General features: G+C 66.7%; 52 protein-coding genes (1 of these 52 cut by a window edge). 11 read left to right on the top strand and 41 right to left on the bottom strand.

Going from position 1 to position 56,288, the window contains the following annotated elements; translation table 11 throughout:
* A protein-coding gene (locus tag OHZ10_RS14640) for a M48 family metallopeptidase (protein ID WP_059233244.1) crosses the window boundary here: on the top strand, nt 1–527 show its 3' portion. Its footprint begins 361 nt before the window's first position; the window shows 527 of its 888 coding nt (coding positions 362–888); its start codon lies beyond the left edge, outside the window; its stop codon occupies nt 525–527.
* 113 nt (nt 528–640) lie between these two features.
* Here OHZ10_RS14640 and gloA read toward each other — a convergent pair whose 3' ends face one another.
* The gene (gene gloA / locus OHZ10_RS14645; RefSeq protein ID WP_059233243.1) at nt 641–1,024 is read right to left on the bottom strand and encodes a lactoylglutathione lyase; all 384 of its coding nucleotides are present in this window, start codon (nt 1,022–1,024) and stop codon (nt 641–643) included.
* 398 nt (nt 1,025–1,422) lie between these two features.
* Between gloA and OHZ10_RS14650 the strand changes: the two genes are divergently transcribed.
* Entirely contained in the window at nt 1,423–2,358 is a 936-nt protein-coding gene (locus OHZ10_RS14650) for a DMT family transporter (RefSeq protein ID WP_059233242.1), read from the top strand.
* A gap of 89 nt (nt 2,359–2,447) precedes the next feature.
* Here the strand turns inward: OHZ10_RS14650 and rsmA are convergent, their stop codons facing one another.
* Genes rsmA through OHZ10_RS14670 form a run of 4 tightly spaced genes read right to left on the bottom strand, consistent with a single transcriptional unit; the run spans nt 2,448 to nt 8,096 of the window.
* Nucleotides 2,448–3,275, bottom strand: coding sequence for a 16S rRNA (adenine(1518)-N(6)/adenine(1519)-N(6))-dimethyltransferase RsmA (gene rsmA, locus OHZ10_RS14655; RefSeq protein ID WP_174993181.1), 828 nt, complete (start codon nt 3,273–3,275; stop codon nt 2,448–2,450).
* Nucleotides 3,276–3,324: 49 nt separating this feature from the next.
* Entirely contained in the window at nt 3,325–4,314 is a 990-nt protein-coding gene (gene pdxA, locus OHZ10_RS14660; RefSeq protein ID WP_059233240.1) for a 4-hydroxythreonine-4-phosphate dehydrogenase PdxA, read from the bottom strand.
* Between the two features lie 11 nt (nt 4,315–4,325).
* The gene (locus OHZ10_RS14665; RefSeq protein ID WP_059233239.1) at nt 4,326–5,684 is read right to left on the bottom strand and encodes a peptidylprolyl isomerase; all 1,359 of its coding nucleotides are present in this window, start codon (nt 5,682–5,684) and stop codon (nt 4,326–4,328) included.
* 51 nt (nt 5,685–5,735) lie between these two features.
* Entirely contained in the window at nt 5,736–8,096 is a 2,361-nt protein-coding gene (locus tag OHZ10_RS14670) for an LPS-assembly protein LptD (protein ID WP_059233238.1), read from the bottom strand.
* Nucleotides 8,097–8,319: 223 nt separating this feature from the next.
* Between OHZ10_RS14670 and OHZ10_RS14675 the strand changes: the two genes are divergently transcribed.
* Together OHZ10_RS14675 and murU are read left to right on the top strand one after the other, a co-directional pair.
* Nucleotides 8,320–9,369: an aminoglycoside phosphotransferase family protein gene (locus OHZ10_RS14675; protein ID WP_059233237.1), complete on the top strand. Its 1,050-nt coding sequence runs from the start codon at nt 8,320–8,322 to the stop codon at nt 9,367–9,369.
* A 32-nt stretch (nt 9,370–9,401) separates the two neighbouring features.
* Nucleotides 9,402–10,121 carry an N-acetylmuramate alpha-1-phosphate uridylyltransferase MurU gene (murU, locus tag OHZ10_RS14680; RefSeq protein WP_059233236.1) on the top strand — a complete coding sequence of 240 codons (720 nt, stop codon included), beginning with the start codon at nt 9,402–9,404 and terminating at the stop codon, nt 10,119–10,121.
* Between the two features lie 96 nt (nt 10,122–10,217).
* Here the strand turns inward: murU and OHZ10_RS14685 are convergent, their stop codons facing one another.
* On the bottom strand, nt 10,218–12,089 hold the full coding sequence (locus tag OHZ10_RS14685) for an ABCB family ABC transporter ATP-binding protein/permease (protein ID WP_059233235.1): 1,872 nt from the start codon (nt 12,087–12,089) through the stop codon (nt 10,218–10,220).
* A gap of 175 nt (nt 12,090–12,264) precedes the next feature.
* Here OHZ10_RS14685 and OHZ10_RS14690 point away from each other — a divergent pair, with 175 nt between their 5' ends.
* Nucleotides 12,265–12,660, top strand: coding sequence for an acyl-CoA thioesterase (locus OHZ10_RS14690; RefSeq protein ID WP_034208354.1), 396 nt, complete (start codon nt 12,265–12,267; stop codon nt 12,658–12,660).
* 43 nt (nt 12,661–12,703) lie between these two features.
* Here OHZ10_RS14690 and OHZ10_RS14695 read toward each other — a convergent pair whose 3' ends face one another.
* Complete coding sequence (locus OHZ10_RS14695; RefSeq protein WP_059233234.1) at nt 12,704–13,186, bottom strand: nitrate reductase associated protein; 483 nt, start codon at nt 13,184–13,186, stop codon at nt 12,704–12,706.
* A 114-nt stretch (nt 13,187–13,300) separates the two neighbouring features.
* Between OHZ10_RS14695 and fdhD the strand changes: the two genes are divergently transcribed.
* Complete coding sequence (gene fdhD, locus OHZ10_RS14700; protein WP_342702872.1) at nt 13,301–14,155, top strand: formate dehydrogenase accessory sulfurtransferase FdhD; 855 nt, start codon at nt 13,301–13,303, stop codon at nt 14,153–14,155.
* A gap of 37 nt (nt 14,156–14,192) precedes the next feature.
* Here fdhD and OHZ10_RS14705 read toward each other — a convergent pair whose 3' ends face one another.
* The 18 genes from OHZ10_RS14705 to OHZ10_RS14790 form a co-directional block, all read right to left on the bottom strand.
* Nucleotides 14,193–14,960, bottom strand: coding sequence for an enoyl-CoA hydratase (locus tag OHZ10_RS14705; protein ID WP_059233233.1), 768 nt, complete (start codon nt 14,958–14,960; stop codon nt 14,193–14,195).
* A gap of 91 nt (nt 14,961–15,051) precedes the next feature.
* The gene (locus tag OHZ10_RS14710; RefSeq protein WP_043190603.1) at nt 15,052–16,251 is read right to left on the bottom strand and encodes an acetyl-CoA C-acyltransferase; all 1,200 of its coding nucleotides are present in this window, start codon (nt 16,249–16,251) and stop codon (nt 15,052–15,054) included.
* Nucleotides 16,252–16,278: 27 nt separating this feature from the next.
* A complete protein-coding gene (locus OHZ10_RS14715) occupies nt 16,279–18,714 on the bottom strand; it encodes a 3-hydroxyacyl-CoA dehydrogenase/enoyl-CoA hydratase family protein (protein WP_174993184.1) in 2,436 nt (811 codons plus the stop codon).
* Between the two features lie 112 nt (nt 18,715–18,826).
* Entirely contained in the window at nt 18,827–20,614 is a 1,788-nt protein-coding gene (locus OHZ10_RS14720; protein ID WP_059233231.1) for an acyl-CoA dehydrogenase C-terminal domain-containing protein, read from the bottom strand.
* A gap of 58 nt (nt 20,615–20,672) precedes the next feature.
* Nucleotides 20,673–21,272 carry a TetR/AcrR family transcriptional regulator gene (locus tag OHZ10_RS14725; RefSeq protein WP_006751498.1) on the bottom strand — a complete coding sequence of 200 codons (600 nt, stop codon included), beginning with the start codon at nt 21,270–21,272 and terminating at the stop codon, nt 20,673–20,675.
* Nucleotides 21,273–21,472: 200 nt separating this feature from the next.
* Nucleotides 21,473–22,747 carry a cardiolipin synthase ClsB gene (gene clsB / locus OHZ10_RS14730; protein WP_059233230.1) on the bottom strand — a complete coding sequence of 425 codons (1,275 nt, stop codon included), beginning with the start codon at nt 22,745–22,747 and terminating at the stop codon, nt 21,473–21,475.
* Nucleotides 22,744–23,238, bottom strand: coding sequence for a dihydroneopterin triphosphate diphosphatase (nudB, locus tag OHZ10_RS14735; protein ID WP_059233229.1), 495 nt, complete (start codon nt 23,236–23,238; stop codon nt 22,744–22,746). Before nudB ends, clsB begins: the two co-directional genes overlap by 4 nt.
* A 160-nt stretch (nt 23,239–23,398) precedes the next feature.
* Nucleotides 23,399–25,201 carry an aspartate--tRNA ligase gene (gene aspS, locus OHZ10_RS14740; RefSeq protein ID WP_059233228.1) on the bottom strand — a complete coding sequence of 601 codons (1,803 nt, stop codon included), beginning with the start codon at nt 25,199–25,201 and terminating at the stop codon, nt 23,399–23,401.
* Between the two features lie 67 nt (nt 25,202–25,268).
* Nucleotides 25,269–25,919: a DUF502 domain-containing protein gene (locus OHZ10_RS14745; protein ID WP_014896080.1), complete on the bottom strand. Its 651-nt coding sequence runs from the start codon at nt 25,917–25,919 to the stop codon at nt 25,269–25,271.
* Nucleotides 25,920–25,980: 61 nt separating this feature from the next.
* Entirely contained in the window at nt 25,981–26,328 is a 348-nt protein-coding gene (locus OHZ10_RS14750) for an FmdB family zinc ribbon protein (protein ID WP_059233227.1), read from the bottom strand.
* Nucleotides 26,329–26,423: 95 nt separating this feature from the next.
* Nucleotides 26,424–27,050, bottom strand: coding sequence for an SAM-dependent methyltransferase (locus OHZ10_RS14755; protein ID WP_342702875.1), 627 nt, complete (start codon nt 27,048–27,050; stop codon nt 26,424–26,426).
* Nucleotides 27,051–27,067: 17 nt separating this feature from the next.
* Nucleotides 27,068–28,645, bottom strand: coding sequence for a ubiquinone biosynthesis regulatory protein kinase UbiB (gene ubiB, locus OHZ10_RS14760; protein ID WP_059233225.1), 1,578 nt, complete (start codon nt 28,643–28,645; stop codon nt 27,068–27,070).
* A gap of 12 nt (nt 28,646–28,657) precedes the next feature.
* Nucleotides 28,658–29,284, bottom strand: coding sequence for a ubiquinone biosynthesis accessory factor UbiJ (locus OHZ10_RS14765; protein WP_175847519.1), 627 nt, complete (start codon nt 29,282–29,284; stop codon nt 28,658–28,660).
* Nucleotides 29,285–29,448: 164 nt separating this feature from the next.
* The gene (locus tag OHZ10_RS14770) at nt 29,449–30,480 is read right to left on the bottom strand and encodes a Tim44 domain-containing protein (protein ID WP_059236622.1); all 1,032 of its coding nucleotides are present in this window, start codon (nt 30,478–30,480) and stop codon (nt 29,449–29,451) included.
* Nucleotides 30,481–30,521: 41 nt separating this feature from the next.
* Entirely contained in the window at nt 30,522–31,253 is a 732-nt protein-coding gene (gene ubiE, locus OHZ10_RS14775; RefSeq protein ID WP_059233223.1) for a bifunctional demethylmenaquinone methyltransferase/2-methoxy-6-polyprenyl-1,4-benzoquinol methylase UbiE, read from the bottom strand.
* A gap of 52 nt (nt 31,254–31,305) precedes the next feature.
* Nucleotides 31,306–31,719 carry a gamma-butyrobetaine hydroxylase-like domain-containing protein gene (locus OHZ10_RS14780; RefSeq protein ID WP_069747065.1) on the bottom strand — a complete coding sequence of 138 codons (414 nt, stop codon included), beginning with the start codon at nt 31,717–31,719 and terminating at the stop codon, nt 31,306–31,308.
* Complete coding sequence (locus tag OHZ10_RS14785; protein WP_059233221.1) at nt 31,716–32,159, bottom strand: HIT family protein; 444 nt, start codon at nt 32,157–32,159, stop codon at nt 31,716–31,718. Before OHZ10_RS14785 ends, OHZ10_RS14780 begins: the two co-directional genes overlap by 4 nt.
* Nucleotides 32,160–32,244: 85 nt before the next feature.
* Nucleotides 32,245–36,270, bottom strand: a complete 4,026-nt coding sequence (locus OHZ10_RS14790) for a DUF3683 domain-containing protein (protein WP_256085264.1) — start codon at nt 36,268–36,270, stop codon at nt 32,245–32,247.
* Nucleotides 36,271–36,846: 576 nt separating this feature from the next.
* Here OHZ10_RS14790 and ilvA point away from each other — a divergent pair.
* Both ilvA and queF read left to right on the top strand, forming a co-directional pair.
* Nucleotides 36,847–38,370: a threonine ammonia-lyase, biosynthetic gene (gene ilvA, locus OHZ10_RS14795; RefSeq protein ID WP_059233219.1), complete on the top strand. Its 1,524-nt coding sequence runs from the start codon at nt 36,847–36,849 to the stop codon at nt 38,368–38,370.
* Nucleotides 38,371–38,382: 12 nt separating this feature from the next.
* Nucleotides 38,383–39,207: an NADPH-dependent 7-cyano-7-deazaguanine reductase QueF gene (queF, locus tag OHZ10_RS14800; RefSeq protein WP_342702879.1), complete on the top strand. Its 825-nt coding sequence runs from the start codon at nt 38,383–38,385 to the stop codon at nt 39,205–39,207.
* Nucleotides 39,208–39,273: 66 nt separating this feature from the next.
* Here the strand turns inward: queF and OHZ10_RS14805 are convergent, their stop codons facing one another.
* The 9 genes from OHZ10_RS14805 to OHZ10_RS14845 form a co-directional block, all read right to left on the bottom strand.
* Nucleotides 39,274–39,711 (bottom strand): hypothetical protein, encoded by a 438-nt coding sequence (locus OHZ10_RS14805; RefSeq protein WP_155627114.1) that lies wholly within the window; start codon nt 39,709–39,711, stop codon nt 39,274–39,276.
* Nucleotides 39,705–40,334 carry a peptidoglycan recognition protein family protein gene (locus OHZ10_RS14810; RefSeq protein WP_230950377.1) on the bottom strand — a complete coding sequence of 210 codons (630 nt, stop codon included), beginning with the start codon at nt 40,332–40,334 and terminating at the stop codon, nt 39,705–39,707. The genes OHZ10_RS14805 and OHZ10_RS14810 overlap by 7 nt, the downstream gene beginning before the upstream one ends.
* A protein-coding gene (locus tag OHZ10_RS14815; protein WP_342702881.1) for an IS5 family transposase occupies nt 40,286–41,103 on the bottom strand; the annotation gives its coding sequence in 2 pieces (ribosomal slippage) (nt 40,286–40,755 and nt 40,755–41,103; 819 coding nt in all). The genes OHZ10_RS14810 and OHZ10_RS14815 overlap by 49 nt, the downstream gene beginning before the upstream one ends.
* 197 nt (nt 41,104–41,300) lie before the next feature.
* Nucleotides 41,301–41,663 (bottom strand): DUF1493 family protein, encoded by a 363-nt coding sequence (locus OHZ10_RS14820; RefSeq protein ID WP_342702883.1) that lies wholly within the window; start codon nt 41,661–41,663, stop codon nt 41,301–41,303.
* Between the two features lie 97 nt (nt 41,664–41,760).
* Nucleotides 41,761–42,009, bottom strand: coding sequence for a hypothetical protein (locus OHZ10_RS14825; protein ID WP_342702884.1), 249 nt, complete (start codon nt 42,007–42,009; stop codon nt 41,761–41,763).
* A 253-nt stretch (nt 42,010–42,262) separates the two neighbouring features.
* Nucleotides 42,263–42,682: a bleomycin resistance protein gene (locus OHZ10_RS14830; RefSeq protein WP_256085267.1), complete on the bottom strand. Its 420-nt coding sequence runs from the start codon at nt 42,680–42,682 to the stop codon at nt 42,263–42,265.
* Nucleotides 42,683–42,857: 175 nt separating this feature from the next.
* The gene (locus OHZ10_RS14835; protein ID WP_006751946.1) at nt 42,858–43,244 is read right to left on the bottom strand and encodes a RidA family protein; all 387 of its coding nucleotides are present in this window, start codon (nt 43,242–43,244) and stop codon (nt 42,858–42,860) included.
* Nucleotides 43,245–43,322: 78 nt separating this feature from the next.
* Nucleotides 43,323–44,804, bottom strand: a complete 1,482-nt coding sequence (locus OHZ10_RS14840; protein WP_059233216.1) for an N-acyl-D-amino-acid deacylase family protein — start codon at nt 44,802–44,804, stop codon at nt 43,323–43,325.
* A gap of 2 nt (nt 44,805–44,806) precedes the next feature.
* Nucleotides 44,807–45,745, bottom strand: coding sequence for a MurR/RpiR family transcriptional regulator (locus tag OHZ10_RS14845; protein WP_342702885.1), 939 nt, complete (start codon nt 45,743–45,745; stop codon nt 44,807–44,809).
* 119 nt (nt 45,746–45,864) lie between these two features.
* Here OHZ10_RS14845 and OHZ10_RS14850 point away from each other — a divergent pair, with 119 nt between their 5' ends.
* A complete protein-coding gene (locus tag OHZ10_RS14850) occupies nt 45,865–47,145 on the top strand; it encodes an amino acid deaminase (RefSeq protein ID WP_256085269.1) in 1,281 nt (426 codons plus the stop codon).
* A gap of 154 nt (nt 47,146–47,299) precedes the next feature.
* Complete coding sequence (locus OHZ10_RS14855) at nt 47,300–47,881, top strand: DJ-1/PfpI family protein (protein ID WP_039360134.1); 582 nt, start codon at nt 47,300–47,302, stop codon at nt 47,879–47,881.
* 67 nt (nt 47,882–47,948) lie between these two features.
* Here OHZ10_RS14855 and OHZ10_RS14860 read toward each other — a convergent pair whose 3' ends face one another.
* Nucleotides 47,949–48,395 carry a MarR family winged helix-turn-helix transcriptional regulator gene (locus OHZ10_RS14860; protein WP_059233213.1) on the bottom strand — a complete coding sequence of 149 codons (447 nt, stop codon included), beginning with the start codon at nt 48,393–48,395 and terminating at the stop codon, nt 47,949–47,951.
* A gap of 51 nt (nt 48,396–48,446) precedes the next feature.
* Entirely contained in the window at nt 48,447–50,042 is a 1,596-nt protein-coding gene (locus OHZ10_RS14865; protein ID WP_059233212.1) for an MDR family MFS transporter, read from the bottom strand.
* Nucleotides 50,043–50,148: 106 nt separating this feature from the next.
* Here OHZ10_RS14865 and OHZ10_RS14870 point away from each other — a divergent pair, with 106 nt between their 5' ends.
* On the top strand, nt 50,149–50,991 hold the full coding sequence (locus tag OHZ10_RS14870; protein WP_059233211.1) for an EcsC family protein: 843 nt from the start codon (nt 50,149–50,151) through the stop codon (nt 50,989–50,991).
* Here the strand turns inward: OHZ10_RS14870 and OHZ10_RS14875 are convergent.
* The 5 genes from OHZ10_RS14875 to OHZ10_RS14895 all read right to left on the bottom strand — a co-directional run bounded on the left by OHZ10_RS14875 (nt 50,961) and on the right by OHZ10_RS14895 (nt 56,231).
* Nucleotides 50,961–51,923, bottom strand: a complete 963-nt coding sequence (locus OHZ10_RS14875) for an alpha/beta hydrolase (RefSeq protein ID WP_340624445.1) — start codon at nt 51,921–51,923, stop codon at nt 50,961–50,963. The two genes, OHZ10_RS14870 and OHZ10_RS14875, sit on opposite strands and share 31 nt — an antisense overlap.
* Nucleotides 51,924–52,012: 89 nt before the next feature.
* On the bottom strand, nt 52,013–52,447 hold the full coding sequence (locus OHZ10_RS14880; protein ID WP_059233209.1) for a CHRD domain-containing protein: 435 nt from the start codon (nt 52,445–52,447) through the stop codon (nt 52,013–52,015).
* A 316-nt stretch (nt 52,448–52,763) separates the two neighbouring features.
* On the bottom strand, nt 52,764–53,537 hold the full coding sequence (locus tag OHZ10_RS14885; RefSeq protein ID WP_340624446.1) for a class II aldolase/adducin family protein: 774 nt from the start codon (nt 53,535–53,537) through the stop codon (nt 52,764–52,766).
* 137 nt (nt 53,538–53,674) lie between these two features.
* Nucleotides 53,675–55,300 (bottom strand): phospholipase D family protein, encoded by a 1,626-nt coding sequence (locus OHZ10_RS14890; RefSeq protein WP_059236614.1) that lies wholly within the window; start codon nt 55,298–55,300, stop codon nt 53,675–53,677.
* Nucleotides 55,301–55,514: 214 nt separating this feature from the next.
* Nucleotides 55,515–56,231 carry a FadR/GntR family transcriptional regulator gene (locus OHZ10_RS14895; protein WP_059233207.1) on the bottom strand — a complete coding sequence of 239 codons (717 nt, stop codon included), beginning with the start codon at nt 56,229–56,231 and terminating at the stop codon, nt 55,515–55,517.
* Nucleotides 56,232–56,288 lie beyond the last annotated feature (57 nt).

The raw sequence follows: 56,288 nt of genomic DNA on the forward strand, positions 1-56,288 counted from the left end.
AATGGAAAACGCGCACCGAGCAACGCGCGCTGCCGCAGATCGACTGGCGCGACGGCGCGCAGCTTCCGTATCTCGGCAAGACGGTGACGATCGCGCTCGGCGCTGGCGCCGTCGCATTCGATGCCGACGCGCTGCGGCTGTCGCTGCCGCTGCCCGTGCAGGCCGACATGCAGCAGATCAAGGATCGCGTGCAGGGCTGGCTGCAGGGCGAAGCGAAACGCATCTTCGGCGAACGCCTGCCGGTCTACGCGGAAAAACTCGGCGTCACGTATTCGATGTATGCGCTGTCGTCGGCCGCGACGCGCTGGGGCAGCTGCTCGAGCGACGGCAAAATCCGCCTGAACTGGCGGCTGATCCATTTCCCGATGTCGATCATCGACTACGTCGTCGCGCACGAACTGTCGCACCTGCGCGAGATGAACCACAGCCCGGCCTTCTGGCAGACCGTCGAATCGATCTTCCCGGAGTTCCGCGAAGCGCGGCACACACTCAAGCATCACCCGCCCGAATTGCTGCCGTCGCTTTGACACGACGCACGCAGCGTGCGCCGCCCAGGAAAAAGGGCGATGCGGGTCACCCCGCATCGCCCTTTTTTGCAGCCGCGGCGCATCTCGCACGCCGCGGCCCGCTCATCCGGCGCTTACTTCTTCTGGATGAACTCGATCTTGTAGCCGTCCGGATCCTCGACGAAGGCGATCACGGTCGTGCCGTGCTTCATCGGGCCCGCCTCGCGCGTGACCTTGCCGCCTTGCGCCTTGATCTTCTCGCACGCAGCGTACGCATCCTCGACCGCCACGGCCAGATGGCCGAAACCGTTGCCGAGATCGTAGGACGGCGTATCCCAGTTGTGGGTCAGCTCGATCACGGTACCCGTGCTCTCTTCTTCGTAGCCGACGAACGCGAGCGTGAACTTGCCTTCCGGATAATCCTCGCGACGCAGCAGCTTCATGCCGAGCAATTCGGTGTAGAACTTGATCGAGCGGTCGAGATCGCCGACTCGCAGCATCGTATGCAGCAAACGCATGTTGTGTACTCCTGTGGGGACTTTCCAGAACCGGAAACTCTACCAGAGTCGGGTGAAACCCGCCGGGGGCGCCTAGCCGGGGGCGCCTAGCCGGGGGCGCCCTGGCCGACGGGCCAGCCGCGGACACCCCGCGCGGGCGGCTGACGCGGCCCATCGGGTCGACCGGCGCGCCGCTCCCGTTGACGGAAAACGGCACGAACCGGCGCGCCCGGCCACGCCGCCGATCGGGTAACATCCTTCCATCTCGCACCAAATACGGGCATGCGCGTCACCGCCCGAACGCGACCACCCACCCTTCCCGATCGCCACACTGCCGTGCGAAACCGCCGATTCGAGCGCACCGGACGCGCCGCCCGCCCGACCTCGCTTGCGCGTCGCCAACCCGGCGACGCACGTCGATGACCACACTCGCCGCCGCCCCCGTGCGCCGCGCGCTCGACATGCGCGCCGTCGGCCTGATGCTGCTGCTGTGCGCGATCTGGGGCTTCCAGCAGGTCGCGATCAAGAGCACGAACGCCGCGATCGCGCCGATGTTCCAGGCCGGGCTGCGCTCGGTGATCGCCGCGGGTCTGCTGTGGGGCTGGGCCCGCACGCGCGGCACGCCACTGTTCCAGGCCGACGGCACGTTCGGCGCGGGCCTCGCGGCCGGTGCGCTGTTCGCCGGCGAATTCATCTGCGTGTTCTTCGGGCTGACGCTGACGAGCGCGTCGCACATGGCGATCTTCCTGTACACGGCGCCGTGCTTCACCGCGCTCGGCCTGCACCTGTTCGCACCGGGCGAACGGCTGCAGCGCACGCAGTGGGCCGGCGTCGGTCTCGCATTCGCCGGCATCGCGCTCGCGTTCGCGGACGGCTTCCTGAAGCCGCGCGCGCCCGGCGCATCGGTACTGGCCGGGCTGGCCGGCGATGCGCTCGGCATTCTCGGCGGCGCGATGTGGGCCGCGACAACGGTTGTCGTGCGCTCGACGGCGCTCGCGCGGGCCAGTGCGAGCAAGACGCTGTTCTACCAGCTCGCGGTATCGGCGGTCGTGCTGGTCGCGCTCGCCGCGCTGTTCGGCCAGGTGTCGTTCGCGCACGTGACGCCGGTCGCAGTGGCAAGCCTCGCGTACCAGTCGGTGATCGTCGCGTTCGTCAGCTACCTGTCGTGGTTCTGGCTGCTGACGCGCTACAGTGCGTCGCGGCTGTCGGTCTTCACGTTCCTGTCGCCGCTGTTCGGCGTCGCGTTCGGCGTGCTGCTGCTCGGCGAATCGGTCGGCTGGCGCTTCATGTCCGCGGCCGCGCTGGTACTGACCGGCATCGCGCTCGTCAACGCGCCGCCGCGCCGGCGGGTGTAAGCGCCCGGCGCGAAACACGCGTGCAATAAAAAAGGCCGCCCTGTCGGGCAGCCTCTTCGACACATCCGGTCCGGCTCGCGCCGCGCGCGTCAGCCGGCCTTGCGCACCGCCGCGAGCGCCTGCGCGACGCCAACGTATTCAGCCACGCTCACGTCCTCGGCACGACGCGCGAGATCGAACCCGAGCGCATCGAAATCGATCGTCTCGCGATAGTCGCCGAGCGTGTTGCGCAGCATCTTGCGGCGCTGCGAAAACGCGGCGGTGACGATTTCGCCGAGCAGCACGGAATCGACGTCCGGCAGTTCGTGCGGCTCGTACGGAATCATCCGGACAATCGCCGAATCGACCTTCGGCGGCGGCTGGAACGACTCCGGCGGCACGTCGAGCATCTTTTCCATCACGTAGCGGTACTGCAGCATCACCGACAGCCGCGAGAACGCCTTCGTGCCGGGCTCCGCGACCATCCGTTCGACGACTTCGTTCTGCAGCATGAAATGCTGGTCGATGACCGCATCGGCGAATGTCATCAGGTGAAACAGCAGCGGGCTGGAAATGTTGTACGGCAGGTTGCCGACGATCCGCAGCGACGGCTTGTCGCCGGGCGCCGCGAGCGAACGGAAGTCGAACGCGAGCGCGTCGCCCGCGTGCAGTTCGAGCAGCGCGCCGAAGCGCTGCTGCAGGCGGCCAATCAGGTCGCGGTCGAGCTCGACCGCGTGCAGCGGCGACTCGGGCGTCGCGAGGCGCTCGATCAGCGGCCCGGTCAGCGCGCCGAGGCCGGGACCGATCTCGACCATGCGCTGGCCGCGCGCGGGGCCGATCGTCGACACGATCGAATCGATCACGCCATGATCGACGAGGAAGTTCTGCCCGAAGCGCTTGCGCGCGAAGTGGCCTTGGTGCTGTCTACTGTTCGACATCGACTGAGTAAAACGAAAAATACGACGAATGAGGTGAAACCGGGCCGCGTCAGGCCGCGCGGCGGTGGCGCGCCATCGTGACGGCCGTGTCGAGCGCGGCAATCATGCTGCCCGGATCCGCCCGGCCCGTGCCGGCCAGATCGAGCGCCGTGCCGTGATCGACCGACGTGCGGATGATCGGCAGCCCGAGCGTCACGTTGATGCCCTCGCCGAACGTCGCAAACTTCAGCACGGGCAGGCCCTGGTCATGGAACATCGCGAGCACGCAATCGGCATCGGCCAGATGGCGCGGCTGGAACAGCGTGTCGGCCGGATACGGACCGCGCGCGTCGATGCCCTGCGCATTGGCGCGGGCGAGCGCGGGCGAGATCACGTCGATCTCCTCGCGGCCGAGATAACCGTTCTCGCCCGCATGCGGATTCAGGCCCGTCACGAGGATGCGCGGTGCGGCGAGGCCGAAATCGCGCCGCAGGTCGCGATCGATGATCGCGAGCGTCTCGACGAGCCCGTCGATCGTCAGCGCGGCCGATACGTCCTTCAGCGGCAGGTGCGTCGTCGCGAGCGCAACGCGCAGCGGCCTGTCGCCGGTGCCCGCCAGCATCATCACGACGCGCGGCGTGTGCGTGCGCTCCGCGAGGTATTCGGTGTGGCCGGTGAACGGCACGCCCGCATCGTTGATCGTGCTTTTCTGCAGCGGCGCGGTCACGATCGCGTCGTACCGGCCATCCAGCGCGCCGTCGATCGCCGCATCGAGCAGCCCGAGCACGTAACGGCCGTTCGCCGCGTCGAGCCGGCCCGCCTGTACGGGTACGGCGAGCGCATGGTGCGCGACCGACACTTGCGTGCCGCCGGCCAGCGTGGCCGGGCCGGCACCGACGGCTGCCGCCCGCGCGTCGAGCAGCGCCGCATCGCCGAGCACGGTGAAATGGGCGTCGGGCCAGCGCTGCGCCGCGTCACGCAGCGCCTGCACGGTCAGCTCCGGGCCGACCCCCGCGGGTTCGCCGGTCGTGATCGCGATCTGCAGCGCAGGCGTGGTCATCTGACGCTCGCTCAGTTCGCCGGGCCGGCGCCGCCGATCTTGTACTGCACGTACGACGAATCGCGCAGCTCGCGCAGCCAGTCGGCATACGCCTGCTCGGCCTTGCGCTGGCCAATCGCCTGGCGGGCGATGTCCATCTGCTGCTGCACCGACCCTTCCGCTTCGCGGCGGTTCAGCACCTGGATCAGGTGATAACCGTACTCGGTACGGATCGGCTGGCTGATCTGGCCGTCCTGCAGGTTGTTCATTGCACGCTCGAATTCCGGCACGGTCTCGCCCGGGCTGATCCAGCCGAGATCGCCGCCCTGCGACGCCGACCCGTCCTGCGAGTAGGTGCGCGCGAACTTCGCGAAATCGCCGCCGGCCTCGACCTGGTTGCGGATGTCGACCAGTTGCTGGCGCGCCTGGCCTTCCGACTTGCCTTCACCGACGCGCAGCAGGATGTGACGCACGTGCGTCTGGACGATCTTCGGTGCGGCGGCCGTTGCACCCTGGCTCTGGCGGCGGTCGACGAGACGCACGATCTCGAAGCCGTCCGGCACGCGGATCAGCGTCGGGTTGACCTGGCCCGGGCGAAGCTTCGAGGCGGCGTCGACGACTTCGGCCGGCAGCGCGCTCGGCGCCTTGAAGCCGAGGTCGCCGCCCTTCTTCGCGTCGTTCGCTTCCGAGTTGTTCTTCGCGAGGCGCTCGAAATCGGCGCCCGACTTCGCCTGCTGCAGCAGCGCGTCGGCCTTCTTCTGCGCGGCTTCGATGTCGGCCTGCGGTGCGTTGGTCGGCGCCTTGATGAAGATGTGCTGGAAGCGCAGGTCCTGCTGCTGCGACGCGTTCGGCCCGCGCTGGCTCGCGATGTAGTTCGCGACCTCGGCGTCGGACACGGTGATCTTGCCGTCGACCTCGCGCTCGCGCAGCTTCGACAGCATCAGCTCGGTCCGTGCATCGCTCGTGAAGATGCTCCAGGGCACGCCTTGCGCCTCGAGACGCCCGCGGTACTGGTCGAGCGTCATCCCGTTCGCCTGCGCGAGGCGCTGCAGCGTGGACTGCACGGTCGCGTCGTCGATGCGGATCCCGTCGTCCTTGGCCTTCTGCACCTGGATACGCTCGAGCACCATCTGGTTCAGCACCTGCGCGCGCAGCTGGTCGGTTGGCGGCACGGGCGCGTTCTGCTGCTGCAGCCGGCGTGCGATCAGGCCGGCGCGCTGGTCGAGTTCGCGGCCCGTGATCACGTCGTTGTTGACGACCGCGACGACTTCGTCGGCGAGCTGCGCACCTTGCGAACCGAGCGCCTGCGCCGCGGCCGGCGCGGCGGCGAGCAGCACGGCGGACGCGGCGAGGCTGGACACGACTGCCGCGAAACGAAGGTTTTTCTTCATTGCCACTGAAACTCCATTGAAATCGTGCTGACCGGTGCAGACAAGCCGGCGTTACTCGTAGTTGCTGAAGCGGGACATCGGCGGCGGCGGCGGCGGCAGCGGCGTGTAGCCCGGCACCCCTGCGCGGAATGCGGACACGAGGCCGTTGTCGACGGTCGACAAGCCCTTGAGCGTCAACTGCATCATGAATCGCGTCGACGAGTTCTGCTGTCCCGACGAATTGATGCCGTTCGCAGCCCGCTGCACCCCGACCCCGAGCGCCCAGCAATCCGCGTCGTATTGTAAGCCGACCAGACCGTCGACCACGCGATCTCCGGCGAGGTCGTAGTTGAAACGGCCGATCGCGTACAGGCGGCGCGTAAGCGGCCATTGCGCGGATACCAGGAACTGGTTGATCGGCTGGTTGTCGAGCGTGGTGTTCGATCGTGTGTAGCGGTAGCCGACGTTGATCACGCGGCGCTCGCCCGGACTGTAACCGAAACCGACGCTCGACTTCACGAGCTGGTTGTTGTTCTGGTTGTACTGGAACGCCGTCTCCGACATGAAGCCCGAGCCGAGCTTCAGCGCGGCGCCAACGATCAGGTCCGAGTGGCGCGCCAGCACGGCGCTCTGGCCGGAATTCAGCGTGACGCGCTGATCGGCGAAGTAGTACTGCTGCGCGATCACGAAGCGCGCGCGTTCGTCGCCGGTGCGCGGATCGATGAAGCGCGACGTCAGGCCGGCCGTGATCCGGTTCGCATCGGCGATCCGGTCGTTGCCGACGAACGTGTTCGGCTGGTAGATCTCCGCGAGGCCGAAGTCCGATTCCGCGGTATCGAACAGCGGCGCGTTCGACTGGTCGCGATACGGCGTGTACACGTAGTACAGGCGCGGCTCGAGGGTCTGGATGAAATCCTGGCCGAACAGGCGCACGGAGCGGTCGAAGATCAGGCCGGTATCGAAGCTCACGGTCGGGATCGACTCGGTGAAGCGCTTCGGGCTGTTCGGCGTGCTCGACGACAGGTAGTTCAGGTCGTACGACGCGAAGTGGTACTGGACCTTCGGCACGACGAAGTAGCCGGGACCGTACACGCCGTACGAGATGTACGGGTTGAAGACGACCCGGTCGCCTTCGGTCATGTCGGCCGTCGTGATGCGGAACCGCGAATAGTCGGCTTCCGCGCCGAAGTCGAAGCCGCCGACGTTGTACTTCGTGTACTTCACGTTCAACTGCGGCTCGCGGCTGTACGGCGCGATTGACGGCGGCAGCGTCTGCCAGTGCTGGTAGCGCGCGAGCACCGACCACGGGCCATTGTTGTACGTGACTCCGGCCTCCTGCTGGTACAACGTCTGCGTCCCGTTGATGAACTGGTTCATCGAGCCCAGTTGTTCGGGATACAGATTGTCGGAGACCTTGTTGTAGTAGACGTAGCCACCGAAACCGCCGCCGAAGTTCTGCTGGTGCTGCCAGAAGATCGCGTAGCGGTTGCGGTGCTCGAGCCGGTCGTTCGGCAGGTAATTGGCCGTAAACGTGCCCGAATACGACGGCGACAGGTAGCGGAACGTCGCCTCGGTCAACACGCCGCGCCGCGAGATGATGCGCGGCGTGAGCGTCAGGTCGCGGTTCGGCGCGATGTTGAAGTAGTACGGCAGCGTCAGCTCGAAGCCGTTGCTCGAATTCATCGAGAACGTCGGCGGCAGCAGGCCGCTGCGTCGCTCGCCCGACAGCGGGAACGTCATCCACGGGCTCGCGAAGATCGGCACGCCCTGGAAGAACAGCACGCCGTTGCGCGCGGTGCCTTCGTCGGCGCCCGTATCGAAGTCGAAGCGGCTGCCCTTGATGTACCACGCGGGATTCGTCGAGCACTGGCACGCGGTGTAGGTGCCGTTGACGAACACCGAGCGCTCGTTGTCGACCATGTCGACGCGCTCCGCGCTGCCTGACCCGCCCGTCACGTTGAAGTGGTACTTCGGCGCCGTCATGAAGCCCTGGTTCGCCTCGATCTTCAGGTGCGCCTCGGGGCCTGCGAACGACGTGCCGGAATTGACCACCTTGACCTGGCCGTACGCATCGGCCATGTCGGTATCCTGATCGTAGTGGAGCGCGTCGGCCTTCACGACGACGTCGCCGCGCCGCAGCTCGGCGGCGCCCTTGGCGGCGAGGTCCTGCTCGGCCGTGCCGCTCGTGTGGTCGGCGATCACGAAGGCGGCCGGCTTCGCGCCGTCCTTCAGCGGATGATCCTCGAGCTGGGGTGCGAGACGCAGATCCCACGGCGAGTCGAGCGGTTGCGGCTGCGCGGCCGCGCCCGACAGCTGCGCGTACGACACGGCCGGCACGAGGCCCGGCACGGCCAGGAGCGCGAGCGCGAGCCGCCGTTTGCGCGGCACCCCGTCACCGGGGAAAACATTCGGGAATAGCGGTTTGGGCGGCATCTATCGTTTGGCGAATCGCCCCTTGTCAACCGCGCCTGCACGGCACATTCGCGCACGGCGGGCCGCGCCGTCGCACCGCGACTGCGGCTGAGCGCAAACCGGGGAGGCGATCGGGCGGACGGCGCGACAGGCGGCGGGCCTGCACGGCGGAAGCTGACGCGGGGCGCGTCAAAAAAGTCGTGGGGTATTATATGGCAAGACGTTCCCCCCTCCTCCGAGTTTCATGACGCCCCCATCCGCCGCATCCCAGCCCGACGCCCGCCTCGAAGCGCTCACCGCGTGGCTGCACCCGCTCGCCGGGCGCTACGCCCTCGACCTGTCGACCCTCGCGCCCGCGTCGTCGGACGCCAGTTTCCGCCGCTATTTCCGTGTCGCGTCGGCCACGAGCCCCGGCGGCACGCTGATCGCCGTCGACGCGCCGCCGCCCGAAAAGTGCCGCGAGTTCGTCCAGGTCGCGCAGCTGCTCGCCGCGGCCGGCGACCACGTGCCGGACGTGCTGGCCCATGATTTCGACGCGGGCTTCATGCTCGTGACGGACCTCGGCCGCACGTCGTACATCTCGGTGCTCGATCCGGCCGACCCGGCCGCCGCACGGCCGCTGATGCGCGATGCGCTCGACGCGCTGATCCGCTTCCAGCTCACGTCGAAGCCCGACGTGCTGCCGCCGTTCGACGAAGCGTTCCTGCGCCGTGAAATGGAGCTGCTGCCGGAATGGTTCGTCGGCCGCCACCTCGGCAAGCCCGTCACCGACGCGATGCGCGGCACGCTCGACCGCACGTTCGCGCTGCTGGTCGCGAGCGCCCATGCGCAGCCGCAGGGTTTCATGCTGCGCGATTTCATGCCGCGCAACCTGATGGTCTGCGAGCCGAACCCGGGCGTGCTCGACTTCCAGGACGCCGTCTACGGGCCGCTGACGTACGACGTCGTGTCGCTGCTGCGCGACGCGTTCGTCAGCTGGGACGAAGAGTTCGAGCTCGACTGCTTCGCGTACTACTGGGAAAAGGCGAAAAAGGCCGGCCTGCCGGTCGATCCCGATTTCGGCGAGTTCTACCGCCAGCTCGAATGGATGGGGCTGCAGCGTCATATCAAGGTCCTCGGCCTGTTCGCGCGCATCAACTACCGCGATGGCAAGCCGCATTACCTGAACGACCTGCCGCGCTTCATCGCGTATGCCCGCAAGGTCGCACTGCGCTACCGCCCGCTCGTGCCGTTCGCGAAGCTGCTCGACGAGCTCGAGGGCAACGCACCGGCCGACGTCGGCTATACGTTCTGACCGTCCTCCAGAGTCCTGATACCCGGCCGACCATGAGCAACACCCTGACCACGGCGATGATCTTCGCCGCCGGACGCGGCGAACGGATGCGCCCGCTGACCGACACCCGCCCGAAACCGCTGCTCGAAGCCGGCGGCAAGCCGCTGATCGTGTGGCAGATCGAGGCGCTCGCGCGCGCGGGCATCGAGACGATCGTGATCAACCACGCGTGGCTCGGCGAGCAGATCGAGGCCGCGCTCGGCGACGGTTCGCGCTGGGGCGTGCGGCTCCTGTATTCGGCCGAGGGCGAGGCGCTGGAAACCGCCGGCGGCATCGCGCAGGCGCTGCCGCTGCTCGAGCGCGACGGGCAGCCGGCCGTGTTCGCGGCCGTCAGCGGCGACGTGTACTGCGCGTTCGACTACCGGACGCTCGCGCCGCGCGCCGCACGGATGGCCGCGCTCGACACGCCGGCGATGCACCTCGTGATGGTGCCGAACCCGCCGTTCCACCCGGCCGGCGATTTTGCGCTCGACGACGCTGGCCGCCTCGCGCTCGACGGCGCCGCGCGCGTCACGTTCGGCAACATCGGCCTGTACGACACGCGGATGTTCCGCGATCTCGCGCCCGGCACGCGGCGCGCGCTGACGCCGTACTACCGCGCGGCGATCGAAGCCGGCCGTGCGAGCGGCGAATTGTACGAAGGTATCTGGGAGAACGTCGGCACGCCCGCGCAGCTCGGCGAGCTCGACGCGCGGCTGCGCGCCGCGGGCTGACCGGACGGCGGGCGCCGCGCACGACACCCCGTCGTGTTGCCCGGCCCGCTGCGCGCCACGGCGCGCGGCGCCGCCCCCGCCCGCTACGCGGGCCCGTTAAGCGGTCTCGGCCTCTTCCCCGCCGGCCGCCGCGCGCTGCTGCTGCAGCGCCCACATCTGCGCATACAACCCGTCGGCGCGCACGAGTTCGTCGTGCGTGCCGCGTTCGACGATCCTGCCGTGATCCATCACGAGGATCTGCTGCGCATGCACGACCGTCGACAGCCGGTGCGCGATCACGAGGGTTGTCCGATGCCGCGCGATCTGGTCGAGTTCGTGCTGGATCGCACGCTCCGAGCGTGAGTCGAGCGCCGACGTCGCTTCGTCGAACAGCAGCACCGGCGGGTCCTTCAGCAGCGTGCGCGCGATCGCGACGCGCTGTTTTTCGCCGCCCGACAGCTTCAGCCCGCGCTCGCCGACCGGCGTGTCATAGCCCTTCGGCAAGCTTTCGATGAAATCGTGGATGTGCGCGGCGCGCGCGGCCGCGACCACTTCGTCGCGCGTCGCGGTCGGCCGGCCGTATGCGATGTTGTAGTAGATCGAGTCGTTGAACAGCACGGTGTCCTGCGGCACGATCCCGATCGACGCGCGCAGCGAATCCTGCGTGACGTCGCGGATGTCCTGGCCGTCGATCCGGATCGCGCCGCCCGCCTGCCGGTCGAGGTCGTAGAAACGGAACAGCAGGCGCGACAGCGTCGATTTCCCCGAACCGCTGTGGCCGACCACCGCGGTCGTCGTGCCCGCATCGATCGTGAACGTCACGTCATGCAGGATCTGCCGGGCCGGCTCGTACGCGAAGTTCACGTGCTCGAAGCGCACCTGCGCGCCGGCCACCGCGAGCGGCTGCGCATCGGGCCGGTCGGCCACTTCCTTCGCGGCCGACAGCAGCCCGAACATGCGGTCCATGTCGGTCAGGCTCTGCTTCAGCTCGCGGTACACGACGCCGAGGAAGTTCAGCGGAATGTAGAGCTGCAGCATGAACGTGTTGATCAGCACGAGATCGCCGAGCGTCAGCTTGCCCGCGAGCACGCCCTGCGTCGCGCGCCACAGGATGAACACGAGCCCCGTGCCGATGATCGCCTGCTGGCCGAAGTTCAGCACCGACAGCGAGTTCTGCGAGCGGATCGCGGCCTTCCGGTAGCGCTTCAGGTTCTCGTCGTAGCGCTGCGCCTCCCACTCCTCGTTGCCGAAGTACTTCACCGTCTCGTAGTTGATCAGCGAATCGATCGCCCGCGAGTTCGCGCGCGAGTCGAGTTCGTTCATCGTGCGGCGGAAATGCGTGCGCCAGTTGGTGACCTTCACGGTGAACACGATGTACGTGACCAGCGCCGCGAACGTGACGTACGCGTAATAAGCCTCGTACTTGACCACGAAAAAGCCGAGCACGAGCCCGACCTCGACGAGCGTCGGCAGGATGCTGTACAGCGAATACGAGATCAGTTGCTGGATGCCGCGCGTGCCGCGCTCGATGTCGCGCGACATGCCGCCCGTCTGGCGTTCGAGATGGAATCGCAGCGACAGCCCGTGCAGGTGCCTGAACACCTGCAGCGCGAGCTGGCGCACCGCGCTCTCGGTGACCTTCGAGAACAGGATCTCGCGCAGCTCGGTGAACAGCGACGTCGACAGCCGCACGAGCGCATACGCGACGACCAGCAGCCCGACGCCGCCCGCGAGCACGATGCCGGCCGACTGTTCGGCGCGGCCGATCGCGGTGATCTGCTGCACGTAGGACAGGTGGTCGACGATGCGCTTCATCACGACCGGCACGCCGAGGTTCGCGACCTTCGCGCCGATCAGGCAGGCGAGCGCGAGCGCGACGCGCCATTTGTAGGTGGTCAGGTACGGCAGCAGCGACCGGATCGTCTGCCAGTCGTTGCGAGGCCCGGTCGAAGCCGGCGCGGGCTCGCCGGAAGCGGGAAATCGGCGCATGGGGAGTAGTCTCTGTGGCGGTGCACGACGCGTGTATCGACGGCCGGCTCGCGCGCTTTCTCGTACAATTTGCGAACGTTGTATTGTCGCAGAAGCCGCTTCGCGCCGCTGCCGGCGGCCTCGCCGGCCAGCCTGCGCGCGGCGGCCTATTTATTACAGGATGAAAGCCCCCGCCATGACCGATTCGACCCTCGAACTCCCGCAGAAGCAGCCCGCGTTGCGCGTCGTCCCGCAACCGCACGACGCGAACGTCCACGGCGACGTGTTCGGCGGCTGGATCATGTCGCAGGTCGACATCGCCGGCTCGATCCCCGCGAGCCAGCGCGCGAACGGCCGCGTCGCGACGGTCGCGGTCAACTCGTTCGTCTTCAAGCAGCCGGTATTCGTCGGCGACCTGCTGAGCTTCTACGCGACCATCACGCGCACCGGCAACACGTCGATCACGGTCGACGTCGAGGTGTACGCGCAGCGCATGCGCCTGATGGGCGAAATCGTGAAGGTTACCGAAGCGACGCTCACGTACGTCGCGACCGGCCCCGATCGCAAGCCGCGGCAACTGCCGCCGCTCTGACCGGCGAGCGCCGCGACCGCGCGGCGCACGGCACGCGGCCGCGTCAATGCGTGGCCGTCAGCCCGAACTCCCGCATCGCGGGCAGGAAATCGTGATTCAGCTTCGGCTTGCGCGACAGCTTGACCAGCACATAGCGCTGGAACGGCGCGAGCCGCTGCCATTGCGCGAGCGCGGGCGCCGTCAGCCCGGCCAGCGCGCTCTGCTGCACGAGCGTCTCCGGCACCGTGTCGACGGCACGCCAGGTCGGCTGCTCGTCCGGCTGGAACCATGACGGTTCCAGATCCGCGTGCGTGCGCAGCATTTCGAACAGCGCATGATCGAAGTTGGGCTCGATCGCGGTGTCGTCGTCGGCCGGAAAGCGCGCGAGCAGCTTGCGGTCCTCGAGCGGCAGCAGTTGCCACTGTTCGAGCGAAATCCGCAGACCGAAACGGTCGAGATTGAAACGCACGATCATCGGGATGTACGTGAAGTTTTCCGACGAATCGTGTTCGAAGTTGAAGAGCAACGGAGCGTCGCTGAGTCCCATGGTCGTTACCTGATGTGGCGGATGCCGGCGCGGCCGGCCTGCCTGAGGTATTTTAGAACCTCTGCGCGCGGGCGGCGGCACGATTGTCGCCGGCCGTGCTTCGAATCAACGGGAGTGCTCGTGAATCCGACCCAATCCGACGAACTGCGCGACGAACCGCGCGACGAACCGCGCGGCGCGATCGAGCTGTCCGTGCGCCGCACGCGCGGCGGCGCTGTCGAAACCGCGCACGACCACGTGGGCCAGGAATGGCCGGTCGCGCTCGTCTTCAATGGCATTTCGCACGCGGTGATGATGTGTACGCCGCGCGACCTCGAAGCGTTCGCGGTCGGCTTCGCGATCTCGGAAGGGATCGTCGCGCGCGGCAGCGACATCAAGGACATCGAGGTGATCCTGCACGCCGACGCGCCGCTGCCGCATGCGGAAGTGCACCTGGAGGTCGTCCAGCAGGCGTTCGCCGCACTGAAGGACCGGCGCCGTGCGCTCGCAGGGCGCACGGGCTGCGGCGTGTGCGGGATCGAAAGCATCGACCTGCTCGACCTCGCCCCCGAGCGCGTGCCCGACACGGGCTTTCTCGCGCGCCTCGCGCCCGACGCGCTGGCGCGTGCGGCGCACGGGCTGCCCGCGCACCAGGCGCTCACGAAACTGACCGGTGGCCTGCACGCGGCCGCGTGGTGCGACGCAACAGGCGCGATCCGGATGGCATTCGAGGATGTCGGCCGCCACAACGCGCTCGACAAGCTGATCGGCTCGCTCGTGCTGTCGCGTGCCGACGCGACCGACGGCTTCGTGTTCCTGTCGAGCCGTGCGAGCTACGAGCTCGTACGCAAGGCCGCACGGGTCGGCATTCCGCTGGTCGCGACGATCTCCGCGCCGTCGTCGCTCGCGATCGAAATCGCGAAGGCGGCCGGCTTGCGGCTTGTCAGCTTCTGCCGCGAAACCGGCCACGTCGACTACGGCACGGCCTGATCGCGAACCAAGGCGCGCGCCGGCGCGCCCTGCTCCGTCAGTCGAACTGACGGAAATCCGGCTTGCGCTTCTCGAAGAACGCCGTCATCGCCTCGCGCGCTTCCGGCGCGCGCAGCATCGCCGCGAAGTGGCCCGCTTCCTCGGCCATCCGCGCGGACGTCGCCACGCCGCCCGTATCCTTCAGCAGCGCCTTCGTCACGCGCAGCGATGCCGCGGGCAGCGCCGCGAGCTTCGCCGCCTGCTTCGCCGCGAAAGCGTCGAGCTCGGCAGCCGGCAGCACGCGGTTGACGATGCCGATCCGGTGCGCTTCCAGCGCATCGAATGCCTCGCCGAGCAGCAGCTTCTCGGCCGCGACCTGATGGCCGGCCAGACGCGGCAGCAGCACGCTCGACGCGGCTTCCGGGCACAGCCCGAGCTGCGCGAACGGCAGCGAGAACGTCGCGGTGTCGGCCGCGTAGACCAGATCGCAGTGCAGCAGCATCGTCACGCCGACGCCGATCGCGAGGCCCGGCACTGCGGCCACGATCGGCTTGCTCGCGCTGCTGATCCGCGCAAGGAACTGGAACACCGGAGCGGTGTCGTCCTTCGGCGGCGCTTTCAGGAAATCCTCGAGATCGTTCCCCGCGGTGAAATTGCCGTCGCTGCCGCGCAGCAGGATCACGCGGATCGCCTTGTCTTCCTGCGCGTCGGCGAGCGCATCGGCCATCGTCTGGTACATCGCCGCCGTCAGCGCGTTCTTCTTCGCCGGGCGCGCGATCGTGATCGTCATCACGCCTTCGGCGCGTTCCACTTGAATTTCGGACACAACCGTCTCCTTTGACTTTCCTCTACCGGAATGAAAAAACGGTGCGCGAGCTCGTGGCCCGCGCACCGTCGTCGCTCTTGTCCCGCTCCGCTTACAGGCGTTCGATGATGCCCGCGGCGCCCATGCCGGTGCCGACGCACATCGTGACCATCCCGTACTTCAGGTTACGGCGGCGCAGGCCGTGCACGACGGTCGCCGCGCGGATCGCGCCGGTCGCGCCGAGCGGGTGGCCGAGTGCGATCGCGCCGCCCATCGGGTTGACCTTCGACGGGTCGAGGCCGAGGTCGCGCATCACCGCCAGCGATTGCGCGGCGAACGCTTCGTTCAGCTCGATCCAGTCGAGATCGTCCTGCTTCAGGCCGGCCGCCTTCAGCGCGGCCGGAATCGCTTCCTTCGGGCCGATGCCCATGATTTCCGGCGGCACGCCGCGCACCGCGAAGCTCACGAAGCGCGCGAGCGGCGTCAGGTTGAACTCCTTCAGCACCTTTTCCGACACGACGAGCAGCGCGCCCGCGCCGTCCGACGTCTGCGAGCTGTTGCCGGCCGTGACCGAGCCCTTGTTCGCGAACACCGTGCGCAGTTTCGCCAGGCCTTCGATCGACGTATCCGCACGCGGACCTTCGTCGAGCGCGATCTCGCGCGTCTTCACGTCGACTTCACCCGTCGCGAGGTTCGGGAAACGCTCGGTGATCGTGTACGCGGCGATCTCGTCGTTGAACTCGCCGGCCTGCTGCGCGGCCAGTGCCTTGCGGTGCGACTCGACCGAGAACGCGTCCTGGTCTTCGCGACTCACCTTCCACTGCTCGGCGACGCGCTCGGCCGTCAGGCCCATCCCGTACGCGATGCCGAAGTCTTCATTGCGATCGAAGATGTGCGGCGACATCGACGGCTTGTTGCCCATCATCGGCACCATGCTCATCGATTCGCAGCCACCCGCGAAGATCGCGTCCGATTCGCCGACGCGGATGCGGTCGGCCGCCATCGCCAGCGCGGTGATGCCCGACGCGCAGAAGCGGTTGACCGTCACGCCGCCGACCGTCTGCGGCAGGCCCGCCAGCAGCGCGCCCATCCGCGCGACGTTCAGGCCCTGCTCGGCTTCCGGGATCGCGCAACCGATGATCGCGTCTTCGATCAGCTTCGTGTCGAAGCCGGGCACCTGCGCAACCGCCGACTTGATCGCGTGGACCAGCAGCTCGTCCGGGCGCGTGTTCTTGAAGACACCGCGCGGGGCCTTGCCGATCGGCGTGCGGCTGGCGGCGACGATGTATGCGTCTTGCAATTGTTTGCTCATTTGAGACTCCTTGCCTTATCCGCTCGCTCAGTTACGCACCGGCTTGCCGGTTTGCAACATGCCCATGATCCGTTCCTGCGTCTTCTGCGTGCCGAGCAGCTCGACGAACGCGCGGCGCTCCAGCGCGAGCAGCCACTGCTCGTCGACGAGGCTGCCGGCTTCGACGTCGCCGCCGCACACGGCTTCGGCGATACGGCTTGCGATCAGGTAGTCGTGGTCGCTGATGAAGCGGCCGTCACGCATGTTGACGAGCGATGCCTTGATCGTCGCGATGGCCGAGCGGCCTGCAACCGGCACGTCCTTCGCACGCAGCGGTGCACGGTAGCCGGTGGCGGCCAGTGCACGCGCTTCCTTCTTCGCGGTGTCGAGCAGTTCGAACACGTTGAAGATGATCGTGTCGGACGGCTTCACGTAGCCCATCGCACGCGCATCGTGCGCGGACGCCGAGACCTTCGCCATCGCGGCGTTCTCGAACGACTTCGTGACGAACTTCAGGATGTCGGTGGTCGCGTTCGCGGCCGTCGCGGCATCCGCTGCGCGCAGCGCCGCTTCCTTCAGGCCGCCGCCCGCCGGCACGAGGCCGACGCCCACTTCGACCAGACCGACGTAGCTCTCGACGTGCACGACACGCTTCGCGCTGTGCAGCATCAGCTCGCACCCGCCGCCGAGCGCGATGCCCGACACGGCTGCGACGACCGGCACGTTCGCGTACTTCACGCGCAGCATGCCTTCCTGGAACTTCTTCACGAACGGCTCGATGCCCTTCGCGCCGCCCATCATGAACGCGGGCATCGCCTCTTCGAGGTTCGCGCCGGCCGAGAACGGGCCGCCCGGCGTGCCGAGCTTCAGCGACGTCGGCTGCCAGATCACCACGCCCTTGTAGTCCTTCTCCGCGAGCTCGATCGCCTGCACGAGGCCGTCGATCACGCTCGGTCCGATCGTGTTCATCTTCGACTTGAACGACACGATCACGACGTCGTCTTCACCGGCACGGTCGTCGACCCACGCACGCACGGCGTCGGTTTCGAACAGCGTCTTGCCGTACGTCTTCGGATCGGCGCCGGCTTCGCCGAGCAGCGGCGCACGGAACACCTGCTTGTCGTAGACCGCGAGGTCCGAACGCGGCACGAAGCGCTGCGCTGCCGGCGCCCACGAGCCTTCGGCCGTGTGCACGCCGCCCTTCTCGGCGACCGGGCCTTCGAGCACCCACGACGGCAGCGGCACGTTCGCCAGCGCCTTGCCGGCTGCGATGTCTTCCTGCACCCACTCGGCGACCTGCTTCCAGCCGGCAGCCTGCCAGCCTTCGAACGGGCCTTCGTTCCAGCCGAAGCCCCAGCGGATCGCGAGATCGACGTCGCGCGCGTTGTCGGCGATCGACTCGAGATGCACGCCGATGTAGTGGAACACGTCACGGAAGATCGACCACAGGAACTGCGCATGCGGATGGTCGGTCTCGCGCAGCAGCTTCAGGCGTTCCGCCGGCGGGCGCTTCAGGATGCGGGCGACCGTTTCGTCAGCCTTCGCGCCCGAGTCGACGTAGGTGCCCGTCTTCGCGTCGAGCACCTTGATCGCCTTGCCTTCCTTCTTGTAGAAGCCGCCGCCCGTCTTCTGGCCGAGCGCGCCCTGCTTCACCAGCTCGGCGAGCACGGCAGGCGTCTGGTAGACCGGGAAGAACGGATCGTCGGCGAGGTTGTCCTGCATCGTCTTGATCACGTGCGCCATCGTGTCGAGGCCGACCACGTCCGCCGTGCGGAACGTCGCCGATTTCGCGCGGCCGAGGCGGCTGCCGGTCAGGTCGTCGACTTCGTCGAAGCGCAGGCCGAACTTCGCGGCCTCGGTGATCACCGCGAGGATCGAGAAGATGCCGACGCGGTTCGCGATGAAGTTCGGCGTGTCCTTCGCGCGCACGACGCCCTTGCCGACGATGCTCGTCAGGAACGTCTCGAGCTGGTCGAGGATCTCCGGGCGCGTATGCGCGGTCGGGATCAGTTCGACGAGGTGCATGTAGCGCGGCGGGTTGAAGAAGTGCACGCCGCAGAAGCGCGCCTTCAGCTCGTCCGAGAACCCTTCGGACAGCTTCGTGATCGACAGGCCCGACGTGTTGGTCGCGAAGATCGCGTTCGGCGCGATGTGCGGCGCGACCTTCTTGTACAGGTCGTGCTTCCAGTCCATCCGCTCGGCGATCGCCTCGATCACGACGTCGCATTCGGCCAGCTTCGCGATGTCGTCTTCGTAGTTCGCTGCCTCGAGGTACTTCGCATCGTCCTTCACGCCGAACGGCGCGGGCGACAGCTTCTTCAGGTTCTCGATCGCCTTCAGCGCGATCGCGTTTTTCGGGCCTTCCTTGGCCGGCAGGTCGAACAGCAGCACCGGCACGCGTGCGTTGATGAGGTGCGCGGCGATCTGCGCGCCCATCACGCCGGCGCCCAGCACGGCGACCTTGCGAATCAGGAAATTGCTCACGGGATGTCTCCGGATAGTGTCGTGCAGCGCGGGATGTGGGGCTGCACGGAGAAGTGAGTACCAGGAACCGTTGCGTTCGGGCGGCGCGCGGCGCGCACCGCCCGGACTCGCATCAGAACAGCGATTCGTCGACTTCCATCATCGTCTTCGAACCGGCGCGCGCGGCGCGGATCGTCGATGCCGTTTCGGGCAGCAGGCGCGCGAAGTAGAAGCGCGCCGTCGCGAGCTTCGACTTGTAGAACGGGTCGCCCGACGCTTCGTTGTCGAGGGCGAGGCGTGCCATGCGCGCCCAGAAGTACGAGAACACCAGGTGGCCGACGGTACGCAGGTACGGCACGGCGGCAGCGCCGACTTCGTCGGGGTTCTGCATCGCCTTCATGCCGATTTCCATCGTCAGCTTCTGCACCTTGTCGCCGATGTCGGCGAGCGGGTTGATGAACTCGGCCATTTCCGGCTTCACGCCTTCGGCTTCCGCGAATTCCGTCACGAGCTTGCCGAACTTCTTCAGCTTCGCGCCCATGTCGCCGAGCACCTTGCGGCCCAGCAGGTCGAGCGACTGGATCGAGTTCGTGCCTTCGTAGATCATGTTGATCCGCGCGTCGCGCACGTATTGCTCCATGCCCCACTCGGAGATGAAACCGTGGCCGCCGTAGATCTGCATCGCGTGGTTCGTGCACTCGAACGCGTTGTCGGTCAGGAACGCCTTGATGATCGGCGTGAGCAGCGCGACGAGGTCGGCGGCTTCCTTGCGCACGGCTTCGTCGGCGTGCGACAGTTCCTTGTCGATCTGCAGCGCCGACCAGTACGTGAACGCGCGCGCGCCTTCCGCGTAGGCCTTTTGCGTGAGCAGCATGCGGCGCACGTCCGGGTGCACGATGATCGGGTCGGCCGGCTTGTCCGGTGCCTTCGGGCCCGTCAGCGAGCGCATCTGCAGGCGATCCTTCGCATACGCGAGCGAGTTCTGGTACGCGACTTCCGTGAGGCCGAGACCTTGCGCGCCCACGCCGAGCCGGGCCGCGTTCATCATCACGAACATCGCGTTCAAGCCCTTGTTCGGCTCGCCGACCATCCAGCCCTTCGCGTTGTCGAGGTTCATCACGCACGTCGAGTTGCCGTGGATGCCCATCTTGTGTTCGATCGAGCCGCACTTGATGCCGTTGCGCTCGCCCGGCTCGCCCGCTGCATCGGGAATGAACTTCGGCACGATGAACAGCGAGATCCCCTTCGTACCCTGCGGTGCGTCCGGCAGGCGCGCGAGCACGAGGTGGATGATGTTCGCGGCCATGTCGTGTTCGCCGCTCGAGATGAAGATCTTCGTGCCGCTGATCGAGTACGAGCCGTCGCCGTTCGGTTCGGCCTTGGTGCGCAGGATGCCGAGGTCGGTGCCGCAATGCGGCTCCGTCAGACACATCGTGCCGGTCCATTCGCCGGTCACGAGCTTCGGCAGATAGGCCTTCTGCAGTTCCGGTGCACCGTGCGCGTGCAGGCATTCGTACGCGCCGTGCGACAGGCCCGGATACATCGTCCAGGCCTGGTTCGCCGAATTCATCATTTCATAGAGCGCGTTGTTCACGAACGCGGGCAGGCCCTGGCCGCCGTAGTCCGGATCGCAGCCGAGCGCCGGCCAGCCGGCCTCGACGTATTGCTGGTAGGCCTCCTTGAAGCCGGTCGGGGTCTTCACGACGCCGTCGCCTTCATACGTGCAGCCTTCGCGGTCGCCGACCTGGTTCAGCGGGAACAGTACCTCGGAGCAGAACTTGCCCGCTTCCTCGAGGACCTGGTTGATCGTGTCGGCGTCGAGGTCCGCATGCTTGGGCATTTGCTTGACTTCGGCTTCGACGTTCAGAAGCTCGTGCAACACGAATTGCATGTCGCGCAGCGGCGCGGCGTACTGTCCCATGACTCTCTCCAAAGGTGGGCAAAACGGCTCGAGCTCCTGGCGGGCGGGTCACGCGCCGCTAACGGCTCTCGCTCTGATACGAAACAATCGTCTTTTCCAGCGCGGCCCACGTGAGGCGCACGGCGTCCGGCGAATGCAGGAAACGTGCGTCGTGATGCAGGCCGAGCGTGAAGCTGTACAACTCGAAGAGCATCAGGTCCGGATCCGTATCCGCACGCAGATGGCCTTCTTCCTTCGCCTGCGAAATGGCACGCAGCATTGCGGCACGCCAGGCCGTCACGCTCGCGATCAACTGCTCGCGCACGGGGCTGTCAGGCCGGTCGTCGTACTCGACGGCACCGCTGATGTAGATGCATCCCGTCGTCACCTCCTGGATGCGCTTCTCCGTCCAGCGGGCCAGCATCGCCCGAAGGCGCGGCAAGCCCCGCGGCTCGCGCAGGCTCGGAAAGAACACCTCGTTTTCGAAACGATGGTGATACTCGCGGACGACCTCGACCTGCAGGTCTTCACGCGATCCGAAGTGCGCGAACACACCGCTCTTGCTCATCTGCATGCGCTCGGCCAGCAGGCCGATCGTCAGCCCCTCCAGCCCGTCACGGCTGGCGAGGTCCAAAGCAGCTTCAAGTATCGCGGCACGCGTCTGTTCGCCTTTTCGCATAGCTATTTCTGTAACCGTTCGGGGGTTCGAATAAAATCGAACGGCCGTACTATTATTGAGTGCGGCCGCTCGCGAAACAAGGAAATTATTAGAAACCGGTGTCTAACCGAGCCGCTATTTTGCGCGATTCCGGCGGGACCGGAGCGGCTTTTCCGCACGAACGTGCGGACAGATATTTTGAAGCGAATGCTTAGTCTGCGTCAGTCGTAACCGCCGACCGTCAGCGCCTTCATCACGAGACGGTACGCGGTGTACGCGAGCCAGTTCAGCAACCGCTCGATGCGCGGGCGCGCGGCGAAACGCGCGGGGTCGATCTCCCGGCCATCGGCGAACGCAGACGCGATTGCGTCGCGCAGTTCGTTCGTGACTGCATCGTAGCGCACCAGCACGACATTCGCTTCATTGTTCAGCATCAGGCTCAGCGCGTCCAGGTTCGACGAGCCGACCGTCGCCCAGTTGTCGTCGATCACGGCGACCTTGCCGTGCAGCATCGTCTTGTCGTATTCGGCGACGCGCACCCCTGCGCGCAGCAGCGCGTGATAGAGGAACGGCACGGCCGTATCGAGCGCCGCGAACTCCTTGCGGCCGATCAGGATCCGCACGTCGACGCCGCGCCGTGCGGCGCCCGTCAGCGCACGCCGCAGCTTGCGGCCCGGCATGAAGTACGGATTCGCGAGCAGGATCCGCTGGCGCGCCTGGCCGATCGCCGCGAGATACGCCTTCTCGATCGCGCGGCGGTTCACGACGTTGTCGCGCGCGACGAACGCGACGCTCGGCTCGGTCACGACCCTGAGCGCACCGGCCTTGATCCACCGGTGGCTGCGCATCCAGCGCCGGAACATGTCGGGGAACGCTTCGCCGCCGTGCAGCCCGGCCGCGTACTGCGCATACGGCTTGTGGCCGAACTGGATCCGGTGCCACTGCAACTCGAATGCGGCGCGCACGTCGGACACGGCAGGCCCCGCCATCTCGACCGCGAAATCCCAGCGCGGAAACGGCAGCGTCGCGCCGTTCTGCGCGTAGTCGTCGACGATGTTGATGCCGCCGCAGAACGCGACCGCGTGATCGATCACCGCGAGCTTGCGGTGCGTGCGCGAGAAGCCGAAGCGGCCGAACAGGAAGCGGTTGTAGATGCAGCGCTCGACGCCGGCCTCGGCCCACGTGTCGAACAGCGGCAGTCGCGCGGTGCCGATGCCGTCGGTGATCACGCGCACGCGCACGCCGCGCTGCGCCGCGCGGATCAGCGCGTCCGACACCGGGCGCCCTGCCGCGTCGTCGCAGAAAATGTAGGTTTCGAGCATCACCTGCTCGCGGGCCGCATCGATCCGTTCGATCAGGGCCTTGAAGAATGCGCCGCCGCCCTCGCACAGCCGCACGGTGTTGCCCGACGTGAACGCGAGCCGCGATGCGGAACCGCGTTCCTGCAGGAACATCTGCCGCAATTGCGCGAAGCGCTTGCGGGTCTCCGCATTCATGCGGACGAGCCGTGCGGCGCGCGCGACAGGGCCACGCGCGCGGGCAGTTGCAGGATCGCCTCGGCATTCGACGGCGAGAAGCAGCGCGCGGCCGCCTCGCGAAACGGCAGCCACGCATGGTCGACATGCTCGCGCGGCGACAGCGTCACGTCGACGCGCCGCGGCACGCACAGGCCGAACCAGTGCTCGACGTTGCGCGTGACGCCCGGTGCATAGCGGTGCAGGTACTGCGGATAGATCGTGTATTCGATCCGGTGGCGCCAGTCGACGAGCGCGGTGGCCGGCACGTCCGGCGTGCCGACGGCAATGCCGGTTTCCTCGACCACCTCGCGCGCGGCGGTGACGGCGAGCGGCTCGTCGAGCGCGTCCTTCGAGCCGGTGACCGATTGCCAGAAATCGGGCTGGTCGGCACGCTTGATCACGAGCACATCGAGGTCGGGCGTGTAGATCACGACGAGAACGGATTCGGGGATTTTCGGCGGCTTCGTCATCTTTGTTTCATGCGGCACAGGGCCATGCGCCGGCCATGTGCTCCGAACGTACGGCAAGTGCTGCGACTGTACCGCAAAAAATGAAAAAGGCGCATCGCGGCGCCTTTTTCATGGGTGTCGTGTGCGCGTGACCGCACACACGACCGGGTGCGAAAACGCGTTACGCCTTCGGCTGTTCCGGCTGGCGCAGACGGATGTGCAGTTCGCGCAGCTGGCGCTCGTCGACCGGGCTCGGCGCTTGCGTGAGCAGATCCTGCGCACGCTGCGTCTTCGGGAACGCGATCACGTCGCGGATCGAATCGGCGCCGGCCATCATCGTGACGATGCGGTCGAGACCGAATGCGATACCGCCGTGCGGCGGCGCGCCGTACTGCAGCGCGTCCAGCAGGAAGCCGAACTTCAGTTGCGCCTCTTCCGCACCGATCTTCAGCGCGCGGAACACCTTGCTCTGCACTTCCTCGCGGTGGATACGCACCGAACCGCCACCGATTTCCCAGCCGTTCAGCACCATGTCGTACGCCTTCGCGAGGCAGCGGCCCGGGTCGGTCTCGAGGTACTCGAGGTGCTCGTCCTTCGGGCTCGTGAACGGGTGGTGCGCAGCCACGTAGCGCGCATCTTCGTCGTCGTATTCGAACATCGGGAAGTCGACGACCCACAGCGGCTTCCAGCCGGCCTGGACGAGGCCGTTCGCCTTGCCGAATTCCGAATGGCCGATCTTCAGGCGCAGTGCGCCGAGGCTGTCGTTGACGACCTTCGCGCGGTCGGCCGCGAAGAAGATGATGTCGCCGTCTTCCGCGCCGGTGCGCTCGAGGATCGCCGCGATCGATGCGTCGTGCAGGTTCTTGACGATCGGGCTCTGCAGGCCGTCGCGGCCCTTCGCCTTCTCGTTGACCTTGATCCAGGCAAGGCCCTTCGCGCCGTAGATGCGCACGAATTCCGTGTAGCCGTCGATGTCGCCGCGCGACAGTTCGCTGCCCTTCGGCACGCGCAGCGCCGCAACACGGCCGTCCTTCGCGTTGGCCGGCGTGCTGAACACCTTGAAGTCGACGTCCTTCATCGCGTCGGTCAGCTCGGTGAATTCGAGCTGCACGCGCAGGTCCGGCTTGTCCGAACCGAAACGCGCCATCGCTTCCGAGTACGGCATCACCGGGAATTTCGCGTCGAGCTCGACGTCGATCGTCGTCTTGAAGATGTGACGGATCATGTCTTCGAACAGGTCACGGATTTCCTGCTCGCCCAGGAACGACGTTTCGCAGTCGATCTGCGTGAATTCCGGCTGACGGTCGGCGCGGAGGTCTTCGTCGCGGAAGCACTTGGTGATCTGGTAGTAACGGTCGAAGTTCGCGACCATCAGCAGCTGCTTGAACAGCTGCGGCGACTGCGGCAGCGCGAAGAACTGGCCCGCGTTCACGCGCGACGGCACGAGGTAGTCGCGCGCGCCTTCCGGCGTGCTCTTCGTCAGCATCGGCGTTTCGATGTCGATGAAGCCCTGCTCGTCGAGGTACTTGCGTGCCTCGATCGCGACGCGGTAGCGCAGGCGCAGGTTGTGCTGCATCTGCGGGCGACGCAGGTCGAGCACGCGGTGCGTGAGGCGCGTCGTTTCCGACAGGTTGTCGTCGTCGAGCTGGAACGGCGGCGTGACCGACGCGTTCAGCACGATCAGTTCGTGGCACAGCACTTCGATCTTGCCGCTCTTCAGGCCGGCGTTGACCGTGCCTTCCGGACGGTTGCGCACGAGGCCCTTGATCTGCACGCAGAACTCGTTGCGCACGCCTTCGGCGGTCGCGAACATCTCGGCGCGATCCGGGTCGCACACCACCTGCACGAGGCCTTCACGATCGCGCAGGTCGATGAAGATCACACCGCCGTGATCGCGGCGGCGCTGCACCCAGCCGCACAGCGACACGGTTTGGCCCAGCAGGTGTTCGGTCACGAGACCGCAGTATTCAGTACGCATCGACATGATGTTTGCTTTCGTTCGGTTTGATCAACGGGCGCCGCAACGCGCGGCCCGGGCGATGATTCTTTACTTACAGCGGCGGCTCGACGGGGCGGCGGGCGGGCGCCGGAGCCGGCGCCGGAGGCGCCACGACGCCCATCGAGACGATGTACTTGAGCGCGGCATCGACCGACATGTCGAGTTCGATGACTTCGCTCTTCGGCAGCATCAGGAAGAAGCCCGACGTCGGGTTCGGCGTCGTGGGCACGTACACGCTCACGTACTCTTCCGTCAGATGGTTGACCACGTCGCCGCCGGGCGCGCCGGTCAGAAACGCGATCGTATACGAGCCGCGGCGCGGGTATTCGATCAGCAGCGCCTTGCGGAACGCGTTGCCGCTGCTCGACAGCAGCGTGTCCGACACCTGCTTGACGCTCGTGTAGATCGGCCCGACGACCGGGATGTGACGCACGACCGCGTTCCACCACGTGACGAGCTTCTGGCCGATGAAGTTGCGCGTGGCCAGCCCGACGACGAAGATGAACGCGAGCGTCAGCACCGCGCCGATCCCCGGCAGATGGAAGCCGAGCATCCGCTCGGGCTGCCACGATTCGGGCAGCAGGAGCAGCGTCTGGTCCATCGTGCCGATGATGAGGCCGAGCACCCACAGCGTGATCGCGAGCGGGACGAGAACCAGCAGGCCGGTCAGAAACACCGATTTCAGGGTCGTCTTTTTCATCATCTGCCGTCAATGAACCGCGCCGGCGGCGCGGGTTGGTCGCGACCCGGCCGGGCCGCGACGGTCAACTGCTGGCGGCGGGCGCTGCGGCCGGTGCAGGCGCGGCGCTCGTCGTCGTACTGTCGGAAGAGCTTGCGGCAGCCGGCGCGGCTGCTGCGGGCGCGGCTTCCGCCGAAGCGGCCGGCGCCGCGTCGCCCGACGCCGTCGCCGGTGCGCTGGTGCCGCCCGAACCGCCGCGGAAATCGGTGACATACCACCCCGAGCCCTTCAGCTGGAAACCGGCGGCAGTCACCTGCTTGCGAAAAGCATCCTTCCCGCATTCAGGGCATTGCGACAGCGGCGCGTCGCTCATCTTCTGGAGCACGTCCTTCGCGAAACCGCACGCTTCGCATCGATAGGCGTAGATCGGCATGATATTTTTCCCGCAGAAACTGGAAACGGCTTGCAAAACCTTGAATTATAGCTGAAACCCTGGCGCGCTCCGGCAATGGCCGTGACACCCGCCCATCAGCGGCGGCGCCACGTGAGCCAGCGCTCGTGCCCTTCGAACACGGCCAGCGAATCGGTCACGGGCAAATCCTCGATCAGCTCGAAGTGCGGCGCGAGCAACGCGTCGAGTTCCGCACGCCCGATTCCGAACGGCGGCCCCTTCGGTTTCGCCATCACGAAGAAATAGCCGGCCAGCAATCCGTGCGCCGGCAACAGCTCGGCCATCCGAGCCGCATAGCCGGCCCGCATGGCCGGCGGCAGCGCACACAGGAACGCGCGCTCGTACACCCACTGCACGTCGAACGGCGGCCGGTACGTGAAGAAATCGGCCTGCTCGACGACGTCCGCATGCGCGCCGAGCTGCGCCTTCGCGGCAGCTACCGCCTGCGCGGCGAAATCGATCGCACGCACCGGCCAACCGGCCTGCGCGAGCCACCCGGCCTCCTGCGCACTGCCGCAACCGGGAATCAGTACCGTGCACGGCTCGAGCCGGTGCGCGAACACGCGAAAGCCGTCGGGCACGCCGCCGAATTCCCACGGCGTCACGCCGCGCGCGAAACGCTCGTCCCAGAACGATGCCTTGGCCGGGTCGCGCGTCGCGAAATCGGCGGACGTCGGTGCGGCCGGTTGCTTAGGATCGGGCATCGTCGTACTCCTTTCGGTCAGGCGCCGTAGGCGAGCGCGAGCAATACGCGCGCGACCAGCGCCCCGACACCGACCGCCAGGCCGAAGATCAGCAGCGCCTGCAACAACCGGTTCGTCCGTTTCTGCTCGACGAGGACCTGGCGCATCAGCTCCTCGCTCGCGGCGCGCGGCGCGTCGTGGCGCGCGGCCATCGCGTGATGGATCAGGCGCGGCAGTTGCGGCAGCGTCTTGCTCCACTGCGGCGCCTCGACCTTGAAGCGCTCGTACCAGCCGCGCAGGCCGATCTGCTCGGTCATCCAGCGCTCGAGGTACGGCTTCGCGGTCTTCCACAGATCGAGTTCGGGATCGAGCGAGCGGCCGAGCCCTTCGACGTTGAGCATCGTCTTTTGCAGCAGCACGAGCTGCGGCTGGATCTCGACGTTGAAGCGGCGCGATGTCGAGAACAGGCGCATCAGCACCTGGCCGAGCGAGATGTCCTTCAGCGCGCGGTCGAAGTACGGCTCGCATACGGCGCGGATTGCGCTTTCGAGTTCCTCGACACGCGTCTCGGGCGGCACCCAGCCCGATTCCAGGTGCAGCGTTGCGACGCGGTGATAGTCACGCTTGAAGAACGCGAGGAAGTTCTGCGCGAGGTAGTTCTTGTCGAAATCGGACAGCGCGCCGACGATCCCGAAATCGAGCGCGATGTAGCGCCCGAACGTGCTCGGGTCGAGGCTCACCTGGATGTTGCCGGGGTGCATGTCCGCATGGAAGAAACCGTCGCGGAACACCTGCGTGAAAAAGATCTCGACGCCTTCGCGCGCGAGCTTCTTGATGTCGACGCCGGCCGAGCGCAGCGTCTCGACCTGGCTGATCGGCACGCCCGTCATGCGCTCCATCACGAGCACCTGCGACGTCGAGAAATCCCAGAACATCTCGGGCACGAGCAGCAGGTCGAGGCCCGCGAAGTTGCGGCGCAGCTGGCTGCCGTTCGCGGCCTCGCGCATCAGGTCGAGCTCGTCGTGCAGGTACTTGTCGAATTCGGCGACGACTTCGCGCGGCTTCAGGCGGCGGCCGTCGGCCCACATGCGCTCGGTCCAGATCGCGATGTCGCGCATCAGCGCAAGATCCGAGTCGATCACGGACAGCATGTTCGGGCGCAGCACCTTCACCGCAACGGCCTTGCCCGCGTGTACGCCCTGCTTCAGCTTCGCGAAATGCACCTGCGCGATCGATGCGCTCGCGATCGGCTCGCGCTCGAATTCGTCGAACAGCTCGTCGACCGGCGCCCCGAGCGACTTCTCGATGATCGCGATCGCGACAGCGGAATCGAACGGCGGCACCTGATCCTGCAGCTTCGCGAGTTCGTTCGCGAAATCGACCGACAGCAGGTCGCGGCGCGTCGACAGCACCTGGCCGAACTTCACGAAGATCGGGCCGAGGCTTTCGAGCGCGTGACGCAGCCGCACGGCGGGCGGATCGGAATAGCGGCGGCCGATCGTCGTGATCCGCAGCAGCAGCTTCACGCGCCGGTCGTCGATCCGGGACAGCATCACTTCGTCGAGACCAAAACGGATGACGGTGTAGACAATCTTGATGAAACGGAAAATGCGCATGCCCTGCGGCCCTCAGTGCGCGCCGCGCGGGCCTGGGCCCGTGCGCGCGCCGATTTTTTGTTCGAGTCGCTCGACCCGCTTTTCGACCCGCGCGAGCGCATCGCGTGCGCGCGCCAGTTCGGCGTCGAAGCCGCCGAGCGACGTGCGCCGGACGACTTGCGGGTTCTCGTCGAGCCAGTATTCGGCGACGGAATCGAGCACGTTGCGGCCGGTGCGTCGCGCGCGTGCACCGGCATCGCGCACGACCGTCGCGATCCGGAATGCCGCCGCGTCGCCGACCAGCTTCGCGAGATCTTCTTCAGGTTCCCAGCGCAGGTGCTCGGCCAGCTTCGCGATCTGCGTCGCGAATTCCGCGTCGCCCTCGATCTTCACGTGCTTCATCACGGCCGCCTGGCCGCCCTGCAGAAACGCGGCGACGGTATCGCCCGCGAGTGCGATCGACACGTCGACCTGTTGCGCATCGTGCGCGTCGACGGCGGTCAGATAGCCGTCGGGCTGCACCAGCAGCGTGAGCGTGACGGGGGGCACGTCGATCCGGGCAGTCTTGCCCGCATAGGGAATCAGGCGGTCGCGCGCCCACGATTCGCGCGCGAGCAGGTGATTGACGGCAGCAGCAAAAGGCTTGGCGGCAAAGGTCATCGGGCTGGGAAAGAAAAAACCCGCGCAGGCCGGGCGCCCACGCGGGTTTCTATTGTAACGTCGGATCGTCGGCAGACCGTGCCTGACCGTACACCCGGGCGGCAAGCAGTCGCAGTGCGGCGGCCGTCGCCCGGGTGCCCGGCGGCGCGGGCCGCCGAACACGCTCAGTGCGTGTTGATCTGCTGGATACCCGCGAGCAGCCAGCCCTGGCTACCCGACTTCGCCAGGTTCCACACCTCGTCGAACGGTGCGGCCGACGCGCTCGCCGATTCGCGGATCAGGCCGTGGAAACGCACGCTCGCCGACTGCTCGATGCCGCGATCCTCGATGGCAACCAGCTCCGCGTCGAGCTGCACGACGTCGGTCTGGTTCGCCTCGTTGCCGCGCGAATCGAGGTCGATCTTGATCTCGGCGAACATTTCGGGCGTCGTGAACTCGCGAATGTCGGCCAGGTTGCCCTGGTCCCACGCCGCCTGCAGGCGCACGAAGTAGACCTTCGCGCTGCGCAGGAACGCTTCGGTGTCGAAGCCGGCCGGCACCTGGAGCGGTGCTGCCGCAGCCGCTGCCGTGCCGGCGGCCGCTGCACCGCCGCCGAACACGCCCTGCGCTTCGTTCGCATAGCTGCTGCCGCTGCCCGCGTAATTGCTGCCGGTATTGCTTTGCTGGAACGACGGGCTTTGCGAGTAGCCACCCGACGACGACGCCGAGCCGCCGACCGAGTACGCCGGCTCCTGCGGGCGACGGCGGTTCATGAACTTGCGGATCAGCCAGATACCGACCATCGCGAGCAGCGCGATCACGATGACGTTCGCCATCATGCTCGCGAATGCGCCGCCGAGGCCGAAGTGCGACAGCAGCGCCGCGATGCCGAGACCGGCCGCGAGACCGGCGATCGGCCCGAGCCAGCGCGAGCGGTTGGGCTGCGCGGCCGGCGTGGGCGTGGCCGGGTTCGCACGCTGCGCCTGCGACGGCGCGGCCTGCTGCATCGGCTGCTGTGCGGGCGGCGTGGCCTGGCGCTGCGTGACGGTGGAATTCTGCCGGCCGATGCTGCGCCCGCCGCCCATGCGCTTGGCTTCAGCGTCGAGCGATGCGAACGTGCCGGCCGTGAGCAGGCCGACCATCAGCAGTGTGCCGACTCGTCGAGCCCACGGCTTCGACGGCTTGCTACGGTTGAACAACGAACGCGTTTCGGACATCAGCTTCTCCAAATGTAAGGCGAATGTATGGAAAGAACCCCTTAGTACTTGGTTCCCATGTGTAAAGCTACCACGCCACCTGACAAATTGTAATATTTGACGGCATCGAGGCCCGCTTGTTCCATCATCGTCTTCAGCGTGTCCTGATCGGGGTGCATCCGGATAGATTCAGCAAGATACCGGTAACTTTCAGCATCTTTCGCGAACTTGTCGCCAAGCCACGGTAATACTTTGAAAGAATACAGATCGTACGCTTTTTTCAGCGGATCCCAGACTTTCGAGAATTCCAGCACCATCACGCGGCCGCCGGGCTTCGTCACGCGGCGCATCTCGGCCAGCGCGGCGTCCTTGTGGGTCATGTTGCGCAGCCCGAACGCGACCGTGACCACATCGAAGTAGTTGTCCGGAAAGGGAATTTTCTCGGCGTCGCACAGCAGCGACGGCGTCACGAACCCCTTGTCGAGCAACCGGTCGCGGCCGACGCGCAGCATCGATTCGTTGATGTCCGTGTGCCACACCTCGCCCGTCGGCCCGGCCGCCTTCTTGAACGATTTCGTCAGGTCGCCGGTGCCGGCCGCGATATCGAGCACCTTGAAACCGGGGCGCACGTTCGCCTGCGCGATCGTGAACGCCTTCCACGCGCGGTGCATGCCCGCCGACATCAGGTCGTTCATCAGATCGTAGTTGCTCGCGACCGAATGGAACACTCCCGCCACTTTCTTCGCTTTTTCGTTTTCCTCGACGCTTTCGAAGCCGAAGTGGGTTTTGCTCATCGCGTTGATCCTCAGTAAATGGCAAGACGGCGCCGAGCGGGCGCCGTCGATTTCAGTGGCAGTGGCCGTGCGGCGCGGAGGCCGCCTGCATCGGTGCGTCGCGCTCGACGCCCGCCGCCTTCAGTTTGTCGAAATAGTCGCGCCACAGCGCGTCCTGCTGCGTCGCCAGCTCGTACAGCAGATCCCACGAGTAGATGCCGGTCGAATGGCCGTCGGAGAAGGTCGGCTGCAGCGCGTAGTTGCCGACGCCCTCGAGCGCCGTGATCGTCACTTCGCGCTTGCCGGTCTGCAGCGTCTCCTGTCCGGGCCCGTGGCCGCGCACCTCGGCCGACGGCGAATAGACGCGCATCAGCTCGAACGGAATCCGGTAGCTGTCGCCGTTCGGGTACTGCAATTCGAGCACGCGCGACACCGCGTGCACGACGACGCCGGACGGAATCGGCGTCGTGGAAGTCAAACCGCTCATGGCTGCCTCGAATCGGTCATGCGTTGAATTTCCTCGCGCACCGCATTGTGCAGCAGCGAGGCCTGCGCAGCGCGCGAGCGCAGCAGCGCCTCGGACACGCTGCGCTGGCGCGGCGCCCAGACGGGCTGCGGGAAGTGGGCGTCGTTGGAAAAGCGCGGGATCACGTGCCAGTGCACGTGCGGCACCATGTTGCCGAGGCTCGCGAGATTCACCTTGTTCGGCTGCATCACACGGCGCACGGCCCGCTCGACCGCGTAGACCACGCGCATCAGGTGTGCCCGCTCGGGTTCGCCGAGATCGGAGAATTCGGCCACGTGCGCGCCCCAGATTACCCGGCAGAAGCCCGGATACTCGTGCTCGCCCGTCGCGAGGACGACGCGCACCGCATCGTCGCGCCAGAGCAGCTCGCCGCCGTCTTCACGGCAAAACACGCATTCCATCGTCGCTCCCATGTGGACGGGCGCCGGCATTGCTGCGCCGGCGCCCGCTCATTCCTGGCCCGGTCGGGCGGTCGTCATGCCCGCATTAGACCAGCACGCGCTCGATCCCGCCATTGTTCGCGCGTGCGACATAATCGGCCATCCAGTTCTCGCCGAGCACCTGACGCGCAATTTCGACCACGATGTAGTCGGCTTCGAGGTTCGCGTCCTCGCTGTAGCGCGACAGGCCCTGCAGGCACGACGGGCAGCTCGTCAGGATCTTCACGTCCGGGCCGTTCGCGGCCGCGGCGGCCGGCGCCGCCGCATCGCCGGCCACGACCGGGATCGCGCGCAGCTTCGCGGCGCCCTTGCGGATCTCCTCTTCCTTGCGGAAGCGGACCTGCGTCGAAATGTCCGGGCGCGTGACCGCGAGCGTGCCCGATTCGCCGCAGCAGCGCTCGTTCTTCTCGATCTTGTAGCCGTCCTTTTCCGAACCCATCAGCTCGTTGACGAGCCTCACCGGATCCATCGTCTTGATCGGCGTGTGGCACGGGTCGTGATACATGTAGCGCGTGCCCGACACGCCGTCGAGCTTCATCCCCTTCTCGAGCAGGAACTCGTGAATGTCGATGATCCGGCAGCCCGGGAAGATCTTGTCGAATTCGTAGCCGGCGAGCTGGTCGTAGCAGGTGCCGCACGACACGACCACCGTCTTGATATCGAGGTAGTTCAGCGTGTTCGCGACACGGTGGAACAGCACGCGGTTATCCGTGACGATCTTCTCGGCCTTGTCGTACTGGCCCGAGCCGCGCTGCGGATAGCCGCAGCACAGGTAGCCCGGCGGCAGCACCGTCTGCACGCCGGCTTCCCACAGCATCGCCTGCGTCGCGAGGCCGACCTGCGAGAACAGGCGCTCGGAGCCGCAGCCCGGGAAGTAGAACACCGCTTCCGAATCGACGGTCGTCGACTTCGGGTTGCGGATGATCGGCACGATCTTGTTGTCCTCGATGTCGAGCAGCGCGCGCGCCGTCTTCTTCGGCAGGTTGCCCGGCATCTTCTTGTTGACGAAGTGGATCACCTGCTCGACGACGGGCGGCTTGCCGGTCGTCGCGGGCGGGTGCTGCGTCTGCTTCGTCACGACCTTCTTCAGCATGTCGTTCGCGAAGCGCTGCACCTTGTAGCCGACGCCCATCATCACCGTGCGCGCGGCGTTGATCGTCTGCGGATTGGTCGCGTTCAGGAAGAACATGCCGGCCGCATTGCCGGCGTTGAACTTCTTCTTGCCCATCTTGCGCAACAGGTTGCGCATGTTCATCGTGACGTCGCCGAAGTCGATCTTCACCGGGCACGGCGTCGCGCACTTGTGGCACACCGTGCAGTGGTCGGCCACGTCGTTGAACTCGTCCCAATGCTTGATCGACACGCCGCGGCGCGTCTGCTCTTCGTACAGGAACGCCTCGACCAGCAGCGAGGTCGCGAGGATCTTGTTGCGCGGGCTGTACAGCAGGTTCGCGCGCGGCACGTGCGTCGCGCACACCGGCTTGCACTTGCCGCAGCGCAGGCAGTCCTTCACCGAATCGGCGATCGCGCCGATGTCGGACTGCTGCATGATCAGCGACTCGTAGCCCATCAGCCCGAAGCTGGGCGTATAGGCGTTGCGCAGATCGGCGCCGTCGAGCAGCTTGCCCTTGTTGAAGCGGCCGTTCGGGTCGACGCGCTGCTTGTACGCGCGGAACTCGGCGATCTCGTCGTCGGTCAGGAACTCGAGCTTCGTGATGCCGATCCCGTGTTCGCCGGAAATCACGCCGTCGAGCGAGCGCGCGAGCTTCATGATGCGTGCGACCGACGCGTGCGCGTCCTGCAGCATCTCGTAGTTGTCGGAGTTGACCGGGATGTTCGTGTGAACGTTGCCGTCGCCCGCGTGCATGTGCAGCGCGACGAACACGCGGCCGCGCAGCACGCGCTTGTGGATCGCCTGCGCTTCGTCGAGGATCTGCTTGAACGCGCCGCCGTTGAAGATCGCGCGCAGCTCCGCGCGGATCTCCTGCTTCCACGAGATGCGGACCGTGCGGTCCTGCGTGATGTGGAACACGGTCGCGCCCGGCTGTTCGTCCGCGCGATCCGCGAACTTCTCGGCGAGCGCCTCGTAGCCGAGCTGCACGAGGTAGTGCTGCGCCTCGCGCAACGGCTGGTCGAGCCGGTCGCGCACGAATTCCCAGCGTGCGCGCACGCGCTTGAGCAGTTCCAGCGCCTGCTGCACGCGGTCTTCCAGCAGTTCGGCGCTCGGGATTTCGTTCGCATCGTCGGTCTTGCCGAGCGGCAGGTTGCCGCCGCGGAAGAACGCTTCCAGCGCGTCGACGAGTTGCAGCTTGTTCTTCAGCGACAGCTCGATGTTGATCCGCTCGATGCCGTCGGTGTACTCGCCCATCCGGTTCAGCGGGATCACGACGTCTTCGTTGATCTTGAACGCGTTCGTGTGCTTCGCGATCGCGGCCGTGCGGCTGCGGTCGAGCCAGAAGCGCTTGCGCGCCTCCGCGCTGATCGCGACGAAGCCTTCGCCGCTCTTGCCGTTCGCCATCCGGATCACTTCGGACGTCGCGTGCGCCACTGCGTCGGCGTCATCGCCGACGATGTCGCCGATCAGCACCATCTTCGGGAACGCGTTGCGCTTGCTCTTCGTTGCGTAGCCGACCGCGCGCAGGTAGCGCTCGTCGAGGTGCTCGAGACCCGCGAGGATCGCGCCGCCCTGCTTCGACGTCTCGAACAGGTAGTCCTTGATCTCGACGATGCTCGGGATCGCCTCGCGCGCCTGGCCGAAGAACTCGAGGCAGACGGTGCGCGTGTGCGCGGGCATCTTGTGCAGCACCCAGCGCGCGGACGTGATGAGCCCGTCGCAGCCCTCCTTCTGCACGCCCGGCAGGCCGGCGAGGAACTTGTCGGTCACGTCCTTGCCGAGCCCTTCCTTGCGGAACCGGCGGCCTTCGATCTCGAGCATCTCGCTCTTCAGCAGCTTCTCGCCCGGCGCATACGCACCGTCGAACCACTTCAGCTCGAAACGCGCGACCGCGATGTCGTGGATCTTGCCCTGGTTGTGCTCGTGGCGCGTGACTTCGAGCCAGTTGCCGTCCGGGTCGACCATCCGCCACCAGGCCAGGTTGTCGAGCGCGGTGCCCCACAGCACGGCCTTCTTGCCGCCCGCGTTCATCGCGACGTTGCCGCCGATGCACGATGCGTCGAGCGACGTCGGATCGACCGCGAACACGTAACCGGCCGCCTCGGCCGCTTCCGTCACGCGGCGCGTGACGACGCCCGCGCCGGAGAAGATCGTCGGCACCTTGTGCGCGACGCCCGGCAGTTCGGTCAGCTCGACCGCGCCGAGCTGCTCGAGCTTTTCCGTGTTGATCACCGCGGAGAACGGCGTGAGCGGCACCGCGCCGCCCGTGTAGCCGGTGCCGCCGCCACGCGGGATCACGGTCAGGCCGAGCTCGAAGCAGGCCTTGATCAGCGCCGCGATCTCGGCTTCGGTGTCGGGCGTCAGCACGACGAACGGGTATTCGACGCGCCAGTCGGTCGCGTCGGTCACGTGCGACACGCGCGACAGCCCGTCGAAGCGGATGTTGTCCTTTTCCGTGCAGCGGCCGAGCGCCTTGGTCGCGCGACGGCGCAGGTCGGCCATCTTCTCGAATTCGTCGGCGAAGTCGTTGACCGCGCGCTGCGCGGCGGTTTCGAGCATCTCGACACGCAATGCGCGCTCGCGGCCCGCGTCGTCGCGGTGCGCGGTGAGATCCGCGTTGCGGCGCTTGCCGATCTCGGTCAGGCGGTGGTTCAGCGCCTCGATCAGCAACGCGCGGCGCTTCGGGTTGTCGAGCAGGTCGTCCTGCAGGTACGGGTTGCGGCGCACGACCCAGATGTCGCCGAGCACTTCATACAGCATCCGTGCCGAGCGACCCGTGCGGCGCTCGGCGCGCAGTTCGTCGAGCACCGACCACGCCTCTTCGCCGAGCAGGCGGATCACGATCTCGCGATCCGAGAAGGACGTGTAGTTATAGGGAATCTCGCGCAAGCGGGGCGCGGGGTCGGCGGCGACGGCGGCGGCCGCGCCATGCGGATCGAAAACTTGTGGTGCGTTCATGTTCGGACGACTCGGAGGGCCGATACACCGTGCACGGGCGTCGGCAAGCGCGTAGGCGCAATCTTGGGGAAATCTGTTCTGTTACCAGACGCGCGGCTGTCCTTCATGGGGCCGGAGCGGGCGACTTGCCCCTCCTGGCCGGCGACAGGGCCTGGCGGCACTCGGAACGATCAGCACGATCGCGCGCGGCGCGCATGCCGTTCGGCCGCGGGGCTGGCTGCGCGCGGCGTCGGCTTCAACGGTGCGATCCGAGGGTGCCTCTGCATCTTCCGAATCCTTGATTCAAAACGGAATTCTAACCCATGATCGCACCATCCGTGACACGCCGGACAGGTCGTGGGGCTATCGCCGCCAGCCGCGCCGGGCGGGGTTCGGCGCGGTTTCGTGCGATCATTCGCCGCCCGTCCGGTCGGTAACCATTCGGTTAAGCCGGTAAAAAAGGGACGTTCCGTGTCGCGAACGCCCCGTCCGCGCGGCGCCGCGACCGCTCGCCCGGCATGCCGCTTGCATGCGGGCGGACCCTTGGCGCTATCATTGACCCTTTACCGTCTGCTTCCGCACTGCACGCGAGCGCCCATGGCATCCCACGATTACCTGAAAAAAATCCTCACCGCGCGCGTCTACGACGTCGCGATCGAGACGGAACTCGAACCCGCCCGCAACCTGTCGGTCCGGCTGCGCAATGCCGTATACCTGAAGCGCGAGGACAACCAGCCGGTGTTCTCGTTCAAGCTGCGCGGCGCGTACAACAAGATGGCGCACATTCCGGCGGACGCGCTCGCGCGCGGCGTGATTACGGCATCGGCCGGCAACCACGCGCAGGGCGTCGCGTTCTCGGCGGCCCGGATGGGCGTGAAGGCCGTGATCGTCGTGCCGGTCACGACGCCGCAGGTGAAGGTCGATGCGGTGCGCGCGCACGGCGGCCCGAGCGTCGAGGTGATCCAGGCGGGCGAATCGTACAGCGATGCGTATGCGCACGCGGTCAAGGTGCAGCAGGAGCGCGACCTCACGTTCGTCCACCCGTTCGACGATCCGTACGTGATCGCCGGCCAGGGCACGATCGCGATGGAGATCCTGCGCCAGCACCAGGGCCCGATCCACGCGATCTTCGTGCCGATCGGCGGCGGCGGGCTCGCGTCCGGCGTCGCGGCGTACGTGAAGGCCGTACGCCCGGAGATCAAGGTCATCGGCGTGCAGGCCGAGGATTCGTGCGCGATGGCGCAGTCGCTGGATGCCGGCGAGCGCATCGAGCTGAGCGAAGTCGGCCTGTTCGCGGACGGCACGGCGGTGAAGCTCGTCGGCGAGGAAACTTTCCGGCTGTGCCGCGAATTCCTCGACGGCGTCGTGACGGTCAACACCGACGCGCTGTGCGCGGCGATCAAGGACGTGTTCCAGGACACGCGCAGCGTGCTCGAGCCGTCGGGCGCGCTCGCGGTCGCGGGTGCGAAGCTGTACGCGGAACGCGAGGGCATCGAGAACCAGACGCTCGTCGCGGTCACGTCCGGCGCGAACATGAACTTCGACCGGATGCGCTTCGTGGCCGAGCGCGCCGAAGTCGGCGAGGCGCGCGAAGCCGTGTTCGCGGTCACGATCCCCGAGGAACGCGGCAGCTTCAAGCGCTTCTGCTCGCTCGTCGGCGACCGCAACGTCACCGAGTTCAACTACCGGATCGCCGATGCGCAGTCCGCGCACATCTTCGTCGGCGTGCAGATCAAGCGCCGCGGCGAATCGGCGGAGATCGCCGCGAACTTCGAGTCGCACGGGTTCAAGAGCGTCGACCTGACGCACGACGAGCTGTCGAAGGAACACATCCGCTACATGGTCGGCGGCCGCTCGCCGCTCGCGCTCGACGAACGCCTGTTCCGCTTCGAATTCCCTGAGCGGCCGGGTGCGCTGATGAAGTTCCTGTCGTCGATGGCGCCGGACTGGAACATCAGCCTGTTCCACTACCGCAACCAGGGCGCGGACTACAGCTCGATCCTCGTCGGGCTGCAGGTGCCGCAGGCCGATCGCGCCGAATTCGAACGCTTCCTCGCGGCACTCGGCTACCCGTATGTCGAAGAGAGCGCCAACCCGGCTTACCGCCTCTTCCTGTCGTAAAGGCGTCCCACGATGAATCCCGAACATTCCCCGCTCGGCAAGGCCACCGTCTACGCGGCGCAGTACGACGCGTCGCTGCTGTTCCCGATCCCGCGCGCCGGCGCGCGCGAGCAGCTCGGCATCACGTCGGCGCTGCCGTTCTTCGGCACCGACATCTGGAACGCGTACGAGCTGTCGTGGCTCAATGCGCGCGGCAAGCCGCAGGTCGCGGTCGCGACGTTCTACGTGCCGGCCGAATCGCCGGCCATCGTCGAATCGAAGTCGTTCAAGCTGTATCTCGGCTCGTTCGCGCAGTCGAAGTTCGACTCGATCGATGCGGTGCGCGACGTGCTGAAGCGCGACGTGTCGGCCGCGTGCGGCGCGACCGTGTCGGTGCAGCTCGTGTCGGCGCACGATTTCGGCAAGCTCGAGATGGAAGAACTCGACGGGCTGTCGCTCGACCGCCTCGATCTCGATACCGACATCTACGATCCCGATCCGTCGCTGCTGTCGGCAGCCGTTGACGAAGCGCCGGTCGAGGAAACGCTCGTGTCCGACCTGCTGCGCTCGAACTGCCCGGTCACGGGCCAGCCCGACTGGGGCAGCGTGCAGATCCACTACGTCGGGCCGCAGATCGACCACGCGGGCCTGCTGCGCTACATCATCTCGTTCCGCAATCACACGGGCTTTCACGAGCAATGTGTCGAGCGGATCTTCCTCGACATCATGCACGCGTGCAAACCGGTGAAGCTGGCGGTGTATGCGCGCTATACGCGCCGTGGCGGGCTCGACATCAACCCGTTCCGCACGAACTACAACCAGCCGATGCCTGACAACGCGCGGACTGCGCGGCAGTAAATGCAAGGGGACTGGCGGGCATGTGGAAGCCCGCCAGCACCGCCTGCTTGCGAAAAGAATGTCTTTCTAGTTCGGTGCGAACACATCGGCTTGGCACTTCGGGCAATACAGGTAGATCGTTCGACCATCGGGCATCGAAATGAAGCCGCGCCTTGCCTGGTCTATTCTCCATTTCGCCGAACCACCACCCGCGACACGTGCCTTGCCTTCGGCATAGCAATTCGCGGCGTCCAGATCATGGCTGTATGCCCGTTCTGTTACGCGGCTCGCACGCTTGAAAAACGCGCGGACATCCGCCTGCCGAAGAACGAACGTACGACACGTATCTGCCGTTTCGTCCCCGCTGATGTCAGCCGACCACGCGCCGTTCGTGACGATTTCGACTGACTCTGGCACAACCGTGGGTAAAGCCCCTCCAGGCGACGTACCATCGGGCAATGTACCCGCAACCGCGCTGTGGTCGAGCACGAGCGCCAACATCAAAACCGCGAGTCGAATCACCATTGCCCCTTCGCCGCCTCTGTGCGGTTCTTCCGCGATACTGCCGGATGGCGAAAAACCTCTGCCAACGGCACATTGAGTGTTACCGAAAGTTCATGGATGAGCCATCGAAGCGAGTCATTCTGAGCTTCCGGCGCCGCGACGTAGGTTCGTCGGTCAGGGTTCGGTTCATTGAGCGGGAGTGCTTCACCGACCAATTCCACGCCAATGCTGTCTGTATTAGAAGGGTAACGGTCCGGGACCGCCTTGCGCATCTCACGCCGGTTTTCGCCACGCGGGTCAAAACGGCGAAGTTGCTCCAGTTCGACCGGCGTGCAACGCATTTCGGCAACACAGCGCGCCTTGAGACGACCAACATGCCAAGTCTGCTTCTTCAAAGATGCCGTCTGATAAATCGTTCCATCTTTCTCAATCAGAAAATGCGCCCCGCTGGCAGACGCATTCTGATAGCTACTGAGAGCAGAAGCCGCCGTTGAACCGCCAGTTTGATGGACGACTACTCCGCTAATCCTCGGCATCTCACCACGCTCGATCTGAGCTTTTCTGGCCCGCACTACGCGTGGACTAAGAGAGTGTTTCAAAAAGAGTCGTCCGGGCGCTGAAGCGTTCGCCAGCAGATCAGGCAACAGGCGAGTTTGAGGAGCCCTTCATGGATGTCGGCACGACGCTCAAATCGTGTACGAAGACGGCGGAATCCGTGCAGCCAGGCATTGGTACGTTCGACGACCCAACGTACTTTGCCAAGACCGCTGCCGTGAGGTTCACCGCGTCGGGCAATCGATGTGGGAATCCCGGCAGCGTGCAACGGCCGGCGATATTTGTCGTGGTCGTAAGCCCGATCGGCATAGATCCGGCCAGACTTGCGCAAGGGGCGACCACGCAAACCGCGAACCGGTGGGATGGCGTCGACCAGTGGCAGCAGTTGCGTGATGTCGTTGCGGTTCGCGCCCGTCAGGATGATCGCGAGCGGCGTGCCGTTGGCGTCGGTGGCGACGTGATGTTTGGAACCGGGTCGCGCACGATCGGTGGGGTTCGGTCCAGTTTTTCGCCCGCCCCAACTGCTCGAACAGAAGTGGAATCGATGACGACACGAGAAAAGTCGATCCGATCGGCGGCACGCAGCTTCGCGAGCAGGATCTCGTGGAGCCGATCCCAGACGCCGACCTGTTGCCAGTCGCGCAGGCGGCGCCAGCAACTGATGCCCGATCCGCAACCCATCTCGGCAGGTAGTTCGTTCCAGCGAATGCCGCTCTTGAGTACGAAAAGTATTCCGGTCAGCGCAGCCCGATCGGCTACGGGTTTGCGCCCCGGGTACCGGAAGCGTCTCGGCTTTGCTGGTGGCAAAAGTGGTTCGATCAATGCCCACAATTCGTCGTCGATGATCGGCCTGGTCATCTCCTCGCTCCGCATGTCACAACGGTCGAGGTTAACAGCTTTGTGTTCGAGTTAACAGAGGGCTAACGCTCTTTTTGAAACACTCTCTAACAACCATTCCATTGAAATCAATCGAGAGCATTCAATACCCGCATCATATCGCCGCAATCTTTCCGCCGATCGCTTACGTTCATGCCTTCACCCGTCATGCACACCGGCTAACTCGGCTTTCGCGATAGCTCGGCCATTCGTCCGGTGTCCCATTTCCGTTCAACCGCTGCGCGATACAGCATCGCCAGCGTGATCGACTCCCGTTTGAGGTCGTGCGGTTGACGAAGCACCCATCGCCGGAACAACGAATAACTTCCCTCGCCTTCCATCAGGAAATACCGGTGAAAATCGACGTCGCCGGTATCGATGCAAAATCGCTCAAAAAAGTGGCCCATGAAATCGTCGGCTTCATCGACGGTCTGGCCAAGATCCTCCCAAAGCCTCGTGGCCACGGACAGCGGCATCGATTTGCCAAGCCCTGCTTCGGATCTGACGAAGGCCTCGATCTCGTCCCACTGCACGTTTTCCATCAAAACACCTTGCACTCTGGTTCAACAAGACAGTTGTACTCGGTGATCGGGCCACGCACCCGCGCCGATAGCCGCCGCATCCCGCCGGATAGATGTGTCACGTTGAGGCCCGTTGAAAAAAGTTCGTCACACAATGCAAACTCTCGTTGCCGCTCATACCCCGCTTCAACCGCATTGCATTTGAACGTTCCCAGCCCATCTGCTCGCCGAGCGCCCTCATCCATGCATTGCCTTCGTCATGACGAAACAAGGCCGGTGCACGCAAATGCACCGGCCTTGTTGCACTGCTCCTACCCTTGCCGAGTTGCGTCGCCGATGCCTTGTCCGCGATGTGGTCGATGCTCATGCTCGACCGCACGCACGCGTGTGCCGACGGGCGACACGAACACCGTGTTGAACTACGCGAAATCGTGCGCGTCGTCGACCCACACGTCGCGGCGCACGACGTGCTCGAGCCTTAACCGGCTTCCTCCAGGATCGCTGCGCATGCGCGGCTACACGTCTCGGCGGGCCCGCCATTAACCCGTTCCGCATCAACTGGAACCAGCCGACGCCGAGACGTCAGGTTGCAGTCATCGCGGGAGCCAGATGGCCCGAAATCAACCCTGCAGCGGCCGCGCAGGGAGGATCTCCACCAGCCGCAGCAGGTAGCCGTCGGGGTCCTGCACCAGCACCTCGACCTGGCCGTGCTCGATGTCGCCCTCCCGATACCAGGACGTGCGCGGCTCGACGAACAGCGCCACGCCAGCGGCGCGAATCCGGCCGAGGATGGGGTCGAGCGAATCCACCTCGATCTGCAGATTGATCCCCCGCCCGAACGGCGGCGTCAGCGGCCCCGTCAACCAACTCTCGGGGCTCTGCTGTTCGAGCATCAGTTGAGCGCCCCCAATCTCGAGGTACGCGAAGCCGTCTTCCGGACGCTCGAAGCGAATCCGGAATCCCAGCACGTCACGATAGAAGCGCACGCTTCCTGCAAGGTTCGAGCAGATCAGCTCCGGCACCAGCGCAGCCCATTCCATATTCTTCCTCCCGGTAAAGTCGTACGGCACGTTACACGAACGGGTGGAATGCGTTGCGGCGGTTGCGGTCACACGGCGGAACCCGGTCCTTCAAGCCAGGTGCCGCACATGAAAAAACGGGCCCTGCGCACACGAATGCGCAGGGCCCGTCACATCTCGGTTCGCCGTCGGCGTGTTACTTCGCCGGCGCCTTGTACGCGATGCAGTCGACCTCGACCTTGCAGTCGATGACCATGCTCGATTGCACGCACGCGCGCGCCGGCGGATGCTCGCCGAAGTACGACACGAACACCTTGTTGAACGACGCGAAATCGCGCGCGTCATCGAGCCACACGCCGCAGCGCACGACGTGCTCGAGGCCGTAGCCGGCTTCCTTCAGGATCGCGATCACGTTCTCGATCGTCTGCTTCGACTGCGTGACGATCCCGCCTTCGACGACCTCGCCGTTCACCATCGGCGTCTGGCCCGACACGTACAGCCAGCCGTCAGCCTCGACCGCACGTGCGAACGGCATCACCTGGCCGCCGGTCCCCTTCGCTTCGCCCACGCCATATCGTTTCATCGTTTCACTCCTCATATTTCAGTTACGGATGCGCGCGCCGGCAGCGGCACGCGCGGGAGATCGGAACACCTGCCGCGCTCAGAACGCGGCGTCGGCACTCGCCGCCACGCGCTCGCCGCGCGCGACGAAGCCACCGGCGCGCTCGCCGGTCGGCTGGCCGTTTTCGTAGGTCAGCACGCCGTTCACCCACACCGCGTCGATCCCGTGCGCGGGCTGCTGTGGCTTCTCGAACGTCGCGGCGTCGATCACGCTCGCCGGATCGAACAGCACGAGATCGGCGTGGTAGCCGACATGCACCTCGCCGCGCTTCGCGATCCCGTAGCGGCGCGCGGACAGCGACGTCATCTTGCGGATCGCTTCCTCGAGCGGCAGCAGGTTCGTGTCGCGCACGTAATGGCCGAGCACGCGCGGGAACGCGCCCCACAGCCGCGGATGCGGCAGCGGATCGTTCGGCAGCCCGTCGGAGCCGACCATCGTCGCGGGGTGCGACAGGATCCGGCGCACGTCGTCCTCGGACATGTTGTGGTACACCGCGCCGGCCGGACGGATGCGTTGCGCGGCTTCCTGCTCGGTCACGCCCCAGTCGGCCGCGATCGCCTTGAGCAGCTTGCCTGCGACTTCCGGATGCGGCTCCGACCACGTGATCGTGATGTCGATGTCGCCCGTTACCTGCTTCAGGTCGAGCGTCGACGAGCTGCGGCTGTACGGATAGCAGTCGCAGCCGACCGGCTGGTAGCGGCGCGCGCCTTCGAGCGACGCGAGCACTTCGGTGCTGCGCCCCCAGTTCGACGGGCCCGCGCATTTCAGGTGCGAAATCACGACCGGCACTTGTGCATGGCGGCCGACGCGATACGCCTCGTCCATCGCATCCAGGATCGCGTCGAATTCGGTGCGCATGTGCGTCGTGTACAGCGCGCCGGCTTTCGCGAGCGGCTCGGCGAGCGCCATCACTTCCTCGGCCGGTGCCGCGAACGCGGAGCCGTACGCGAGGCCCGACGACAGGCCGAGCGCGCCGTTCGCGAGCGCCTCCTCGAGTTGCGCGCGCATCCCGGCGATTTCGCCGTCGGTCGCCGCGCGGTCGAGGCGGTCCATCTGGTTGTTGCGCAGCGCCGTATGGCCGACCAGCGCCGCGACGTTGACGGCCGGGCGCGCGGCGTTGACGGCCGCGACGTAGTCGGCGAAGGTCGGGTACCGGAACGCGCCGCGCTCGCCCAACAGGTTCATCGGGTCGGGCGGATCGCCCGCGAGCGTCACCGGCGACGCGCTGATCCCGCAATTGCCGACGATCACGGTCGTCACGCCCTGCGAGATCTTCGGGATCATCTCCGGCGCGCGGATCACGTGCGTGTCGTCGTGCGTGTGCACGTCGACGAAGCCCGGCGCGAGCGCGCGGCCGTTCGCATCGACAACGTTCTCGGCCAGCCAGTTCGACAGGTTGCCGATCGCAGCGATCACGCCGTTGCGGATCGCGACGTCGCGCGTGACGGGCGGTGCGCCGGTGCCGTCGTACAGCTGCGCGCCGACGATCAGCGTATCGGCGGCTTCGGGATGCGAATGCATGGTCAGTCTCCTACCGGTTGACGGTCTCCGCCGCCGCGGTGCGCATCGAGCGCGTGCTTGATGCGGCGCAGCGATTCTCGGCCCGCATCGCCGAGCCGCATGGCGACTCCGGTGACGAGCACGTCGATCGCCATCATCATCGCGTAACGCGATGTCGAAGGCTTGTAAATGAAATCGGTTTCGAATGCGACGACCGGGATCAGGTGGTCGGCGAGCTTCGCGAGCGGCGACGCCGGCGCCGTGATCGCGATCAGCTTCGCGCCGTAGCGCTTCGCGAGCCGGCAGCTCTCGAGCAACTCGGGCACGCGCCCGCTCACCGACAGCGCGACGACGACGGTGTCGCGCGACAGCGTGGCAGCCACCATCCGCTGCAGCACGCTGTCCTGGTAGCTCGCGACCGGCCGGCCGAAACGCACGAGCCGGAAGCGCAGCTCGTCGGCGAGCGCGGTCGACCCGCCGCCCTGCCCGTACACGTAGGTCATTTTCGCGGCGGCGAGCAGGTCGGCCGCGGCCTCGAACGACGTGTTGCGCAGCAGCTGGTGGTTGTGCGCGAGCGCCACGCGGATCTCGTCATAAACCATCGACGCGGGGCTCGCGTCGGCGGCCGGCGCGTCGTCGGACGGCACCACGAAGCGCTGGCCGACGGCCGCCGCCTGCGCGACGAGCACCTTCAGTTCGCGTACGTCGCGGCAGCCCACGGCCTTCGCGAAACGCGTGACCGTCGCGACGCTGACTTCCGCGTCGCGCGCGAGCGCGCCGATGCTCGCATGCGCGGCGCGCGCCAGATCGGCGAGGATGAACGCGGCAACCTTGCGCTCGGCTTCGCGCAGCTCGGGCGCGCATTCGGCGATCCGCGCGACGATGTCGAGGAGCGGCGGGGCGGCCGGCGCCGGATGAGGCTCGGCCGCGAGCGGAGCGGACGGGGAAGCGGGCGTATTCATCTGCTGATAAGGGTGCGGGGCTTGATGTTACTAAATAACATCACCGCGCCGATGCTACTTTCTGTACCATCTGCGTGTCAACTTCGGTGCAATGCATAGTGATGATGGAGCGGGATGACATGAAAGTTACAAACTATCAGGAAGCGACGATCGACCCGTTCGGCAAGGGTCTGGGCAATCTGCCGAGCGCGAGCGTGCCGCTCGGCGACGCAGGCCGGCTCGAATGGAACCTGCTCGCGGAAGACGTCAGCCTGCCGGCCGCCGTGCTCTACGAAGACCGCGTCGAACACAACCTGAACTGGATGCAGGCGTTTGTCCAGAAATACGGCGTCCAGTTCGCGCCGCACGGCAAGACGACGATGGCGCCGCAACTGTTCCGCCGCCAGCTCGACGCCGGCGCGTGGGGCATCACGCTCGCGACCGCGCACCAGACGCAGGCCGCGTACCACGGCGGCGTGCGCCGCGTGCTGCTCGCGAACCAGCTGATCGGCCGCCAGAACATGACGATCATCGCCGGGCTGCTGTCCGATCCCGAGTTCGAATTCTTCTGTCTCGTCGATTCCGCCGAGAGCGTCGACCAGCTCGGCCGCTTCTTCGGCGACGCGAAGAAATCGCTGAACGTGCTGATCGAGCTCGGCGTGCCGGGCGGCCGCGCGGGCGTGCGCGACGCCGCGCAGCGCGAAGCCGTGCTGGCCGCGCTCGCGCGCTATCCGGACACGCTGAAGCTGGCCGGCATCGAACTCTATGAAGGCGTGCTGAAAGAGGAAGGCGAGATCCGCACGTTCCTGCAGGAAGCCGTCACGCTCACGCGCGAACTCGCCGAAGCGGGCCGCTTCGCGCGCACGCCGGCGATCCTGTCCGGCGCCGGTTCGGCGTGGTACGACGTGGTCGCGGAAGAATTCAGGAAGGCGTCCGACGCGGGCTTCGCGGAAGTCGTGCTGCGCCCGGGCTGCTACCTGACGCACGACGTCGGTATCTACAAGAAGGCGCAGACCGACGTGTTCGCGCGCAACCCGATCGCCCGCTCGATGGGCGAAGGGCTGCTGCCGGCGCTGCAGCTGTGGGCATACGTGCAATCGGTGCCGGAAGCCGACCGCGCGATCGTCGCACTCGGCAAGCGCGACGCGGCGTTCGACGCGGGCCTGCCGGAGCCGGCGCGCCACTTCCGCCCGGGCCGCGACACCGCGCCGCGCGACGTCGCCGCGACCGAAGGCTGGGCCGTGACCGGGATGATGGACCAGCACGCGTACCTGCAGATCCCGCCGGGCGCGGACGTGAAGGTCGGCGACATGGTCGCGTTCGACATCTCGCACCCGTGCCTGACGTTCGACAAGTGGCGCCAGGTCCTCGTGCTCGATCCGCAGTTCCGCGTGACGGAAGTCGTCGAAACGTTCTTCTGACGCCCCCCGCGCGCACCGCCCCGCCGCTCGCGCGGGGCGGCCGTCACGCGCGCTTCAATCTGCCGGAGTACACTGCGCTTTCGTCCTCGGGGCCCCTCGCGGCCGTTGCGCACGGCGCGAACGGGCCTTCAACGCTGCATCCCTGGAGAAAGCCATGGCCGCGAAGAAGATCCTGTTCCTGACCGGCGATTTCGCCGAAGACTACGAAACGATGGTGCCGTTCCAGGCGCTGCAGGCCGTCGGCCACCACGTCGATGCAGTCTGCCCGGGCAAGCGCGCGGGCGACAAGATCAAGACCGCGATCCACGATTTCGAAGGCGACCAGACCTACACCGAGAAGCCCGGCCATCAGTTCACGCTGAACGCGGCATTCGACGATGTCGATGCGTCGCGCTACGACGCGCTCGCGATCGCGGGCGGCCGTGCCCCCGAATACCTGCGACTCGATCCGAAGGTGATCTCGCTCGTGCGCGAGTTCGCCGAAGCCGGCAAGCCGATCGCCGCGATCTGCCATGCGGCGCAGCTGCTCGCGGCCGCCGACGTGATCCGCGGCAAGCGCATTTCGGCCTACCCGGCGTGCGCGCCCGAAGTGAAGCTCGCGGGCGGCGAATATGCCGACATTCCGGTCGACGCGGCCGTGACCGACGCGCCGTTCGTCACCGCGCCCGCGTGGCCCGCGCATCCGGCCTGGCTCGCGCAGTTCCTCGTGCTGCTGGGCACGCGCATCGAGCTGTAAGCCAGCACCGAATCGGGATGAGATGAAGCGGCAGCCGGCGGCGCGAACGCGCCGCCCTGCCCGCGCATCAGCGCGCGACCGGTGCCGAACCGGCGTCCGCGATTCGCGTTTCCAGCATCGCGAGCGCACCCGACAGCGCATTCAGCACGTCGTCCGGCAGTTGCGCCATCGTCTGTTCGAGAAACGCCTTGCGGCGCGGCAGGCACGCGTCGAACGCCGCGCGGCCTTCGTCGGTCAGCGTGACGTTGGTCACGCGGTTGTCGCGTGCATCGGATTCGCGCTGGATCCAGCCGAGCGCGTCGAGCGACTTCAACTGGCGCGTGAGCGCGCCCGGATCGATGCGCAGCACTTCGACGAGCTTCTTCTGCGACGAATGCCCGCCCATCGTGTGCAGCGCGACCATGATGCGCCAGCGCGGCATCGGCTGCCCGACGTGCGCTTCGAACGCGGTCATGAACGCGCGATACGTGCGTCCGAATTGCTGCAAGATCGCGACGCGGTCCTGTTCTTCCATGCGCTGATTTCGTTTCCGGTAAATCGTTGAGTCGTTGAATCGCTTGATCCGTCAATCGGCCGCGACGTGCGGTTCGATCTTGCGCCGCAGCGCGATCGGCGGCACGCGGCGGCACTGCCATACCGACACCACGGCGATGACGGCCGCCATCGCGACGCCCAGGTGAATCGCGCCGACGAGCGATTCGCGGGCCGCTTCCAGCAGCAGCGCGCCATTATGCCCGGCACGCGTCAGCTCCGCGACGAGCCCCCCCTGCGCCGCGCGGTCGATCAGGATCTGCGGATCGGCGAGCTGCGCATGCCACTGCATCGCGTGATCGGCCGTCAGCGCATTGCGCACGCCGCCCGAGTACATCTGGTTGACGAGCGTGCCCGTCAGCGCCGTGCCGAGCATCCCGCCGACCATCCGCAGCGACTGCAGCAGCGCCGTCGCGATGCCGAGGTGCTCGCGGCCGGCCGTCTGCTGCGCGAACACGGTAAGGTTCGGCAGCACGAAGCCGAGCCCGATGCCGCCCGCGACCATCAGCGCCATCAGCATCCAGGCGGGCGTCGTGTGGGTCGACACGACGATGCCCGCACACGTGATCGCGAACAGCACGAAGCCGACGTGCAGCATCGCGTTCGGATTGCGGATGCGCGTGACGACGCGGCCGTTCATGATGCTGCCGATCGTGATGAACACGACGAGCGGCGTGATCACGAGTCCGGCTTCCTTCGGCGACATCCCGAAGCCGCCCTGGAACAGCAGCGGCGCGTAGAACAGCAGCGAGAACATCGAGAAGCCGGCGAGGATCGCGAGCACGAACAGCGCCGACAGCGCGCGGTTGCCGAACATGTCGAACGGCAGAATCGGCTGCTCGCAGCGCTTCTCCCAATGCCACAGGCCAATGCCGGCCGCGACCGCGACGACGAGCAGCAGCGACGCCCAGCTCGCGACGCCGTACTTCGGCAGCCATTCGACGAACAGCTGCAGCGCGCCGAGCGACAGCGCGATCAGCAACGCGCCCGGCCAGTCGAGCCGCATCTTGCGATCGTGCGCGACATGGCGCAGGTGCGGCAGGTAGCGCCATACGAAGAACAGCGACAGCAGGCCCACCGGCAGGTTCACGTAGAACACCGAGCGCCAGCCGAACGACTGGGTCAGTATGCCGCCGAGCGACGGGCCGACCGCGTTCGCAATGCCGAACGCGGAGCTCATCAACACCTGCCAGCGCAGCCGCACGACGGAATCGGGAAACAGGTCGGGAATGCACGCGAACGCGGTGCCGACCAGCATCCCGCCGCCGATCCCCTGCAGCCCGCGCGCGAGCACGAGGAACAGCATGTCGTTGGCCATCCCGCACAGCACGGACGCGGCGGTGAACACGACGATCGACGCGATGACGAACGGCTTGCGGCCGTAATAGTCGCCGAGGCGGCCGAAGATCGGCACCGTGATCACGGAACTGAGCAGGTACGAGGTCGCGACCCACGCGTACAGGTCGAAACCGCGAAGCTCGGCGACGATGGTCGGCAACGCCGTGCCGACGACGGTCTGGTCGAGCGCGACCAGCATGGTGACGAACGAGATCCCGATCATCGCCAGCAGCGATTCGCGGAACGGCAAAACTTGCCCGCTCGAATGGTGGGCGGCAGTGTGGACGGCCATTTTTTGTTGATGCAACTTTTGACGAGTCAAACAATTTCAAAATTCTAGCATGGCGGAGTAATCTAGGCTGGCGACGGTTTAGGGCCCGTTCAAGCCAAGGAGAAAGATGGAACCGATTTCAATCACCCCCGCGACGACGCTCTCGCAGGAGGATCGGGACGCGCTGTGGCGCGCGAAGCAGGTGCTGGAAAGCCCATCGCTGACGATGAAGCTGACCGGCATGCTCGGCGCGCCGGTCGAGAAAATGATCGCGCGGCTGCCGGATTTCGCGACCGGCAAGATCAACGATGCGACGCAGCTCGCGCTGCGCAAGTGCCTGAACATCGCGCTGCGCACGCTCGGCAAGCCGCCCGCGCCGGACGCCGAACCCGACAAGCCGAGCAACCTGCTGCACAAGCTCGCGGTCGCGACGACCGGCGCGGCGGGCGGCGCGTTCGGCTTTCTCGCGCTGCCGGTCGAACTGCCGGTAACGACCACGCTGATCTTCCGCTCGGTGTGCGACATCGCGCGCAGCGAGGGCGAGGACCTGGCGTCGGTCGATACGCAGTTGCAATGCCTGGCCGTGCTCGGCATGGGCGGCAACCCGGACAAGCAGGAAGAGGACGCCGATCTCGGCTATTTCGTGCTGCGCGGCGCGCTTGCCCAGGCAATCTCGAAGGCGTCGTCGGACATCACGACGAAAGGCATCGCCGCGCACAGCTCGGCGGCCGTGTTCAAGCTCGTGCAGACGGTGGCGTCGCGCTTCTCGGTGCAGGTGACCGAGCAGATGGCCGCGAAGTCGATCCCGGCGATCGGCGCCGTGCTCGGCGCGACCGTCAACACGCTGTTCATCGACCACTTTCAGCAAATGGCGCACGGCCACTTCACCGTGCGCCGGCTCGAGCGCAAGTACGGCTCGGTGGCCGTCAAGGCCGCCTATCAGGCGATCGACGCTTCGCCGACGCGCTGAACCGCGCGTTCGACCGCGACGCGGCGCAGGAATGCGGCCGCGCGGTCGAGCGCGTCGCGCGCTTCCGGCACCATCGGTGCGTACAGTTGCCACACGTGCGGCATGTCCGGCCACACCTCGATTTCCACCTGCACGCCGGCCGCCTTCGCCTTCTCCGCGACGCGGCGCGAATCGTCGAGCAAGACCTCGGTGCTGCCGACCTGGATATACAGCGGCGGCAGGCCCGTGAAATCCGCGTAGAGCGGCGATGCGTACGGATTCGTCGCCGGTTCGTCGCCGAGATACAGCTTCGCGGCCTTCGGCAGCGCCGCGCTGGCGAACATCGGATCGCGGCCGTCGTTGGTGCGCAGCGTCGCACCGGTGGCCGCGAGGTCGGTCCACGGCGAGAACAGGATCGCACCGGCCGGCAACGGCTCGCCGCGATCGCGCAGCGCGACGAGCGTGGCGAGCGCGAGGCCGCCGCCCGCCGAATCGCCGCCGAGCACGATCGTCTCGGGCGGCGTGCCGAGCGCCAGCAGTTGCCGGTAGGCGGCGAGCGCATCGTCGAGCGCGGCCGGGAAACGGTTTTCGGGCGCGAGCCGGTAGTCGAGCGAGAACGAGCGCACGCCCGCGCGCTTCGTCAGGCCGAACACGAGCGGCCGATGGGTCTTCGTCGAACAGAAGTAATAACCGCCGCCGTGGAAATACAGCAGCGTGCGGCCAGGACCACGCTCTGCGCTCGCATCGATGCGCTCGAGCCACTCGCCGCGCAGCGGTGCGTCGCCCGCGCCGTAGCATTGGCGCAGCCGGTAACCCGACGGCGCGCGGCGCGGCACGACCATCCGCAAGTCGGTAAAGCGCCGCGCACGCGCGGGGTCGAGCACCTCGCGCGTGGTCTCCGGACGAAACTGCCAGCGCAGCAGCCAGCAGGCGAACTTGCTTTGCCAACTCATCGGACGCACTCCGTAATCGCAGTGTGACGATGGTACGTGCGAACGTTCCCGCGCCGCTCGACAGGTGCCTCTATATCAAACGCCGGCGCTCAGTTCGCCGGCATCACCTGGCCGCGGATTTCGCCGGCCGGGTGTTCCTTCGTATGGACGTTGAAGTACCACTTGCCGCCCATTAGGTCGGTGACCTGCGCGTCGGTGAGCTCCTTCGAACCCTTGATCGGGCTCGCCAGCTCGTCCTTCGGGATCGGCACCTGCACGCCGGCGTTCTGGCCGACCGGCGCGGGCCCGTGGAAATGCGCGGCGGTGGCCGGCCCCGTGAGGTGTTCGTAGGTTGCGGTCCACTGCAGCGTGTGGGTGACCGTGTCGTAGGTGGCGTCGACGGCGCCCGAGCCCTTGGTTGCCGTCGGCGGCACTTCGCTCGACGGCTGCAGATTGGCGGACAGACGCACCGTTTCGGCGGCGGCGCTGCCGGCGGCCAGCACGCCTGCGAGTAACGCGACCTGGAGCAAACGCAGCTTGAGCATGGACTCTCCTTGCACGACGTTGTGCGCCGCCCGAACGGGGGCGCCAGATAGGATGGTAGTCGATCGCCGCCGTTGCGGGAGTCCGTCGAACGGCCATGCAGCGAATCGCCGCAGCGCGACGCACAGCGCCCCGTGTCAGTCTGCGTCAACCTGGAACGGACCTTTGCAACCCGACGGCTGAATCCGCGCGCGGCCTTTCGCTACACTTCGTTTCACAGTTGCTTGTTTCCTTCGTCCGAAGGAGTCTGCGAGTATTCACGCGGCCACCCGGCCGCGTTTTTTTTGAATGCGCCGCCGGCAGCCGGGTCACGCCAAGTCACGCGCGATAGCCGGGATCGATGCGATCGACGAGGCGCTGCAGCGCGTCGAACGCGTCCTGCCCCGCGCCATGCTTCGGATCGAAATTCAGCGAATCGCGCACGCACCCTTCGAGCACCGGCGGCGCGATCGACAGCGCGTCGCCGATCGCATGGGTCGCGACCTGCACCTCGCAGGCACGGTTGAGGAGCCACATCAGCGAGAACGTCTGCGCGAGCGTCGCGCCGATCGTCACCGGCCCGTGGTTGCGCAGCAGCAGCACGGGCCGCCCGCCCGCGCTCTCGACGATGCGCCGCCCCTCCTCCAGGTGCACGGTGATGCCCTCGAAATCGTGATACGCGATCTTCCCGTACAACTGCGCCGAATAGAAATTGGAAAACGACAGCCCGTCGCGCGAACAGCACACGGCCATCGTGGGCGTCGTGTGCACGTGCATCACGCAGTGCGCATCGGGCAGCGCCGCATGGATCGCGCTGTGGAACGTGAAGCCGGCCGGGTTGATCGGCCAGTCGGAATGTCCGATCACGTTGCCGTCGATGTCGATCTTCACGAGGTTCGACGCGCATACCTCGCTGTAATGGAGCCCGAACGGGTTGATCAGGAAATGTCCGTCCTCGCCCGGCACGCGCAGCGAAATGTGGTTGTAGATCAGCTCGGTCCAGCCGAGGTAATCGAAGATGCGGTAGGCGGCCGCGAGCTGCACGCGCGCCTGCCATTCGGCTTCGGAGAAGCGGGCGGGACGCGTGAACGGCTGGTTCGGTACACGTTGCATGGGGAGCTCCGGTTGCGGATGGTCGTGGCGCGGGCCGCCGGGCCGCGCCGCCACATTGCCATGATGGTTGCGCGCACAACCATATCACCTTCCCCGCACCTCGTTAACGCGGGTTTAGCCGGAGCGCTTCCGTCCCTTTAAAGCTGGTCGTCGACCGGCAGCAGCATGAAGATGCCCGTCATCAGGTTGCGCATCAGTCCCGCGTGCGGATCGACGTGATAGGTCGTCGGCTTGCCGTTGTCGATGCCCGTCCATACGAGTTCGGGCGACCCGCCGCCCGCCGGCGCGACGAGGCTCACGCGATAGCTTTCGTCCGGCTGCGCCGCCCGCGCGAAGATCGTCGCGACCTGTTCGGCGAGCGCCGGGCTATGGATCACGAGCGCCAGTTCGGTATTCAGGTGCGCGGAACGCGGGTCGAGGTTCATCGAGCCGATCACGAGAATCTTCCGGTCGATCACGTACGCCTTCGCGTGCAGGCTCGCGCGCGAACGCGACCCGAACAGGCGCGGGCGCTGGCGGCCCGGCTGCGCCTTGAACTCGTACAACTCGACGCCGTGCTGCAGCAGCGGCACGCGGTACGGCCCGTAGCCGGCCTGCACGGCAACCGCGTCGGTCGCGGCGAGCGAATTCGTCAGGATCGCGACGCGCACGCCGCGCGCGGTCGTGTCGCCGAGGATCTTCACGCCCGCGTCGTGCGGCACGAAGTACGGCGAGAACGCGAGGAATTCCTGCTGCGCGCCGCGCGTCAGCTCGACGAGACGCTGCATCGGCGGGCTCACGTACGCATCGGTCGGCCGTGCGACCTTGTCCGGCGCGTCGGCCTTGAACTCGGCCGGCGCCCACACGAGCTCGAGCTCGTCGCGTGCGATCTGCTGCGCGAGCGGCGTCGCGTTCAGCGGCTTCGCGTTGTACGGCTCGGCGTTCTGGCGCCAGTGGCTGCGCAGCTCGTCGCGCATCGCGTCGAGCTCCTTCGGATCGAACGACTGGTGATTCAGCACGCGCAGCGGATAGCTGCTCGCGCTCGACCAGTACGCGTCGAAGCTCGCCGAGACGTCATTCGCCACGGGGCCGGCGGCGAGCACGTCGAGATCGCGGAACTGCAGCGTCGGGCTCGCGCTGAAATATTCGTCGCCGAGATTGCGGCCGCCGACGATCGCGATCTGGTTGTCCGCGATCATCGCCTTGTTGTGCATCCGGCGCGTGAAGCTGTCGATCCGCGTGAAGAAGTTGGTCGTGCGCTCGACCATCCCCTGCTGCGACGCGCCGAACGGGTTGAACACGCGAATCTCGATGTTCGGGTGCGTGTTCAGCGCGGCCATCACGCGGTCGATGTCGCGGAAGTTCAGGTCGTCGACCAGCATCCGCACGCGCACGCCGCGATCGGCCGCGTACAGCGCCGCGGCGAGCAGCAGCTTGCCCGTCGTGTCCTCGGTCGCGATGTAGTACTGCATGTCGAGCGTCTTCGTCGCGGCGCGGGCGAGCGCGATGCGCATCTGCAGCGCCTGCGCGCCGTCGGCCAGCAGCCGGAAACCCGACTGGCCCGGATGCGCAGCCTCGGGGGCGGCCAGCGCGTCGCGCAGCGGCGTCGCGGTATCGGGCGGCAACGCATGCGAGACCGGACGATCGAGCGTGGTGGCGGGCGGGTGCGTCGCGCAGGCGGCAACGAGCGACAGCAGTGCGCAGACGGCCAGCGCACGAGCCGGGCGGCATGCGGCACGCCACGACAGCGCGGCCGGCGCGCGCCGGATGAAAGACGTGAGCACGGAAGCTTCCTCGACTGGCGGAACGACGGTCCGCATTCGCCGCAGCGCGCGGCTGGCGCGCGGTTCCGGCCGATTCTAGTGGGCGGCCGATGAACCGGTCAATCGCGCGAGCGGCACACGGCGGCCCGCGCACGGCCGGCCGCCGGCACGCGATGCACGGCCATGCCCGATTCGCCCGCCGGACGGGCCGAGCCTCAAAGCGGTCCAACCAATCTCACTGCGCATCGCCGCTGCGCTCGAAATGGCTGCGCACGTAGTCGATATGCGTCTGCATCGCGGTGCGCGCCTCTTCGGGCCGCTGCGCGCAGATTGCTTCACACACGACGCGGTGCTGCAGCAACAGCAGCTCGGACGCCTGCTCGTCCTCCATCGTCATGCCCGCCACGTTGATCGAGATGTGCTCGCGCAGCATCCCGATCACGCTCGTATGCAGGTGCAGGAACATCGTGTTGTGCGACGCGAGCGCGATCGCCTCGTGCAGCTTCGCGTCGGTCGCGGCTTCGACGGCGGCGTCGTCGTTCGCGTGCGCGGTTTCGAGTTCGCGCAGCAGCGTGCGGATCCGGCGCCGGTCGCTCGCATCGGCCCGCAGCGCGGCGAAATACGCGGTCGCGCCTTCGAGCACGCGGCGGAATTCGAGGATGTCGTCGCGCAGCGCCGGATGATCGGCGACCAGCTGGCCCCACGGCGACGCGATGCCCGCGCGCAACTGGTCCGTCACGTAGACGCCCGCGCCGCGCCGGCTCTGCAGCAGCCCGCGCGCGACGAGCCGCTGGGTCGCCTCGCGCACCGTATTGCGTGCGACGCCGTACTGCTGCGCGAGCACGCGCTCGGCCGGCAGCCGCGCGCCGGCCGGCCAGGTGCCGTCGAGCAGCGCCGTCTCGATCTTGCGCATCACCACTTCGGTCCGGCCCCGTGCCGTCATCGCTGCCATCGTCGCGTCTCCCTGCGGAATACGTGGCGCGCCGATTGGCCCAACCAATTTGAGCTG

The sequence above is a fragment of the Burkholderia arboris genome, assembly GCF_038723655.1.
GTDB classification, from domain to species: Bacteria; Pseudomonadota; Gammaproteobacteria; order Burkholderiales; family Burkholderiaceae; genus Burkholderia; species Burkholderia arboris.

Bases quoted from the DNA above. Each gene is read 5' to 3' on its own strand.
- gloA (WP_059233243.1), bottom strand. From the start codon at position 1,024: ATGCGTTTGCTGCATACGATGCTGCGAGTCGGCGATCTCGACCGCTCG.
- OHZ10_RS14650 (WP_059233242.1), top strand. From the start codon at position 1,423: ATGACCACACTCGCCGCCGCCCCCGTGCGCCGCGCGCTCGACATGCGC.
- rsmA (WP_174993181.1), bottom strand. From the start codon at position 3,275: ATGTCGAACAGTAGACAGCACCAAGGCCACTTCGCGCGCAAGCGCTTC.
- pdxA (WP_059233240.1), bottom strand. From the start codon at position 4,314: ATGACCACGCCTGCGCTGCAGATCGCGATCACGACCGGCGAACCCGCG.
- OHZ10_RS14665 (WP_059233239.1), bottom strand. From the start codon at position 5,684: ATGAAGAAAAACCTTCGTTTCGCGGCAGTCGTGTCCAGCCTCGCCGCG.
- OHZ10_RS14670 (WP_059233238.1), bottom strand. From the start codon at position 8,096: ATGCCGCCCAAACCGCTATTCCCGAATGTTTTCCCCGGTGACGGGGTG.
- OHZ10_RS14675 (WP_059233237.1), top strand. From the start codon at position 8,320: ATGACGCCCCCATCCGCCGCATCCCAGCCCGACGCCCGCCTCGAAGCG.
- murU (WP_059233236.1), top strand. From the start codon at position 9,402: ATGAGCAACACCCTGACCACGGCGATGATCTTCGCCGCCGGACGCGGC.
- OHZ10_RS14685 (WP_059233235.1), bottom strand. From the start codon at position 12,089: ATGCGCCGATTTCCCGCTTCCGGCGAGCCCGCGCCGGCTTCGACCGGG.
- OHZ10_RS14690 (WP_034208354.1), top strand. From the start codon at position 12,265: ATGACCGATTCGACCCTCGAACTCCCGCAGAAGCAGCCCGCGTTGCGC.
- OHZ10_RS14695 (WP_059233234.1), bottom strand. From the start codon at position 13,186: ATGGGACTCAGCGACGCTCCGTTGCTCTTCAACTTCGAACACGATTCG.
- OHZ10_RS14710 (WP_043190603.1), bottom strand. From the start codon at position 16,251: ATGAGCAAACAATTGCAAGACGCATACATCGTCGCCGCCAGCCGCACG.
- OHZ10_RS14720 (WP_059233231.1), bottom strand. From the start codon at position 20,614: ATGGGACAGTACGCCGCGCCGCTGCGCGACATGCAATTCGTGTTGCAC.
- OHZ10_RS14725 (WP_006751498.1), bottom strand. From the start codon at position 21,272: ATGCGAAAAGGCGAACAGACGCGTGCCGCGATACTTGAAGCTGCTTTG.
- clsB (WP_059233230.1), bottom strand. From the start codon at position 22,747: ATGAATGCGGAGACCCGCAAGCGCTTCGCGCAATTGCGGCAGATGTTC.
- nudB (WP_059233229.1), bottom strand. From the start codon at position 23,238: ATGACGAAGCCGCCGAAAATCCCCGAATCCGTTCTCGTCGTGATCTAC.
- aspS (WP_059233228.1), bottom strand. From the start codon at position 25,201: ATGTCGATGCGTACTGAATACTGCGGTCTCGTGACCGAACACCTGCTG.
- OHZ10_RS14745 (WP_014896080.1), bottom strand. From the start codon at position 25,919: ATGATGAAAAAGACGACCCTGAAATCGGTGTTTCTGACCGGCCTGCTG.
- OHZ10_RS14750 (WP_059233227.1), bottom strand. From the start codon at position 26,328: ATGCCGATCTACGCCTATCGATGCGAAGCGTGCGGTTTCGCGAAGGAC.
- OHZ10_RS14755 (WP_342702875.1), bottom strand. From the start codon at position 27,050: ATGCCCGATCCTAAGCAACCGGCCGCACCGACGTCCGCCGATTTCGCG.
- ubiB (WP_059233225.1), bottom strand. From the start codon at position 28,645: ATGCGCATTTTCCGTTTCATCAAGATTGTCTACACCGTCATCCGTTTT.
- OHZ10_RS14765 (WP_175847519.1), bottom strand. From the start codon at position 29,284: ATGACCTTTGCCGCCAAGCCTTTTGCTGCTGCCGTCAATCACCTGCTC.
- OHZ10_RS14770 (WP_059236622.1), bottom strand. From the start codon at position 30,480: ATGTCCGAAACGCGTTCGTTGTTCAACCGTAGCAAGCCGTCGAAGCCG.
- ubiE (WP_059233223.1), bottom strand. From the start codon at position 31,253: ATGAGCAAAACCCACTTCGGCTTCGAAAGCGTCGAGGAAAACGAAAAA.
- OHZ10_RS14780 (WP_069747065.1), bottom strand. From the start codon at position 31,719: ATGAGCGGTTTGACTTCCACGACGCCGATTCCGTCCGGCGTCGTCGTG.
- OHZ10_RS14785 (WP_059233221.1), bottom strand. From the start codon at position 32,159: ATGGAATGCGTGTTTTGCCGTGAAGACGGCGGCGAGCTGCTCTGGCGC.
- OHZ10_RS14790 (WP_256085264.1), bottom strand. From the start codon at position 36,270: ATGAACGCACCACAAGTTTTCGATCCGCATGGCGCGGCCGCCGCCGTC.
- ilvA (WP_059233219.1), top strand. From the start codon at position 36,847: ATGGCATCCCACGATTACCTGAAAAAAATCCTCACCGCGCGCGTCTAC.
- queF (WP_342702879.1), top strand. From the start codon at position 38,383: ATGAATCCCGAACATTCCCCGCTCGGCAAGGCCACCGTCTACGCGGCG.
- OHZ10_RS14805 (WP_155627114.1), bottom strand. From the start codon at position 39,711: ATGGTGATTCGACTCGCGGTTTTGATGTTGGCGCTCGTGCTCGACCAC.
- OHZ10_RS14820 (WP_342702883.1), bottom strand. From the start codon at position 41,663: ATGGAAAACGTGCAGTGGGACGAGATCGAGGCCTTCGTCAGATCCGAA.
- OHZ10_RS14825 (WP_342702884.1), bottom strand. From the start codon at position 42,009: ATGAGCATCGACCACATCGCGGACAAGGCATCGGCGACGCAACTCGGC.
- OHZ10_RS14830 (WP_256085267.1), bottom strand. From the start codon at position 42,682: ATGGAATGGGCTGCGCTGGTGCCGGAGCTGATCTGCTCGAACCTTGCA.
- OHZ10_RS14835 (WP_006751946.1), bottom strand. From the start codon at position 43,244: ATGAAACGATATGGCGTGGGCGAAGCGAAGGGGACCGGCGGCCAGGTG.
- OHZ10_RS14840 (WP_059233216.1), bottom strand. From the start codon at position 44,804: ATGCATTCGCATCCCGAAGCCGCCGATACGCTGATCGTCGGCGCGCAG.
- OHZ10_RS14845 (WP_342702885.1), bottom strand. From the start codon at position 45,745: ATGAATACGCCCGCTTCCCCGTCCGCTCCGCTCGCGGCCGAGCCTCAT.
- OHZ10_RS14850 (WP_256085269.1), top strand. From the start codon at position 45,865: ATGAAAGTTACAAACTATCAGGAAGCGACGATCGACCCGTTCGGCAAG.
- OHZ10_RS14855 (WP_039360134.1), top strand. From the start codon at position 47,300: ATGGCCGCGAAGAAGATCCTGTTCCTGACCGGCGATTTCGCCGAAGAC.
- OHZ10_RS14860 (WP_059233213.1), bottom strand. From the start codon at position 48,395: ATGGAAGAACAGGACCGCGTCGCGATCTTGCAGCAATTCGGACGCACG.
- OHZ10_RS14865 (WP_059233212.1), bottom strand. From the start codon at position 50,042: ATGGCCGTCCACACTGCCGCCCACCATTCGAGCGGGCAAGTTTTGCCG.
- OHZ10_RS14870 (WP_059233211.1), top strand. From the start codon at position 50,149: ATGGAACCGATTTCAATCACCCCCGCGACGACGCTCTCGCAGGAGGAT.
- OHZ10_RS14875 (WP_340624445.1), bottom strand. From the start codon at position 51,923: ATGAGTTGGCAAAGCAAGTTCGCCTGCTGGCTGCTGCGCTGGCAGTTT.
- OHZ10_RS14880 (WP_059233209.1), bottom strand. From the start codon at position 52,447: ATGCTCAAGCTGCGTTTGCTCCAGGTCGCGTTACTCGCAGGCGTGCTG.
- OHZ10_RS14885 (WP_340624446.1), bottom strand. From the start codon at position 53,537: ATGCAACGTGTACCGAACCAGCCGTTCACGCGTCCCGCCCGCTTCTCC.
- OHZ10_RS14895 (WP_059233207.1), bottom strand. From the start codon at position 56,231: ATGGCAGCGATGACGGCACGGGGCCGGACCGAAGTGGTGATGCGCAAG.